50 protein-coding genes and 1 pseudogene (2 of these 51 cut by a window edge) are annotated in these 57,671 nt (G+C 64.8%); 29 read left to right on the top strand and 22 right to left on the bottom strand.

What is annotated here, in order from left to right:
• From speA to CCD76_RS08935, 3 genes are all read right to left on the bottom strand, one after another.
• Positions 1-949, bottom strand: partial view of a biosynthetic arginine decarboxylase gene (gene speA / locus CCD76_RS08945; protein ID WP_087719162.1) — the start only. The gene continues 962 nt to the left of window position 1, outside the view; 949 of the gene's 1,911 nt are visible here — the first part of the coding sequence; the start codon lies at positions 947-949; its stop codon lies off the left edge, out of view.
• A 167-nt stretch (positions 950-1,116) separates the two neighbouring features.
• A complete protein-coding gene (locus CCD76_RS08940) occupies positions 1,117-2,073 on the bottom strand; it encodes a homoserine kinase (protein ID WP_087719189.1) in 957 nt (318 codons plus the stop codon).
• A 152-nt stretch (positions 2,074-2,225) separates the two neighbouring features.
• Positions 2,226-2,543 carry a DUF2782 domain-containing protein gene (locus CCD76_RS08935; protein ID WP_087719161.1) on the bottom strand — a complete coding sequence of 106 codons (318 nt, stop codon included), beginning with the start codon at positions 2,541-2,543 and terminating at the stop codon, positions 2,226-2,228.
• Positions 2,544-2,751: 208 nt separating this feature from the next.
• Between CCD76_RS08935 and polA the strand changes: the two genes are divergently transcribed.
• From polA to nadA, 3 genes are all read left to right on the top strand, one after another.
• Positions 2,752-5,529, top strand: a complete 2,778-nt coding sequence (gene polA, locus CCD76_RS08930) for a DNA polymerase I (protein WP_087719160.1) — start codon at positions 2,752-2,754, stop codon at positions 5,527-5,529.
• Between the two features lie 366 nt (positions 5,530-5,895).
• The gene (gndA, locus tag CCD76_RS08925) at positions 5,896-7,311 is read left to right on the top strand and encodes an NADP-dependent phosphogluconate dehydrogenase (protein WP_087719159.1); all 1,416 of its coding nucleotides are present in this window, start codon (positions 5,896-5,898) and stop codon (positions 7,309-7,311) included.
• Positions 7,312-7,324: 13 nt separating this feature from the next.
• Positions 7,325-8,374, top strand: a complete 1,050-nt coding sequence (gene nadA / locus CCD76_RS08920) for a quinolinate synthase NadA (RefSeq protein ID WP_087719158.1) — start codon at positions 7,325-7,327, stop codon at positions 8,372-8,374.
• Between the two features lie 95 nt (positions 8,375-8,469).
• Here nadA and CCD76_RS08915 read toward each other — a convergent pair whose 3' ends face one another.
• The 5 genes from CCD76_RS08915 to CCD76_RS08900 form a co-directional block, all read right to left on the bottom strand.
• A complete protein-coding gene (locus CCD76_RS08915; RefSeq protein WP_256961223.1) occupies positions 8,470-9,291 on the bottom strand; it encodes a MipA/OmpV family protein in 822 nt (273 codons plus the stop codon).
• Between the two features lie 227 nt (positions 9,292-9,518).
• Positions 9,519-9,695, bottom strand: a complete 177-nt coding sequence (locus CCD76_RS20180) for a hypothetical protein (RefSeq protein ID WP_218777001.1) — start codon at positions 9,693-9,695, stop codon at positions 9,519-9,521.
• A gap of 8 nt (positions 9,696-9,703) precedes the next feature.
• A complete protein-coding gene (locus CCD76_RS08910; protein ID WP_218777000.1) occupies positions 9,704-10,231 on the bottom strand; it encodes a sulfite exporter TauE/SafE family protein in 528 nt (175 codons plus the stop codon).
• Between the two features lie 2 nt (positions 10,232-10,233).
• Positions 10,234-11,655: an amidohydrolase family protein gene (locus CCD76_RS08905; protein ID WP_087719188.1), complete on the bottom strand. Its 1,422-nt coding sequence runs from the start codon at positions 11,653-11,655 to the stop codon at positions 10,234-10,236.
• Positions 11,656-11,667: 12 nt separating this feature from the next.
• Complete coding sequence (locus tag CCD76_RS08900; protein ID WP_087719157.1) at positions 11,668-13,068, bottom strand: uracil-xanthine permease family protein; 1,401 nt, start codon at positions 13,066-13,068, stop codon at positions 11,668-11,670.
• A gap of 223 nt (positions 13,069-13,291) precedes the next feature.
• Between CCD76_RS08900 and CCD76_RS20045 the strand changes: the two genes are divergently transcribed.
• The 5 genes from CCD76_RS20045 to CCD76_RS08875 all read left to right on the top strand — a co-directional run bounded on the left by CCD76_RS20045 (position 13,292) and on the right by CCD76_RS08875 (position 18,568).
• Complete coding sequence (locus tag CCD76_RS20045; protein ID WP_179208886.1) at positions 13,292-13,681, top strand: LysR family transcriptional regulator; 390 nt, start codon at positions 13,292-13,294, stop codon at positions 13,679-13,681.
• Positions 13,588-14,196: a LysR substrate-binding domain-containing protein gene (locus tag CCD76_RS08890; RefSeq protein WP_256961228.1), complete on the top strand. Its 609-nt coding sequence runs from the start codon at positions 13,588-13,590 to the stop codon at positions 14,194-14,196. The genes CCD76_RS20045 and CCD76_RS08890 overlap by 94 nt, the downstream gene beginning before the upstream one ends.
• A gap of 264 nt (positions 14,197-14,460) precedes the next feature.
• A complete protein-coding gene (locus CCD76_RS08885; RefSeq protein WP_087719154.1) occupies positions 14,461-15,138 on the top strand; it encodes a (2Fe-2S)-binding protein in 678 nt (225 codons plus the stop codon).
• A gap of 156 nt (positions 15,139-15,294) precedes the next feature.
• Positions 15,295-16,320 (top strand): FAD binding domain-containing protein, encoded by a 1,026-nt coding sequence (locus CCD76_RS08880; protein WP_087719153.1) that lies wholly within the window; start codon positions 15,295-15,297, stop codon positions 16,318-16,320.
• A gap of 22 nt (positions 16,321-16,342) precedes the next feature.
• Positions 16,343-18,568, top strand: coding sequence for a xanthine dehydrogenase family protein molybdopterin-binding subunit (locus CCD76_RS08875; protein WP_087719152.1), 2,226 nt, complete (start codon positions 16,343-16,345; stop codon positions 18,566-18,568).
• Between the two features lie 141 nt (positions 18,569-18,709).
• Here CCD76_RS08875 and CCD76_RS20175 read toward each other — a convergent pair whose 3' ends face one another.
• On the bottom strand, positions 18,710-19,210 hold the full coding sequence (locus CCD76_RS20175) for a DUF302 domain-containing protein (RefSeq protein ID WP_218776999.1): 501 nt from the start codon (positions 19,208-19,210) through the stop codon (positions 18,710-18,712).
• Between the two features lie 495 nt (positions 19,211-19,705).
• On the opposite strand from CCD76_RS20175, the gene CCD76_RS08865 reads away from it, so the two are divergent.
• From CCD76_RS08865 to CCD76_RS08855, 3 genes are read left to right on the top strand one after another with little or no spacing between them, the layout of a single operon-like run.
• Positions 19,706-20,236, top strand: a complete 531-nt coding sequence (locus tag CCD76_RS08865; RefSeq protein ID WP_087719151.1) for a (2Fe-2S)-binding protein — start codon at positions 19,706-19,708, stop codon at positions 20,234-20,236.
• Positions 20,237-20,250: 14 nt separating this feature from the next.
• On the top strand, positions 20,251-21,237 hold the full coding sequence (locus CCD76_RS08860) for an FAD binding domain-containing protein (protein ID WP_087719150.1): 987 nt from the start codon (positions 20,251-20,253) through the stop codon (positions 21,235-21,237).
• A 12-nt stretch (positions 21,238-21,249) separates the two neighbouring features.
• Positions 21,250-23,487, top strand: a complete 2,238-nt coding sequence (locus CCD76_RS08855; RefSeq protein ID WP_087719149.1) for a xanthine dehydrogenase family protein molybdopterin-binding subunit — start codon at positions 21,250-21,252, stop codon at positions 23,485-23,487.
• Positions 23,488-23,526: 39 nt separating this feature from the next.
• Here CCD76_RS08855 and CCD76_RS08850 read toward each other — a convergent pair whose 3' ends face one another.
• Positions 23,527-24,174, bottom strand: a complete 648-nt coding sequence (locus tag CCD76_RS08850; RefSeq protein WP_179208885.1) for a TetR/AcrR family transcriptional regulator — start codon at positions 24,172-24,174, stop codon at positions 23,527-23,529.
• A 120-nt stretch (positions 24,175-24,294) separates the two neighbouring features.
• Between CCD76_RS08850 and CCD76_RS20380 the strand changes: the two genes are divergently transcribed.
• The 6 genes from CCD76_RS20380 (at position 24,295) to CCD76_RS08820 (ending at position 32,192) form a co-directional block, all read left to right on the top strand.
• Entirely contained in the window at positions 24,295-24,747 is a 453-nt protein-coding gene (locus tag CCD76_RS20380) for an HlyD family secretion protein (protein ID WP_256961222.1), read from the top strand.
• Entirely contained in the window at positions 24,748-25,404 is a 657-nt protein-coding gene (locus CCD76_RS20375; protein WP_306298799.1) for an HlyD family secretion protein, read from the top strand.
• Positions 25,405-25,439: 35 nt separating this feature from the next.
• Positions 25,440-26,990, top strand: a complete 1,551-nt coding sequence (locus tag CCD76_RS08840) for a DHA2 family efflux MFS transporter permease subunit (protein WP_087719147.1) — start codon at positions 25,440-25,442, stop codon at positions 26,988-26,990.
• A complete protein-coding gene (locus CCD76_RS20040) occupies positions 26,987-28,033 on the top strand; it encodes a hypothetical protein (RefSeq protein WP_179208884.1) in 1,047 nt (348 codons plus the stop codon). Before CCD76_RS08840 ends, CCD76_RS20040 begins: the two co-directional genes overlap by 4 nt.
• Positions 28,034-28,042: 9 nt before the next feature.
• Positions 28,043-30,454: a tRNA(Met) cytidine acetyltransferase TmcA gene (locus tag CCD76_RS08825; RefSeq protein WP_087719146.1), complete on the top strand. Its 2,412-nt coding sequence runs from the start codon at positions 28,043-28,045 to the stop codon at positions 30,452-30,454.
• Between the two features lie 259 nt (positions 30,455-30,713).
• Complete coding sequence (locus tag CCD76_RS08820; protein WP_087719145.1) at positions 30,714-32,192, top strand: aminoacyl-histidine dipeptidase; 1,479 nt, start codon at positions 30,714-30,716, stop codon at positions 32,190-32,192.
• An 85-nt stretch (positions 32,193-32,277) separates the two neighbouring features.
• Here CCD76_RS08820 and katE read toward each other — a convergent pair whose 3' ends face one another.
• The 3 genes from katE to CCD76_RS08805 all read right to left on the bottom strand — a co-directional run bounded on the left by katE (position 32,278) and on the right by CCD76_RS08805 (position 36,653).
• Positions 32,278-34,587 (bottom strand): catalase HPII, encoded by a 2,310-nt coding sequence (gene katE, locus CCD76_RS08815; protein ID WP_087719144.1) that lies wholly within the window; start codon positions 34,585-34,587, stop codon positions 32,278-32,280.
• A gap of 191 nt (positions 34,588-34,778) precedes the next feature.
• Complete coding sequence (locus CCD76_RS08810) at positions 34,779-35,939, bottom strand: App1 family protein (protein WP_306298798.1); 1,161 nt, start codon at positions 35,937-35,939, stop codon at positions 34,779-34,781.
• 150 nt (positions 35,940-36,089) lie between these two features.
• Positions 36,090-36,653: a type 1 glutamine amidotransferase domain-containing protein gene (locus CCD76_RS08805; RefSeq protein WP_087719143.1), complete on the bottom strand. Its 564-nt coding sequence runs from the start codon at positions 36,651-36,653 to the stop codon at positions 36,090-36,092.
• Between the two features lie 484 nt (positions 36,654-37,137).
• Between CCD76_RS08805 and rmuC the strand changes: the two genes are divergently transcribed.
• Positions 37,138-38,664: a DNA recombination protein RmuC gene (rmuC, locus tag CCD76_RS08800; protein WP_087719142.1), complete on the top strand. Its 1,527-nt coding sequence runs from the start codon at positions 37,138-37,140 to the stop codon at positions 38,662-38,664.
• 61 nt (positions 38,665-38,725) lie between these two features.
• Here the strand turns inward: rmuC and CCD76_RS08795 are convergent, their stop codons facing one another.
• The 4 genes and pseudogenes from CCD76_RS08795 to CCD76_RS08780 form a co-directional block, all read right to left on the bottom strand.
• Positions 38,726-40,201, bottom strand: coding sequence for a chemotaxis protein CheW (locus CCD76_RS08795; protein ID WP_087719141.1), 1,476 nt, complete (start codon positions 40,199-40,201; stop codon positions 38,726-38,728).
• A 95-nt stretch (positions 40,202-40,296) separates the two neighbouring features.
• Positions 40,297-41,499, bottom strand: a pseudogene (locus tag CCD76_RS08790) (methyl-accepting chemotaxis protein); the annotation flags it as partial.
• Positions 41,500-41,790: 291 nt separating this feature from the next.
• A complete protein-coding gene (locus tag CCD76_RS08785; protein WP_087719139.1) occupies positions 41,791-42,264 on the bottom strand; it encodes a Dps family protein in 474 nt (157 codons plus the stop codon).
• A 182-nt stretch (positions 42,265-42,446) separates the two neighbouring features.
• Positions 42,447-43,583, bottom strand: coding sequence for a glycerate kinase (locus CCD76_RS08780; protein ID WP_087719138.1), 1,137 nt, complete (start codon positions 43,581-43,583; stop codon positions 42,447-42,449).
• A 295-nt stretch (positions 43,584-43,878) separates the two neighbouring features.
• Here CCD76_RS08780 and CCD76_RS08775 point away from each other — a divergent pair, with 295 nt between their 5' ends.
• From CCD76_RS08775 to CCD76_RS08760, 5 genes are all read left to right on the top strand, one after another.
• Positions 43,879-44,910, top strand: coding sequence for a sodium:calcium antiporter (locus CCD76_RS08775; protein WP_256961221.1), 1,032 nt, complete (start codon positions 43,879-43,881; stop codon positions 44,908-44,910).
• A gap of 67 nt (positions 44,911-44,977) precedes the next feature.
• The gene (locus CCD76_RS08770; protein WP_087719136.1) at positions 44,978-45,565 is read left to right on the top strand and encodes a hypothetical protein; all 588 of its coding nucleotides are present in this window, start codon (positions 44,978-44,980) and stop codon (positions 45,563-45,565) included.
• Positions 45,562-46,008: a hypothetical protein gene (locus tag CCD76_RS20035; RefSeq protein WP_179208879.1), complete on the top strand. Its 447-nt coding sequence runs from the start codon at positions 45,562-45,564 to the stop codon at positions 46,006-46,008. Before CCD76_RS08770 ends, CCD76_RS20035 begins: the two co-directional genes overlap by 4 nt.
• Positions 46,009-46,013: 5 nt before the next feature.
• Positions 46,014-46,691, top strand: a complete 678-nt coding sequence (locus CCD76_RS08765) for a DUF1007 family protein (protein WP_256961226.1) — start codon at positions 46,014-46,016, stop codon at positions 46,689-46,691.
• A complete protein-coding gene (locus CCD76_RS08760) occupies positions 46,679-47,695 on the top strand; it encodes a nickel/cobalt transporter (RefSeq protein ID WP_087719135.1) in 1,017 nt (338 codons plus the stop codon). Before CCD76_RS08765 ends, CCD76_RS08760 begins: the two co-directional genes overlap by 13 nt.
• Positions 47,696-47,781: 86 nt before the next feature.
• Here CCD76_RS08760 and CCD76_RS08755 read toward each other — a convergent pair whose 3' ends face one another.
• On the bottom strand, positions 47,782-48,207 hold the full coding sequence (locus CCD76_RS08755; RefSeq protein ID WP_087719134.1) for an HIT domain-containing protein: 426 nt from the start codon (positions 48,205-48,207) through the stop codon (positions 47,782-47,784).
• A 186-nt stretch (positions 48,208-48,393) separates the two neighbouring features.
• Between CCD76_RS08755 and CCD76_RS08750 the strand changes: the two genes are divergently transcribed.
• The 6 genes from CCD76_RS08750 (at position 48,394) to CCD76_RS08725 (ending at position 54,020) form a co-directional block, all read left to right on the top strand.
• Entirely contained in the window at positions 48,394-48,522 is a 129-nt protein-coding gene (locus CCD76_RS08750) for an entericidin A/B family lipoprotein (RefSeq protein WP_083387449.1), read from the top strand.
• Positions 48,523-48,990: 468 nt separating this feature from the next.
• A complete protein-coding gene (locus CCD76_RS08745; protein WP_071232719.1) occupies positions 48,991-49,122 on the top strand; it encodes an entericidin A/B family lipoprotein in 132 nt (43 codons plus the stop codon).
• 193 nt (positions 49,123-49,315) lie between these two features.
• On the top strand, positions 49,316-50,107 hold the full coding sequence (locus CCD76_RS08740) for a formate dehydrogenase accessory sulfurtransferase FdhD (protein WP_087719133.1): 792 nt from the start codon (positions 49,316-49,318) through the stop codon (positions 50,105-50,107).
• Positions 50,108-50,514: 407 nt separating this feature from the next.
• A complete protein-coding gene (locus tag CCD76_RS08735; RefSeq protein ID WP_087719132.1) occupies positions 50,515-52,896 on the top strand; it encodes an FdhF/YdeP family oxidoreductase in 2,382 nt (793 codons plus the stop codon).
• A complete protein-coding gene (locus tag CCD76_RS08730; protein WP_087719131.1) occupies positions 52,889-53,191 on the top strand; it encodes a hypothetical protein in 303 nt (100 codons plus the stop codon). Before CCD76_RS08735 ends, CCD76_RS08730 begins: the two co-directional genes overlap by 8 nt.
• Before the next feature lie 67 nt (positions 53,192-53,258).
• A complete protein-coding gene (locus CCD76_RS08725) occupies positions 53,259-54,020 on the top strand; it encodes an SDR family NAD(P)-dependent oxidoreductase (protein ID WP_087719130.1) in 762 nt (253 codons plus the stop codon).
• 67 nt (positions 54,021-54,087) lie between these two features.
• Here CCD76_RS08725 and CCD76_RS08720 read toward each other — a convergent pair whose 3' ends face one another.
• From CCD76_RS08720 to osmF, 4 genes are all read right to left on the bottom strand, one after another.
• Positions 54,088-54,855: an ABC transporter permease gene (locus tag CCD76_RS08720; RefSeq protein WP_087719129.1), complete on the bottom strand. Its 768-nt coding sequence runs from the start codon at positions 54,853-54,855 to the stop codon at positions 54,088-54,090.
• Positions 54,852-55,919 (bottom strand): ABC transporter ATP-binding protein, encoded by a 1,068-nt coding sequence (locus tag CCD76_RS08715; protein WP_087719128.1) that lies wholly within the window; start codon positions 55,917-55,919, stop codon positions 54,852-54,854. The genes CCD76_RS08720 and CCD76_RS08715 overlap by 4 nt, the downstream gene beginning before the upstream one ends.
• A gap of 146 nt (positions 55,920-56,065) precedes the next feature.
• Positions 56,066-57,268, bottom strand: a complete 1,203-nt coding sequence (locus CCD76_RS08710; RefSeq protein ID WP_087719127.1) for an ABC transporter permease — start codon at positions 57,266-57,268, stop codon at positions 56,066-56,068.
• A gap of 8 nt (positions 57,269-57,276) precedes the next feature.
• A protein-coding gene (osmF, locus tag CCD76_RS08705; RefSeq protein WP_373419412.1) for a glycine betaine ABC transporter substrate-binding protein OsmF crosses the window boundary here: on the bottom strand, positions 57,277-57,671 show its 3' end. 547 nt of this gene lie beyond the right edge of the window; 395 of the gene's 942 nt are visible here — the last part of the coding sequence; its start codon lies beyond the right edge, outside the window; its stop codon occupies positions 57,277-57,279.

The following is a 57,671-nucleotide window of genomic DNA, read 5'->3' as shown; positions in this document are numbered from 1 at the left end:
CATATTCCTGCATCGAGTAGTTGATCGAGCAGAAGCTGCGCGAGCGGGTGCCTTCGTAGTCCACGCCCAGGCCGCCACCGACGTCCACCGTGTCGATCGGTGCGCCCAGCTCGCGCAGACTGTGGTAGAAACGCGCGCACTCGCGCAGGCCGCGCTGGATATCGCGAATGTTGGCGATCTGCGAGCCGAGGTGGAAGTGCACCAACTGCAGGCTGTCCAGCGCGTCGGCGTCGCGCAGCCGTTCGGTGATGGCCAGCAGCTGGCTGGCGGTGAGGCCGAACTTGGACTTCTCGCCGCCGGTATCCTGCCACTTGCCCTTGCCCACCGAGGAGAGCCGGGCGCGCAGGCCGATGCGCGGCTTCACCTTGAGGTTTTCGGCCTCTTCCAGGATCAGGCTCAGCTCGGAGTACTTCTCGACCACCAGATAGACCTTGTGGCCAAGCTTTTCGCCCATCAGCGCCAGGCGGATGTACTCGCGATCCTTGTAGCCGTTGCAGACGATCAGCGACGAGCCCTCGTCGCCGGAAAGGGCTAGCACCGCCATCAGCTCCGGCTTGCTGCCCGCTTCCAGCCCGACCCGGCCATGGCCACGCTCCTGGGTGGCGAGAATCTCCTCGACCACGCGACGCTGCTGGTTGACCTTGATCGGATAGACCGCAGTGTAGCTGGCCTGATAATCCTCCTCCTTCATCGCGCGGTCGAAGGCCATGCAGAGCTGTTCGACGCGATCGTGGAGGATATCGATGAAGCGAACCAGCACCGGCAGGCGCAGCCCGGCGTCGCGCAGGCGGTCGACCAGGGTGTCGAGCACCAGCGTCGGCCCGGGCACTTCACTGCCCAGCGGGCGGACCAGCGTGCGGCCCTGATCGTCGACATCGAAATAGCCGCTGCCCCACTGGTCGATGTTGTAGGTGCGGCGGGCTTGTGCGGCGGGGGAAGAGTGCTTCATGACGTTCTCCGAACAACCGGCGGTGAACCCCGGCGTGATGGATGACGATGGGCCGGGAACGCGAATGGCGCGCATTATGACGTCGCGAGAAGGTCACGACCACTGATGTCAGGGAAAAGCTAGTCGAAAGAGGCCCGCGATGCAGGCCTCGTGACGAAAATCGCGGCTTATCCGGCCGCGTCGGGCAGTGCCGGCACGCGGCCGTCGAGGCGTCGGCCCAGCAGGGTGCGGAAGCGCGCCGGATCGTGCGGCGTGATGTCGTGCGCTGGCGGGTCGACATGGATCACCAGTAGCCGCGACAGCCAGTAGCGCAGCGCCGTCATCCGCAGCATGGTCGGCCACAGTTCGCGTTCCTGCCCGGTCAATGGGCGGTGCGCGAGATAGGCGCCGAGGATGGCCTCGTAGCGATCGACATCGAGATCGCCGGCCTCGTCGCTGGCCCAGTCGTTGATCACGATGGCCAGGTCGAACAGCAGATCGCCGGTGCAGCCGTTGTAAAAATCGATGATGCCGCCGAGCCGGTCGCCGTCATACAGCGTGTTGTCGCGGAACAGGTCGCCGTGGATCGCGCCCGTGGGTAGTTCGATGCCGTCGAATGCCTGGGCGTAGTCGGCGATCTCGCGGGTCATCAGAGCCTGATCGTCCGCCGACAGAAACGGCAAGACTTCGCGATGGCGACGCTGGAGCCAATCGAGATTGCGCGGATTGGTGCGCTCGCCGGTGAAGTGCTGCGAGGCCTGGTGCATCCGGCCCAGGGCATCGCCGAGCGCAGCGCACTGGGCCAGGTTCGGAGCGCTGGGGTGGCTGCCCGGCATGCGCGGAAACAGCAGCGCGGGGCGGCCGGCCAGGCGCTGCAGGGCGACGCCGTCGCGATCGTGGACCGGGCCCGGCACCGGCAGTTGGCGTGCGGCCAGATAATCCAGCAGATCGACGAAGAACGGCAGATCCTCGAACTCCCCCTGCTCGAACAGCGTCAACACCCACTCGCCCTGTTCCGTGGTGACGAAGAAGGTACTGTTTTCGGTGCCCTGCGGCACGCCCTTGAGCGCTTGCAGGCGGCCGACGGAGTAGCGGTCGAGAAACTCGGCGACCTGTTCGTCGCTCAACGGGGTGAATACGGCCATGGGATCTCGGAATCTGGGGCGGACGTTGGTGATGAAAAACCGCAGGATAAAAAAGCCAGCGCGCATTGTAGCGGCTCGCGGGGCGCTCTCCTACCGGCTAGTGGATGCCGGAGAACGGCGCCGCCGGGCATGCCGGCGCTCGAAAGCCGGAGTCAGTCGTTCTGAACCCAGTCCGGCACGGGAACGCTGGGCGCGTCGACCCGCTTGAAGTCGCCATCGCCATTGTCGTCATAGAGGAAATAGGCCTTGCCGTCGTTGGGGGCGATGCGAATCGCGTAGAGCTTGCCGTTGACGCGGTACTCGTCGATCGTGCGCTGGTCGTCCTGCTGGGAAGTGATCCTGGGCTGCACCGCGGACTGGCCGAACGCGGGCAGCGACAGCCCGCCGACCAGCAGCGCCGTCAGCAGCAGTGTCGTTTGCGGCCATCTCGTCTTTCGCGACCATCTCGTCTTTCGCGACCATGATCTCATGGCAGATTCCTCCGTTGGTGTCGGCTGGCGGATCCCTCGGGATCCGAATCGGCCCGGTTCATCGCTTTCCCGCATTGCCTTCCCTTTATTATCTACCCCCTATTGTATCGTTTTCCCTCTGGGGGACGCAGGGGGTGGATGCCCTGACGGCGAGCCGCGGCTTGCGTATCATGAGGGCATCGAAAGCCAGCCACGGATCACGCAGCTCATGGCAGATGCCCCCATCGTCCTCGTCGACGGATCGTCCTACCTCTATCGCGCCTTCCACGCGCTGCCGCCGCTCTCCACCTCCGATGGTCAGCCGACCGGCGCCGTGCGCGGGGTGCTCGCGATGCTCAAGAGCCTGATCAAGCAGTATCCGCAAAGCCCCATGGCGGTGGTGTTCGACGCCAAGGGCAAGACCTTCCGCGACGAGATCTTCGCCGAGTACAAGGCCCACCGGCCGCCGATGCCGGACGATCTGCGCCCGCAGGTGGAGCCGCTGCACGACTGCGTGCGCGCGCTCGGCCTGCCGCTTTTGTGCATCGAAGGCGTCGAGGCGGACGACGTGATCGGCACGCTGGCGCGGCTGGCCACCGAGTCCGGCCGCGACGCGGTGATCTCCACTGGCGACAAGGACATGGCCCAACTGGTCAACCAGCACATCACCCTGGTCAACACCATGAAGGGCGAGACGCTGGACGTCGCCGGCGTCGAAGCCAAGTTCGGCATTCCGCCGTCGCTGATCATCGATTACCTGGCGCTGATGGGCGACAAGGTCGACAACATCCCCGGCGTACCCGGCGTGGGCGAGAAGACGGCGCTGGGTCTGCTGCAGGGCATGGGTGGTGGCCTGGACGCGATCTACGCCGACCTCGACCGCGTGACGACCTTGAGCTTCCGTGGCGCCAAGACGATGCCCAAGAAGCTCGAGGCCAACCGCGAACAGGCGTATCTCTCCTATGAGTTGGCGACGATCAAGACCGACTGCGAGCTGCCGGTGGGGCTCGAGGACCTGCATCTGGCCGAGCCCGATCGCGAGGCCCTGAAGGCGCTCTATCAGCGGCTCGAGTTCAAGAACTGGCTGACCGAGCTGCTCGAGGGCAAGGACGAAGGCGTGGATGACGTCGGCGCGGGCAAGGCCGGCCGGTCCGAAATCGACGAGGACGTGACGCTGACCAAGCCGGCGCGCCACGATCAGACGCTACTGACACAGGAGGAGTTCGATGCCTGGCTCGAGCGGCTGAAAGCCAGCGAAGCGTTCTGCTTCGACCTCGAGACGACCAGCCTCAACTACATGGAAGCCGATATCGTCGGCATCGGCCTGTCGCTGGAACCCGGCGAGGCGGCCTATATCCCGGTCGGCCACGACTATCTCGACGCCCCGGCGCAGCTCGACCGGGCCGCCGTGCTGGCCGCGCTCAAGCCGCTGCTGGAAGACCCCAGGATCGGCAAGATCGGCCAGAACCTCAAGTACGATATCTCGGTGCTGGCGCGCTACCAGATCCGGGTGGCCGGCGCGCTGAACGACACCATGCTCGAATCCTACGTGCTGAACTCCACGGCGACGCGCCACGACATGGATTCGCTGGCGCTCAAGTATCTCGGCGAGAAGACCATCAGCTTCGAGGAGATCGCCGGCAAGGGCGTCAAGCAGCTCACCTTCAACCAGATCGCCCTCGAAGAAGCGGTGCCCTACGCCTGCGAGGATGTCGACATCACCCTGCGTCTGCACCAGGTATTGCGGCCGAAGGTGGAGGAAGCCGGACGGCTGGCCGAGGTGCTCGATACCCTGGAACGGCCGCTGATCCCGGTGCTGTCGCATATCGAGCGTCAGGGCGTGGCGCTGGACGCCACGCGCCTGCACGCCCAGAGCCAGGAGCTGGAAGGGCGCATCCGCGAGCTCGAGACCGAGGCGTTCGAGCTCGCCGGCAAGGAGTTCAATCTCGGCTCGCCCAAGCAGCTGGCGGAGATTCTGTTCGAGGAGCAGAAGATCCCGGTGATCAAGAAGACGCCCAAGGGCGCGCCGAGCACGGCGGAGGCGGTGCTCGAGGAGCTGGCGCTGGACTATCCGCTGCCCAAGCTGATCATGGCGCATCGCGGCATGACCAAGCTGAAATCGACCTACACCGACAAGCTGCCGCGCCTGGTCAACCCGGCCACCGGACGGCTGCACACCAGCTACCACCAGGCGGTGACCGCGACCGGGCGGCTCTCGTCATCCGACCCGAACCTGCAGAACATCCCGATCCGCACCGAAGAAGGCCGCAAGATTCGCCAGGCCTTCATCGCCCGCGAGGGCTATCGGATCGTCGCGGCGGACTATTCGCAGATCGAACTGCGGATCATGGCGCACCTGTCCGACGACAAAGGCCTGCTTGATGCCTTCGCCAACGACCGCGACATTCACGCCGCCACCGCCGCGGAGGTCTTCGGCGTGGCGCTCGACAAGGTCACATCGGACCAGCGCCGCAGCGCCAAGGCGATCAACTTCGGGTTGATCTACGGCATGAGCGCCTGGGGGCTCTCCCGGCAGCTGCGCATTGAAGCCAAGCAGGCCAAGGTCTACATCGATCGCTACTTCGATCGTTATCCGGGCGTTGCCCGGTTCATGGACAACATCCGCGCCCAGGCCGGCGAAGACGGCTTCGTCGAGACCGTGTTCGGCCGCCGGCTCTACCTGCCGGAGATCAAGGCGCAGAATCACGCCCGCCGTCAGGCCGCCGAACGTACCGCGATCAACGCGCCGATGCAGGGCACCGCGGCGGATATCATCAAGCTGGCGATGATCGACGTGCACCACTGGCTCAACCCGGCCCAGGGCGAGGCGGAGTTCGATGCCTGGATGGTGATGCAGGTTCACGACGAACTGGTGTTCGAGGTCAAGGAGAGCCAGGTCGACGCCTTCCTCGTCGCGATCCGCCAGCGGATGGAAAACGCCGCCAGGCTCAACGTGCCGCTGATCGTCGAGGCCAATAGCGGGGCCAATTGGGACGAAGCCCACTAGGCTCGGCTGAAAACTGGCTGCGCTCGCTCACACGGCGTTAAAAAATGGCTCAAGCTCCTCATTTACACCCTGTAAACTGGTGCGCCAGCCCGGTCCGCTTTCGCCATTTTTTGCCTTGTTTGAGCTTCGCTCGCCGACTTTTCAGCTCGATCCTGCGGTGTCTGCGCTCGTCGCTATTCTGTCATTGACGCGGCATGAGGGAGCGAATAGGGAATGGCGATTCGGCGGATTCGCCTCTCTGTTTTACACTACTGTCATCATGAATCGCCGTGTCAGGCTGTGTCGAAGCGTTCCGAGCACGCTCGTTTCTCTCGAAGACTGGACACAGCCTGGCGCGGCGGCCTTTTTCGCAAGGAGCACAAGTTAATGGCCAAACAGCAAATCGGTGTCGTCGGCATGGCCGTCATGGGCCGCAATCTCGCCCTCAACATCGAAAGTCGCGACTACACGGTGTCGATCTTCAACCGCTCGCGGGAGAAGACCGATGAAGTGATGCAGGAGAACCCTGGCCGCAAACTGGTGCCGTTCTACAGCGTCGAGGAGTTCGTCGCATCGCTGGAAACGCCGCGTCGCATTCTGCTGATGGTCAAGGCGGGCGATGCCACCGACAAGACGATCGAGTCGCTCAAGCCGTATCTGGACAAGGGCGATATCCTGATCGACGGCGGCAACACGCCGTTCGAGGACACCATCCGCCGCAACAAGGAGCTCTCCGAAGCGGGCTTCAACTTCATCGGCACCGGCGTCTCCGGTGGCGAGGAAGGCGCGCTGAAAGGCCCGTCGATCATGCCGGGCGGCCAGAAGGAAGCCTACGACATGGTCGCGCCGATCCTCGAGAAGATCGCGGCCCGTGCCGACGACGGCGAGCCCTGCGTCAGCTACGTCGGCCCGGACGGTGCCGGCCACTACGTCAAGATGGTCCACAACGGCATCGAGTACGGCGACATGCAGCTGATCGCCGAAGCCTATTCGATTCTCAAGGGCTCGCTGGGGCTCTCGAACGCCGAGCTGGCCGACATCTTCAGCGAGTGGAACGAAGGCGAACTCGACAGCTACCTGATCGACATCACCGCCAGAATCTTCACCAAGAAGGATGATCAGAGCGATCAGGACGTGGTCGACATCATCCTCGACTCCGCGGGCCAGAAGGGCACCGGCAAGTGGACCAGCAAGAGCGCCATGGATCTTGGCGTGCCGTTGCCGCTGATCACCGAGTCGGTGTTCGCGCGCTTCATCTCGGCGCTGAAGGACGAGCGTGTCGAAGCCTCCAAGGTGCTCAAGGGCCCCAAGGAGACCCCGCTCGAAGGTGACAAGGCCGAGTTCGTCGAGAAAGTGCGCAAGGCGCTGTTCTTCAGCAAGATCGCCTCCTACGCTCAGGGTTTCGCGCAGATGCGCGCCGCTTCCGAGCACTACGACTGGAACCTCGACTACGGTGAAGTCGCCAAGCTGTTCCGTGCCGGCTGCATCATCCGTGCCCGCTTCCTGCAGAAGATCACCGACGCCTACAAGGAAGACCCCGGGCTCAAGAACCTGCTGATGGCGCCGTACTTCGGCGAGATCGCCGGCAACTATCAATCGGCGCTTCGGGACGTGATCGCCCACGCCGTCCAGAACGGCATCCCGGTGCCGACGTTCTCGTCGGCGATCGCCTACTACGACAGCTATCGCAGCGAGAAACTGCCGGCCAACCTGATCCAGGCACAGCGCGACTTCTTCGGCGCGCACACTTACAAGCGCGTCGATCGGGAAGGGACGTTCCACACTGAGTGGCTGCAGGACTGACGGAGACGAAGCGATGGCGGAGCTGGAACGGGATCGGGTTCGCGAGCACTTGGCGGGTCATGCCCAGCCGACGCTCGACGAGAGCGCCAGGGCGCACTATCGGGAACGCATCGCGGCGCAGTTGAAGGCCCGTAATGCGGTATTGGTTGCGCACTACTACACCGATCCCGAGATCCAGGCGCTGGCGGAAGCCACCGGCGGCTGCGTGGCCGACTCGCTGGAGATGGCGCGCTTCGGCAAGGATCACCCGGCGACGACGCTGATCGTCGCCGGCGTGCGCTTCATGGGCGAGACCGCCAAGATCCTGAGCCCCGAAAAGCGGGTATTCATGCCGACGCTGGAGGCGACCTGCTCGCTGGATATCGGCTGCCCGGCCGATGTCTTCTCTGCCTTCTGCGATCAGCATCCGGATCGCACCGTGGTGGTCTACGCCAACACCTCGGCGGCGGTGAAGGCGCGCGCCGACTGGGTCGTAACCTCGTCGATCGCGGTCGAGCTGATCGACCATCTCGATCGGCAGGGCGAAAAGATCCTGTGGGCACCGGATCGCCATCTGGGCAATTACGTCCGCGAGCGTACCGGGGCCGACTTGCTCTGCTGGGAGGGCGAATGCATCGTCCATGACGAGTTCAAGGCCAAGGGGCTTCTCGATCTCAAGGCGCTGCATCCGGAAGCCGCGGTGCTCGTCCATCCGGAGTCCCCGGCCTCGGTGGTGGAGATCGCCGACGTGGTCGGCTCCACCTCGCAGTTGATCGCGGCAGCGCAGAAGCTCGATAACCCCAGCTTCATCGTCGCCACCGACCGCGGCATCTTCTACAAGATGCAGCAGTTGATGCCTGGCAAGACCTTCATGGCAGCGCCCACGGCGGGCAACGGCGCGACGTGTCGCAGCTGCGCCAACTGCCCGTGGATGGCGATGAACGGCCTCGAGAACACGCTGGCGGTGCTGGAAGACGCCAACGGTTGCGGCCAGGAGATTCACGTCGACCCCGAGATCGCACGCCAAGCGCTGGTGCCGCTGGATCGGATGCTAGCGTTCGGGGCCGAACTTAAACGTCGCTAAGTTCATTCCGATGAAAAACGAAAACGCCCGCCCCGGCTGACACCGAGGCGGGCGCTTCTATGTCTCTAAGATTTAAGTCTCTAAAATTTATGTCTCTACGACTTACGCTTTGTCTGAAAAATGCCTGCGCTCGCCCATACTGCGTTAAAAATCGGCTCAAAAGGCTCATTTACTTCCCTGTAAACTCCGCTTTTTCGCCGATTTTTGCCTTGTCTGGCCATCGCTCGTCGATTTTTCAGACAGAGCTTAAAAATGGTAGTTGATGAAAGCCCCGCCCGCCACTGCGTCGCATCGCCGATATCGTCGACGATCGAGCTGTCCGCGGCATCGCCGGTCAGGCGCGAGACGCCGACCAGGCCGGTCACCGACCACTGCCGCGTGAGGTAGTAGCTGAGCGAAGCTTCGCCGCCGACCGTGAAATAGCCATTCGACGGATCGTAGGCGTCAATGCCGGAGCGCGCGCTCTCGCGATTCGAGACGCCGAACAGGTCATCGGTCCAGTCCGCGCTGGTATAGCCGAAGCGTGGTCCGATGGTAAAGACCGCCCGCTCGCCGAGCTTGGTGATGTGAGTTGCCTTGAACCTGACGCGATAGCCGTCGATGTCGCCGCTGAAGGGTGTCTCCGCGGCGGCGCTGTAGCGCCAGGCGTCATCGAGATAGCTGACGCGCAGCCCGGCGGTGGCGCCGCCGTCGACCTGATCCAGATCGTCGATGTCGCCGGTATCGTCGCGGCCGAAGGTGTAGCCGATGAACGGCGCGACCCGCCAGTTATCCTGCTTGATCACGTTCCAGCCGACGCCGTCGGTCACGCTGACGAAGAACGTGTCGCCGTAAGTGGCATCCAGTGACGGCCAAGCGTTCCATTCGTAGTCGTCGCTGCCCAGATAGTCCGGGCTGTAGATCGCCCCGGCGCCCACGGTGCCTTCCCATTCGGGCTGGGCGGCGAGGGCAGCCGAGCTGACGGCGACGCTGCTCGCGGCGAGCGCCAGCTGCCAGGCGAGCTTCTTCCGTGAATCGATCATGTCATGCTTCCTTGGGACGGTCTCGGTATGTGGCGGAAAACATACGGCAGGCTCGAGGGAAAGGCCAGTTTACGCACTCCGGGACGGCCGGGGGAGAGAGTCCCGCACCCGGGCGCTTGCTCTCAAAACGGGATCATCAGTACCAAGCCGGAAATCAGTGCGAAAAGCAGCACGCCCTGTCTCAGCCGGGAGGCGTCGAGTCGCCGATGCAGCAGGCGGCTGGTGACGCTTCCGAGCAGTAGTGGCGGCAGCAGCGCCAGCGCCCATAGCCACTGAACCATTTCGAGCCGGCCGGCCACCGCCAGGCTCAGAAGCGAGATGAGTTCGCCGAGCAGAAAGCAGGCCGCGATGGTGGCTCGCAACTCCGGCCCGGCCGGTGCTGATAGAGCAGTGCCAGCGGTGGACCGCCCACACCGGTGGCAGTCTCGGTCACGCCGGTGATGGTGCCCACGGTCATGCAGCTGCCGCGTCGGGGCGAGAAAGCCGGCGCCCACCAGGCGGCGAGCACGGCGACGACGGTCGAGAGCCCGATCAGGAGATTGAGTCCGCCACGGCTCATGACGAGCAGGACACCGAGCCCCGCCAGCGTGCCCGGCAGGCGCCCCAGCGTGATCCACCCGACGCCGCGCCAGTCGATCGACCGCCGTTCCCGCAGGGAGACGAACAGGTTGAGCGGCAGCATCAGCATCAGCAGCGCGGTGGGCATCAGCTCCGGGTGACTCAATCCGAGTATCGGGGCGACGATCAGCGCGAATCCGATGCCGATGGCGCCCTGAACGAAGGCCGCCAGCGCCGTTGCCAGCGCCAGCACCAGATAGAGTGCGATATCGCTCATGGTTACCGAGGCCCGAACCGGGACCGGTGTTCGCTCGCGACAGGATGAATGCGCTGGATCGGCGCGCGGGCAACGGCACCGTCGGCGATCTCGTCGATCTCCCGCAGCATGGCCTTGGCGTCCCAGTCGACCGGCCATCCTTTCCACAACCTGAGTCGCCCTTGCGTGAATACCGCCTCGATCTGATCGCGATTGCCGTAGCGCACCAGCTCCCACGGCAGATCCCAGGACGGGGTCAGTTCCGGCACCTCGAGATCCACCAGCAGGAAGTCGGCCGCTAGGCCCGGTGCGATATCGCCAATAAGGTTGCCAAGGCCGACGGCATCGGCGGCCCGGTGGGTCGCGCTATCGAGCCAGAGCCAGCCGCCGCCGCAGGAGCTGTCGCCGTGGGCGATACCGCCGGTCAGCCGCTGGCTGGTCTCGGCGGCATCCATGAGCCGGAAGGCATCGCTGCGCGTGCCGTCCGTGCCCAGGCCAAAGCGGATGCCGAGGGCGGCCATCTGCAGTGCCGGCGCCACGGCGTTACCTTTCCAGCTGCTGGCGACCGGGTTGAAGGCGACCGCCGTGCCGGTGTCTTTCAGCCGGTTGAGTTCGTAAGGCGTGACCAGGGTGGCGTGGGCGATCAGCGTTTGCGGCCCCAGGGCGTCTACTGCGTCGAGATGCTCGAGGGGCCGCTCGCCGCGACTGACCAGCGACCGCTCGACGGCTTGTAGGTGTTCGTTGATGTGGGTCTGAAAAATTCGACCGCTTTCCCGGCACAGTTGGGCCACGTCGTGCAGCATCGTGTCGCTGGCGGCTTCGGGGATCGAGATCGCCAGCGACGGGGTAATCAGCGGGTCGTGTTCCCAGCGCGCCAGATGGCGTTCGGCCCGGTGCAGAATCGCGGCGGCTTCGGATTCCTGCCCGCGATCGTTGCAGATCGCGCCGAGGACACAGCGAAGTCCGGTCTGTTGAGCCGCGGTGGCAATGCCGTCCAGCGCCACCGTGGCCCGCGTTCCGGCATCGACGGCGGTGGTGAATCCGCCGCGCAACGCCTCCAGGGCGGCCAGTTTGGCGGAGAGGTGAAGCGCGCGTTCGTCCAGGCTGCCTTCCAGCGGCACCCAGACGCGCTTGAATATCTCCGAAGGCTCGCCGAACACCAGCGACTTGCCCAGCGACTGGGTCAGGTGGTGATGGGTGTCGATGAACCCCGGCATCAGGAGCTTGCCCGGCAGGGGAATCGCTTCCAGCGTCGGATGGCGGGATACCAGGGCGGCGGCCTGGTCGATCTCGGCGAAACGACCGTCGACGACGAGCACGCCTTTGTCGCTCGAGACTTCGCCAGCCATGAGCAGTTTCTCGGGGAGCAGCAGCAGCGTATCGGCGGCCAGGGCTGAGGGTGAAAGGGTTGAAGACGAAAGGGCGTGGTCTGCGTATTGGGTCATGAAGGTTTCCATTCAGCGCTCACGAGATGGCTCGATGGCTCCGGTGTGGTGAAAGAGCAGATTCACCAGAACGGCCGTCACGGTGCCCATCGCCAGGCCGTTGCCCAGCACGATCTGGAGCGAAGCGGGAAAGGCACTGTAGAAGTCGGGCACCAGGATCGGCAGCAGGCCCATCGCGAGCCCTGCCGCCAGGGTGAAGAGATTGCCCTGGCGATCGAAGTCGACCCGGCGCAGCAGGTTGACGCCCATGACGCCGATCACGGCGAACACGATGACGGCGGTGCCGGCCACGACGGCATTGGGCAGGGTCGCCGCCAGCCGCCCCAGCGGGGCAAACAGCGCCAGCAGTATCAGCAGCGTGCCGGTTACGGCGGTGACATAGCGTGAGCGGACGCCAGTCGTCCTGACGATGCCGATGTTCTCCCCGCTCGTGATGATCAGCGACGTGCCCAGACAGCCGCCCAGCAACGAGCCCACCGCATCGGCACGGATATTGCGCGGCACCAGCAGCCGGGCATCGCCGCGCTTGCCGACGATATCGGCGGTGGCCAGGGTCTGCCCCGTGGCTTCGGTCATGGCGATCACGCTGAAGATGATCAGCGGCAGCGAGGCGAACAGATCGAAATGCGGCATGCCGAAGGGAAACAGCGTCGGCAGGGCGATCAGCGGCCCCTCCATGATCGGCGTGAAGTGCATCTCGCCGGCGACCGCCGCGACGAGCACGCCCACGACCAGCCCCAGCATGACCGCGATACGCTGCCAGGCACCGGAGAGCAGGCGGGCGAACAGCACGATGCTGCCCATCGTGACCAGTGCCAGCAGGATCTGCAGCGGCGCGGCGTACCCTTCGCTTCCCGGCTTGCCGATGATCAGGCCGCCGAAAATCCGGATCAGATTGACCGCGACCAGCAGCAGCATGGTGCCGATGACGATCGGCGGGAAGAAGCGCAGCAGCCGGGTGAAGAAAGGCAGGACGAGAAAATAGCAGAGGGCGGTCAGGATCACCGCGCCGACTGCCGTCTGGATATCGGTGGTCTGGGCGATGGTGAGAAAGATCACGATCGGCGCGCCGCCCGGTACCTGGACGAAGGGCAGCCGGGCACCGATACCCAACGGGCCGAAGGTTTGCAGCAGAGTGCCGACACCGCAGGCGAGGAAGGTCGCGCTCATCAGGGCCGTGGCGGTTTCGGTCGAGAAATCCAGCGCCTGGCTGATCAGAAACACGGCGGTGATCGGCGCCGCTGCCATGACCAGCAGATGCTGAAGGCCATAAAGCAGCAGGGCGCCCGGCGAAAGGCGTTCGTCGACGGGGTCCACGCCGGCCGCCCGGGACCGGGAATCGCCGCCGCGCCCGGCGTCGTCGAACGTGGCGTCGCTGTCGATCCTGGAATCGCTGTCGGTCTTGGCATTCATGACGGGCTTCCGATTGTTATTGGCAGTGGGGTGCCGCTTGCGCGCTCGTTCGCCGTCTGGAACGACTCGGCTTGCACCCGGTATTGGCCGGCTTTGCTTCAGTGAGGGCCTTTGCGGTGCTCGTAAGCTAACGAGATTTGGCTGTACGATTCCATCATCGATTTTCGTGCATATCGTTCTTTTTTCGGCAACAGTAGCCATTTGGACGACGGTGAACATTCCTATGCAGCTGCTACAGACATCGCTCCGCTATTTCGAAGAGGTGGCCCGGCAGGGTTCCCTGCGCAAGGCTGCCGAGCGGCTGCACGTGGCGGCTTCCGCCGTGAATCGCCAGATTCTCAAGCTGGAGGCCGAACTGGGCGTGCCGCTGTTCGAACGGTTGCCGCGGGGGCTGCGCCTGTCCGCCGCCGGGGAGTTGATGCTCTATCAGATTCGCCAATGGCAGCGCGACGAACGCCACCTGCTGGAACCCTGGGCAATATCCGGGGCGCCGGAACCGCCGAGATTCGCCTGGCGACGGTGGAGTCGCTCACCGACCAGCTGCTTCCGACGCTGCTGGAATCCTTCAGCCAGCGCTTTCGCGCTCTGCGGCTGGTGCTCGAGACCGGCATGACCGAGTCGATTCTGGAGCAGGTGCAGATCGGCGATGCCGACATCGGGATCTGCATCAACCCGCCGCCGACCCGCAAGGTTCGCTTCGTCCAGCGCGTGAATCTCGAATTCGGCGTCGTCGTCGCGCCATCGCATCCGCTGGCCGAGCAGGCGACGGTCAAGTTGCGCGACTGCCGCGCCCATCGGCTGGTCGCGCCGAGCGGAGAGATGTTCCGCGGGTCGACGCTGGAAAAGCTGCTGGCCAACTCGCCCTACGCTCTGGTGCCGGTGGCCTCCTGCAATCGCATTCTGACGATCAAGTCGTTGGTGCGGGCCGGGCTCGGCATCGCCTTTCTCAACCGGCTGGATGTCGCGCGCGAACTGGCTCAGGGCGAGCTGGTCTTCCGCTCGCTGAGCGACAGACGGCTGCACGCTCAGTTGGCGCTCTGTGTCGCTGCCGATCGCAGCCTGCCGCCGGCGGGGGAGGTGCTGCTGGAACACTTGCGGGTGGCACTGGCGGCCGTGGACGAAAGCTGAGCGCCGATCTCATGCCCAATCCTCCGCGATCGCCGCGGGATACTCCTGAATCCACCGCCAGGCTTTGCATCGCCCCGGGGGCTCTCCTAAGTTGAATAAGCCTCCGCCGCCTGACACGGCGGGGGTTAGCTGACTTCCTGGCTGGCGAGCTCTCGCTGGCCGCTTCGCCGCCTCGACTGCGCCGAGGCGAGCCCGACATGCCGATAGCAACGATGATAACGACAGGCATGATAACGATGGGCGGAAACTGATGAGGATGATTCCATGGACGACAACCCGCGTTCGAGTGCGGGCGTAGACATCTACGATCCCGAGAGCAGCTCGGTCCAGCCAAGCTCCCCCGGTCGCCGCCGTTTCCTGCAGACCGCGGGCATTTCCGGCCTGGCAGTGGCAGCAGCACCGGCGCTTTCCCAGGTGAGCTACGCCGGTTCGCCGGACGAGCCCGGCACGCAGACCGACGCGCCGCCCGCGAAGGGTAAACAGCGCATCACGCTGACCGTCAACGGTCAGCGCCAGCAGCTGGACGTGGCACCCAACGTGATCCTGCTCGACGCGCTGCGTCACGGCCTCGGGCTCACCGGGACCAAGAAGGGCTGCGACCACGGCCAATGCGGCGCCTGCACGATCCTGGTCAACGGCACCGCGATCAACTCGTGTCTGAGCCTCGCGGTCACTCACGACGGCGACGAGATCACGACCGTCGAAGGGCTCGAGAAGAACGGCCGGCAGCATCCGGTTCAGCAGGCGTTTCTCGAACACGATGCCTATCAGTGCGGCTACTGCACGGCCGGGCAGATGATGAGTGCCGTGGCGATCCTGCAGGATGATGACATCGGCACCAGCGATGCCGACGTGCGCGAGGCGATGAGCGGCAACATCTGCCGCTGCGGCGCCTACAAGAACATCGTTGCGGCCATTCAGTCCGCCCGCGGCTCAGTTTAGGTTCTGCGCGAAAACTGGCTGCGCTCGTTCATGCGGCGTTAAAAATCGTCTCAAAATGCTCATTTACAACCTCGTAAACTGCGCTTTTTCGCCGATTTTTGCCTTGTCTGAACCTCGCTCGCCTAGCTTTCGCATCAGAACCGAGGAGAAAGCATCATGAGACATTTCGAATACGCCCGCGCCGAGAGCTCGCAACAGGCTATCGCCGCCCACGGCAGCGACCGCGCCGTCTCGTCCCTGGCCGGCGGCGCCGCTTATCTGGCCGGAGGCACTACGCTGCTGGATTTGGTCAAGCTGGATATCATGCAGCCGCACAAGGTGGTCGACATCAACGGCGTCGCCCTCGACGAGATCGAGCGTCTCGACGATGGCCGCCTTCGTATTGGCGCGATGGTGACCAATACCGCACTGGCGCGGGACAAGCGCGTGGTCGAGAACTATGCCGTGCTATCCCAGGCACTGCTGGCGGGCGCTTCGACCCAGTTGCGCAACAAGGCGACGACTGGCGGCAACGTGATGCAGCGGGTGCGCTGCCCCTATTTCCGCGACGGCGTTTCCGACTGCAACAAGCGTGAACCCGGCAGCGGCTGTGCCGCCATCGGCGGCGTCAATCGCACCGTTCATGCGGTACTCGGCACCAGTGACAGCTGTATCGCCACGCACCCCTCGGACATGTGCGTCGCCATGATCGCGATCGGCGCCACCGTGGTCGTCCAGGGGCCGGAAGGTAGCCGTGAGATCGACTTCGCCGACTTCCACCTGCTGCCTGGCGACACGCCGGCACGGGAGCACGCTCTGGAACCGGGCGAGCTGATCACCCACGTCGTTCTCGATGCGCCCCTCGAGGGCAGCCGCTCGGGCTACCTCAAGCTGCGCGATAGACAGTCCTACCAGTTCGCGCTCGCCTCCAGCGCGGTGATCGTGCGGATGGATGGCAACACCATCCGCGAGGCCCGTGTCGCGATGGGCGGCGTCGGCACCAAGCCGTGGCGCGCGCCGGAAGTGGAAGCGGCACTCAAGGGCAAGGCCGCGAGCGAAGCCGTCTTTGCCGATGCCGCCAGGCTGGCCTTCCAGAACGCCATCGCCTACTCCCAGAACGGCTACAAGATTCCGCTCGGCCAGCAGGCCATCGTGCGCAACTTGGTCGACTTGACCGAATTGGCCGACCTGACCACCGCCTGATCGCCCGCGAGGAGAATCGACCATGAGCGACAAACAGCAAAGCATCATCGGCGCGGGCGTGCCGCGTATCGACGGCCCGGACAAGCTCTCCGGCCGCGCCAACTATGCCGCCGACAACCTGCCGCCCAACCTGGCCTACGGCTACGGCGTCTTCAGCACCGTCGCCAGCGGCAAGGTTTCACAGCTGAGTGTCGACGAAGCCCGCAACATGCCGGGCGTCATCGACATCTTCCACCACGGCCACTTCCCGACGCTCTACCATACGCCGTCGAGCCTGGCCCAGGGCAACAAGGTCGAGGAAACCCGGCTGCCGTTCGAAGACGAACGTGTCTACTACGAAGGGCAGTTCGTGGCCTTGGTGGTTGCGGACACTTTCGAGAACGCGCGGGCGGCAGCGCGCCGGGTCAAGGTGACCTACTCGGCCGACAAGGCCGTGGCCAATCTCGAGCAGGGTCTCGAGGCCAACGGCACCCAGGTGGGCAGCGGCAACCATGAGCGCGGCGATGCGGCATCGGCCTTCGATAGCGCGGCGACCACCATCGACGTGACCTACCGGACGCCGGTGGAGACTCACAACCCGATGGAGATGCACGCCTCCACGGCATGGTGGGACAACGGCGATCTGACGATCTTCGACGCCTCTCAGGGCGTGGTCGTGGCGAAAGGGGCGCTCTCCAAGATTTTCGCCATGCCGCCGGAGCGGATCACCGTGCATGCGCCCTACATCGGCTCCGGCTTCGGCAGCAAGCTGTGGACCTGGCCGCACGCCATCGCCACTGCGGCGGCGTCCCGCGAGCTGGGGCGTCCGGTACAGCTCGTCGTGCCGCGCCAGCAGATGTTCACTACCACCGGCCACCGGCCGGAAACGCGCCAGCGCCTGCGGCTGGCGACGGACGACAACGGCAAGCTGGTTTCGCTGCGGCATGAGTCGATCAACACCACGTCCTTTACCGACCAGTATGTCGAGACCTGCGGCAGCGTGACCAAGAGCCTCTACAGCTGCCCCAATCTGACGGTGAGCCACGAGACCACGCAGGTGAATCGCGGCACGCCGACCTCGATGCGGGCGCCGGGCGCCGCGCCGGGGCTGTTCGCGCTCGAATCCGCCATCGACGAGATGGCCGACGCTGCCGGTGTCGATCCGGTTCAGTTCCGGCTCGACAACTACGCCGAACGCGACGAGAGCAAGGATCTGGATTTCTCGAGCAACCATATCGTCGAAGCGACGAACCAGGCTGCCGAGCGCTTCGGCTGGGCCGATCGCAACCCGCAGATCGGCAGCATGCGCGAGGGTCGCGAGATCGTCGGCTACGGCATGGCGGCGTGCAACTGGGAAGCGCTGAAGATGGCCTGCGACGCGCGCGTCTCGATTCGCGCCGACGGCACGGCGTTCGCCTCCTGCGCCACTCAGGACATCGGTACCGGCACCTACACCATCGTCGCCCAGACGGTCAGCGACGTGACCGGCATTCCGATCGATCGCATTACCGTCAAGCTGGGCGACTCCTCCTATCCGGACGGGCCGGTCTCCGGCGGCTCCTGGGCGACGGCGACTACGCTGCCGGCCATCGCCGGGGCGGCGCGCAACGCGCTGGACGAGATGAAACGCTACGCCACCGGCAGCAACGGCGCCTTTGCCGGGGTGTCCGGCGAAGAGCTGGAAGTCGCGAACGGCGGCCTGCGCAATGCCGACGGCAGGCAGGTGAGCTTCGCCGAGATCCTCGAGGCCGGGCGTTACGGCAGCGCCGACGGGGAAGCGCATACCGAGGCCGCCGACTCGAAGTACTCCTATCGCTCCTTCGGCGCCCATTTCGTCGAGGTACGTTGGGACCCGGGTATCTCGCATTTGCGCGTGGCGCGGGTGGTCAGCGCTATCGACGTCGGCAAGGTGATCAACGAAACCACCGCGCGCAACCAGGTCGAAGGCGCCGTGGTGATGGGCATCGGCATGGGGCTGTTCGAGGCCACCGAGTACGACGAGCGCAACGCGCGGCCGGTCAATAACGACTACGCCGAATACGTGGTGCCGGTGCATGCCGACCAGCCGGAGATCGACGTGATCCTGCTCGACTATCCGGATCTGGCGTTCAACGAGTACGGTGCCCGCGGTATCGGCGAGATCGGCATCACCGGCCTCGCGGCGGCTGTCGCCAACGCGGTCCATCACGCCACCGGCAAGCGCATCCGCGAACTGCCGATCACCCTCGACAAGCTGATGGACGACGTGCCCCAGGCACGGAGTGCATAGTCGATAGACGCAGAGTGCGTAACGTGAGTAAGACGCGGAACGCTTGAGGGTTCTGTGGCCCAGCGAAAGCCGCCGCCCTCCGGAAATGCCAAACCGGAGGGCGGCGGTTTTTTCGATCTCGCTTTTACGGGTTTGATGCTACTACTGCTGCAACGTCGCTTCGACGAGCTTCTGCATCGCCTGCTGCAGCGGTCCGATGGCGGGGCAGTCGGCGGCGCCGTGACGTTCGGCGATCCACGCGGGGTCGTTGTAGCCGAGCCAGGTCTGGCCTTCGTCGTCCTGCCAGACCAGAGCCTTCATCGGCAGGTCGATGCCGGCGGTGGGCGCGCACTGCATCAGCGGCGTGGCGGTCTTGGGGTCACCGAAGACGATCACTTCGTTGGGCAGCAACGCCATGCTGCGGGACATCGCGCTCTGGCGATGGTCGACACGGGCGAACACGGTCATGCCGCTGGTGCGGGCCTGCTCGGCGAATCGCGTGGCCGTGTCGTGAACGCTGGCGTCGCTCCTGGCGACGATGAGTCCCGGCACCTCGGGGGCCGGCTCCTGTGCCAGGGCAGGGGTGCTGATGGCCAGGGCGGCCAGCGTGGTCGCCAGGGTGCGTCGTAGCTTTGCCGTGCGTGGAACGACGGAGCGGATCATGCAGTTCTCCCAAAATCTATTCAGTCAGTGAGCGGCTGGCGCAGGCCCGTGGGTCGATGGTGCGACGTGCTCTGATCGCTGATCAGAGCACGTCGTCGGCAGCATGACCTTGGTCAGAGCGATCTTGCGGGCCAGTTTACGCGGGACATTATCATCGATGCGATCACGTCGGCGCAGCCCGAAAATTTCTTGGCCGGGCGTCGAGCGGGATCCGGATGTGGTGTCTATGCTGTGTTGGCAAGGCGGCTTCAATGTCCTGACAGCATCACGCCGCCTGATATCCCGTGACGAAAAGGCCTGTTCGCCGACCGAAACGCGGTCGGTATTCGTCTGCGGTGTTCCGGCCTGGCTCGAGCCGTTCCAGCAGGATTCGAACCCGTGGCCCCGATCAACTCGAGTCTTCCACTCGAGGTGACTGTTCAAGACAACGAACCGTGGCGCAGCGCAGTGAAGCGCTGAGGTGCCGCGGTCTTCGACCCCCGATGAGGAGCCGGCATGATGGACGATTCCGTGCATTCCCCCGATGACGCTTTGCAACCCGACGCTTCGCGATCCAGCAATACCGTGACGGTCAGCCTGACGATCAATGGCGAGCCCGTCACCCTGGAGGTCGAGCCCAACGTGGTGCTGCTCGACGCCCTGCGCGAACGCCTCGACCTGACCGGCACCAAGAAGGGCTGCGATCACGGCCAGTGCGGCGCCTGCACCGTGCTGATCGACGGTCACTCGGCCAACTCCTGCCTGACGCTCGCGGTCATGCATGAAGGCTGCGAGATCACCACCGTCGAAGGGCTCGCTCGCGACGGCCAGCTCCATCCGGTGCAGGAAGCCTTCCTCGAGCACGACGCCTACCAGTGCGGCTACTGCACGGCCGGGCAGATGATGTCGACCGTGTCGATGCTCAATGACAAGCGCATCGGCAGCGATGATGCCTCGGTCAAGGAAGCGATGAGCGGCAACATCTGCCGCTGTGGCGCTTATAAGAACATTTTGAGTGCGGTCCAGTCCGCGCGCGCCAAGGCCTGAGGAGGACTTCCTGTATGCGTAACTTCGACTATCAGCGCGCCGGGGATGTCGCCGAGGCGACCGCTCTGCACGGCAACGACCACAGCGCCGATTTCATCGCCGGTGGCACCAATCTGATCGATATGGTCAAGCTCGACATCATGCGTCCCGAGCGACTGGTCGACGTCAACCGGCTGCCGCTGACCGGGATCGAGTCGCTCGACGACGGCCGTCTCAAGATCGGTGCGCTGGTGACCAATACCGACCTGGCCTACCACGAGCGTGTCCTCGCCGACTATCCGGTACTGTCCGAGGCGATCCTGACTGGTGCCTCGACCCAACTGCGCAACGTGGCCACCACGGCGGGCAATGTCATGCAGCGCACCCGCTGTCCGTACTTCCGCAACCCGGCGCGGCCGTGCAACAAGCGCGAACCCGGCTCCGGCTGTGGCGCGCTGGAAGGCATCAACCGCAACCATGCAGTGCTGGGGACGAGCGATCAGTGCATTGCCGTGCACCCCTCCGACATGTGCGTGGGCATGCAGGCGCTGGGCGCGACCCTGACCATCGAGGGGCCGGGCGGCACCCGTGACATTCCCTTTGAGGATTACCACCTGCTGCCGGGCGATACGCCGGAGCGCGAGCACGATCTGAACGATGGCGAGCTGATTACCCACGTTACCCTCGACGCCCCGATCGACGGCGCCAGGGGCCACTATCTCAAGCTGCGCGACCGGATGTCCTACGAGTTCGCGCTGGCTTCCTGTGCCGCCGTGGTGGCCCTGGACGGCGATGCCATCCGTGAAGCGCGCATCGCGCTGGGCGGTGTCGGCACCAAACCGTGGCGCTCTCATGAGGCGGAAGCGGCGCTCAGCGGCCAGCCCGCGACGGAGGAAACGTTCCAGAAAGCGGCCGAGGCGGCCATGGCCGGCGCCGTGGCGCATCGCGACAACGCGTTCAAGATTCCACTGGCGAAGCAGGCGATCGTCCGCGCTCTCGCGACGGTGACCGCACAGAGCTAAGGAGATGCAACGATGACGGAATCAATCATTGGTCACCGCACGACCCGCATCGACGGTGAACTCAAGCTGACCGGCAAGGCGGATTACGCCGCCGATCACAATCTGCTCGGTCAGGTCTATGGCTATCCGGTGCCGAGCACCATTGCCCGCGGTCGGCTCGTGGGGCTCGATCTCGAGGCGGCGCGCCAGTCGCCGGGTGTGATCGAGATCATCCATCGCGGCAACTTCCCCGCGCTGCAGCATTCCGACAACAACCCGGCCTGCGGCTCCGAAGGCCGGCTGTTCCATTCGCCGAACACCATGGCGGAGCAGAACAAGGTCGGCGAAGCGCGTCTGCCGTTCGAGGACGACGGCATTCACTATGAAGGCCAGTACATCGCCATGGTGATCGCCGACACCTTCGAACATGCGCGCGCCGCTGCACGGTTGGTCACCGCACGCTATGAAGAAGAGAAGGCGGTGCCGGGGCTGTTCCAGACCGATGACGAAGGCGAGGAGGCCGGCGACGAAGCGGTGTCGCGGGGCGATCCCGAGGGCGCCTTCGAGTCGGCGCCGGTCAAGTTCGACCACACCTACACCATCGCCATGGAGACCCACGTGGCGATGGAGATGCACGCCTCCATCGCCTATTGGGACGGGGACCGGCTGACCGTCTACGAATCCACCCAAGGCGTGGTGTTCCAGCGCAACGCCATGGCGCAGATCTTCGGGATTCCGCCGGAGAAGGTCACCGTCATCGCCCATTACATCGGCTCGGGTTTCGGCAGCAAGCTGTTCATGTGGCCGCATGCGGTGATCACCGCCGTGGCCGCGAAGATGGTCGGCCGCCCGGTCAAGACGGTGCTGTCGCGCCAGCAGAACTTCTGCAGCGCCGGCAACCGCCCGGCCTCGCGCCAGCGTATCCGCATGGCCGCCGACCGCGACGGCAGACTCAAGTCGATCCGTCACGACAGCCAGAACGAGACCTCGTTCGTCGATGCCTATACCGAGTCGGTCGGCAGCGGCACGCCACGGGTCTACGCCTGCGACAACGTCTCGGTGTCGCAGCGTCGGGTCGAGGTCAATCACGGCACGCCGACCTCGATGCGCGCGCCGGGCGAAGTGTCGGGCAGCGTGGCGCTGGAGATCGCCATGGACGAAATGGCGATCGAGCTCGGCATGGACCCGCTGGAGCTGCGCCGCAGGAACTTCGCCGAGCGCGATCCCTCCGCCGATCTGCCGTGGTCCGGCAACCACCTGCGCGAATGCTGGGACGACGCCTCGAGGCGCTTCGGCTGGGAGAAGCGCAACCCGGAAATCGGCTCGATGCGCGATGGTCACGAGATCATCGGCTGGGGCATGGCGGATGCCACCTGGGAGGCGATGCGCAGCCACTGCAAGGCTCGGGTCGAACTGCGCGCCGACGGCAAAGTGCAAGTCGCCTGCGGCACCCAGGATATCGGCACCGGCACCTATACCATCGTCGCCCAGACCGCCAGCGAACTGACCGGCGTGCCGATCGAGCGCATCGAGGTCAAACTGGGCGACTCGACGCTGCCGGCCGGGCCGCTCTCCGGCGGCTCGATGGCGACCGCCACCGTCTTGCCGGCGGTCGCCGGAGCGACCCGCGACGCGATCGAACAGCTCAAGCAGCTCGCGATCGCCGATGGTGCGCCTTTCGAGGGCAAGAAAGCCGATGCGCTCACGTTCGAGAGCGGCGCGCTCAGCGACGGCAACCGGACGCTCTCCTTCGCCGAGCTGCTCGACAAATTGCAGCGCGGCATGGCGGAAGGCGAGGCCAGCGCGGCGCCGGGTGACGAGCAGGACAAATTCTCGTTTCGCTCGTTCGGCGCCCACTTCGTCGAAATACGTTGGGATCCGGGCATCTCCCGCCTACGGGTCTCTCGCGTGGTCAGCACGATCGACATCGGCCGGGCGATCAACCCATTGACCGCCAGGAACCAAGTCGAAGGCGCGATCGTGATGGGCATGGGGATGGGGATGTTCGAGGAAACCGAGTACGACCCGGCGGGCAACATCTACAACAACAACTACGCCGATTACATCGTGCCGGTCCATGCCGACATTCCCGACATTGAAGTCGAGCTGCTGGATAACCCCGACTTCAATTTCAATGAATTCGGCGCTCGAGGGGTCGGCGAGATCGGGATCACCGGCATGGCGGCGGCGATCTCGAATGCCGTCTATCACGCTACCGGCAAGCGCATCCGTGACATGCCGATCAAGATCGCCGATCTGATCGCGTCCTGACGGCGTTTGATGATGTCCTGGTAGAGCGTGGTGCGGCGGCTACTCCGTTCGATCCGCCATCGCGCCGCGCAGAAACAGGTCCGCACAGCGCTCGACGCGCTTCTCCATCGCCGCCCGGGAGGGCGGCGATTCCAGTTGCAGCACGCGGATGAGGTGCCATTCGCCCAGCAGCATGCCAAGGAAGATGCCGGCGAGCTCGACGCTGTCGCAGGCCGGCATGAGCTGTCTTTGCATCCGTCGCTCGAAGTAGTCCGCCAGCGCCTGGCGTACGCGGCCCGGACCGCCGTCGAAGAACAGCCGGGCCAGTGGCGGCTGGCGCGGGCTTTCCGCCACGACTTCGCGGTAGATTCCCAGGGTTTCCTCGTCCATCACCTTGATCAGCAGGTCGATCCCCAGGCGTTGCAGCGCGGCCTCGACGGGGAGCTCGTCGACGCCTTCGGCGGTCAGGGTGTCGTAGATATGATGCGAACGGCGTTCGATCATCGCCTGAAACAGCCCTTCCTTGTTGCCGAAGTGACGATAGAGGGTAGACAGGGAACCGCCAGCCTGGGCGACGATGTCGTTGACGCTGACCTGACCGTAGCCATGCTCGAGAAACAGCCGTTGCGCTGCGTCGAGCAGGGCATCCCGACGCTGGCGGCCGCGCTCGGTCGTCGGTGGGGAGTCTTTGGGGGCTGGCGATGACATGGTGCTTCCTCGTGCCGGCGTGGTCCGATTGCGGTGGCCCGGTGGCGTTTTCAAAAAGATAGTGTAGTCTACACTACACATTGAGTTGGCGTGTGTCTCCGGCATGAAAACAGGCTCGGCATGAAGATCAAGAAGAAACTCTATTCGGCAGTGGTGGTACTGGTCGTGCTGGCGGTGGCGCTGGTCTTCGCGTGGCAATGGTGGCAGACCGGCCGCTATTTCATCGAGACGGACAACGCCTACGTCTATACCGACAGCGTCGCCGTGCGTGCCGAAATCAGTGCGCGGGTGACCGAGGTGGCGGTGGAGGATAACCAGCGCGTCAAACAGGGCGACCTGCTGGTGCAGCTCGACGACCGTGATACCCGTAGCCAGCTGGCGCAATCCAGGGCGCAATTGGCCGTCAGTACCGCCAACGTGACCCAGGCGGAGCGTCAGGTGGAACTCGACCGGGCCAGCATCGACGAGGCCCAGGCGCAGGTGACGGCGGCGCAGTCCGATGTCGCCCAGGCCCGCCAGCATCTCGAGCGCTCGCAGTCGCTGGCGGCGAACAATTACGCTTCGCGCCAGTAACTGCAGGACGATCAGGCCACGCTGCGTGTCGCCCAGGCGACGCTGGCGGCGCGCCAGGCGAGCGTCGAGTCTGCGAAACGCCGGCTGTCGGCGGACCAGGCCTCGATCGATAGCGCCAAGGCCAACCGCGATGCGGCTCAGGCCGATATCGACTACGCCCAGAGCCAACTGGAGAAGACCCGTATCGTCGCCAGACGCGACGGCGTGGTCGGCAATCTCACCGTCGAGCCCGGTGATCTGGCCCAGCCCTCACTCACCCTGATGCAGCTGGTGCCCGTCCAGACAGCCTACGTGGTCGCCAATTACAAGGAGACCCAGATCGAGCGAATGCGGGTCGGCCAGCCGGTATCGCTGGAAGTGGACGCCTATCCCGACATCGAGTTCAAGGGCAAGGTGGACAGCGTCGCGCCAGCCACCGGCACCCAGTTCAGCCTGCTCCCACAGGACAACGCCACCGGCAACTTCAACAAGATCGTCCAGCGCGTGCCGGTCAAGATTCGCGTCACCGGCCCCGAGGAACAGCTGTGGCGGCTGCAGTCCGGCCTTTCGGTGGTGCCCTCCGTGGATACCCGCGAAGTCGATGGCCAGGCGATCTATTTCGACCCCGGCCCGCATCTCGACGACGGTTCGGATCTTGCCGTCGACGATAAGTCGTGAATCCGCGCCGTGCGTATTGGTCATGAGTGTCGGCCATGAGTGAAGTCGCAGCACCCTCAGGGGCCGGCCCGCAGGAGATGCCCTCGTGGCACTACCGCTTCGGGTTCATAGCGGCGGTGTTCGGCATGTTCATGGCGATCCTGGATATCCAGATCGTCGCCAGTTCGCTGAACGAGATCCAGGCCGGCGTCTCGGCCTCGAGCGACGAGATCTCCTGGATCCAGACCTCCTATCTGGTTGCGGAGATCATCATGATCCCGCTATCCGGCGTGCTGATGCGCTGGCTCTCCACCCGCGTCGCCTTCGTCATCTCCTGCGCCGGGTTCACCCTGGCCAGTCTCGGCTGCGCGCTGGCCAACAGCATCGAGCAGCTGATCGTGCTGCGCGCCATCCAGGGCTTCATGGGTGGTGCGATGATTCCGATCACCCAGGCGATCAGCTTCACGCTGTTTCCGCGCCGGGCGATGGGGGCGGTCCAGGGCGTGATCGGCATGGTGGTGACCATGGCGCCCTCGATCGGCCCCACCGTGGGCGGCTACGTCACCGAGATCTTCAGCTGGCACTGGCTGTTCCTGGCCAACGTCATTCCCGGTATCTGCGTGACGCTGGCCGCGTGGCGTTTCCTGGATATCGACGAGGGCGATGCGAGTGTCGCCAAGCGGCTCGATTTCCGCGGCCTGATCCTGATCGCGCTGTTTCTCGGCAGCCTCGAGTTCGTGCTGGAGGAAGGGCCGGGCGACGACTGGTTCTCGAGCGAGCTGATCGTGTGGATGACGCTGCTCTGCGCGGCCTCCTGCGTCGGCTTCTTCTGGCGCGTGTTTACCTACCACTCGCCGATCGTGGATCTCCATGCCTTCCGCAATCTCAACTTCTCGATCGGCACCGGCCTCGTGTTCGTGGTCGGGATCGCGATGTACGGCCTGGTCTATCTGATGCCGCTGTTCCTCGGTGGCGTGCGCGGCTATTCGAGCCTGCAGATCGGCGAGGTGATGTTCGTCACCGGGGTGGCGATGTTCTTCACCGCGCCGATCGTGGGGCGGCTGACCAACTCGGTCGACCTGCGCGTGCTGCTGTTCTTCGGTCTGACGCTGATCGGCATCGGGACGGTGATGAACAACAACCTGACCAGCGAATCCGGCTTCTGGCAGTTCTTCTGGCCGCAGATCGTGCGTGGCATGGGCATGATTCTGTGCATCATTCCAGCGTCACGGATCGCCCTGGGCACGCTGCCACCGCAGGAGCTGGGCAATGCCGCCGGGCTCTTCAGCGTGATGCGTAACCTCGGCGGCGCGGTCGGCCTGGCGATGCTCGACACCGTCCGCGACTGGCGGGTGGACTACCACTGGAACCAGCTGATCCCGGCGCTCAACGAAGGGCGGATCGCGGTCCAGCAGCAGATCGACAACTATCAGTCGATGCTGATCGGCCACGTCGCCGACCCTTATCACAGCGCCGTGGCCCTGCTCGGGCAGCGCTTTGGCGTCCAGGCTCAGGTGCTGGCCTACAACGACATCTTCCTGTGGCTGGGCTGTATCTACCTGCTCTGCGTGCCGCTGGTGTTTCTGCTCAAGAAGATCGAGCATTGACTGCGGGCCGGGATCGTCGGCGTATCATTGCGACGAAGCTCGAAGCTCGAAGCTCGAAGCTCGAAGCTCGAAGCTCGAAGCTCGAAGCTCGAAGCTCGAAGCTCGAAGCTCGAAGCTCGAAGCTCGAAGCTCGAAGCTCGAAGCTCGAAGCTCGAAGCTCGAAGCTCGAAGCTCGAAGCTCGAAGCTCGAAGCTCGAAGCTCGAAGCTCGAAGCTCGAAGCTCGAAGCTCGAAGCTCGAAGCTCGAAGCTCGAAGCTCGAAGCTCGAAGCTCGAAGCTCGAAGCTCGAAGCTCGAAGCTCGAAGCTCGAAGCTCGAAGCTCGAAGCTCGAAGCTCGAAGCTCGAAGCTCGAAGCTCGAAGCTCGAAGCTCGAAGCTCGAAGCTCGAAGCTCGAAGCTCGAAGCTCGAAGCTCGAAGCTCGAAGCTCGAAGCTCGAAGCTCGAAGCTCGAAGCTCGAAGCTCGAAGCTCGAAGCTCGAAGCTCGAAGCTCGAAGCTCGAAGCTCGAAGCTCGAAGCTCGAAGCTCGAAGCTCGAAGCTCGAAGCTCGAAGCTCGAAGCTCGAAGCTCGAAGCTTCTTTCTATAATCTGACCTGCCTCAGTTTTCGTTCGATCGTTCAGGATGTTGCCGCCATGAATACCCCCCAGCCCCACAAACCCGGCGCCGACGAGCCCGTCCGCACCGTTCTGCGCCTGATCGGCAGCTTTGCCGCGCCGGTCTTGGTCTATCTCGTGGCGTGGGAGCTGGTGGCGCGGCTGATCCTGCCCGGCGTGGCCGCCAGTGGCCGCGAGTTCGTGATCAACCTGTTCAGTGTGCTGATCCCTTTCGCCGGCGTGCTGCTGAGTGTCTATCTGGCCGGCATCAAGGCCGGACGCGTGATGGGCGGCGGCGTGATGGCGGTGTTCTTCCTCTATCTCTACGTCTCTTCCGGCGTCGTGTTCAACTGGTTGCCGGTGGCGTTGACGCTGGGCGGCATCCTGCTGGCCGTGGTCGTCGCGCGCTACTGCCCGACGATGAAACCCGATCTCGGCGGTGCCTTCGGCTAGGCCTCGCCAATGTCCGCGCCGAATGAGGGCTCCGCGCTCACCGACTGGCTGGTCGATCAAGACGATGACCTGCAGCGACGGCGTTGGCGAGGCGTGCTGTGGATCGCCGACGACGCTTCGCGTGCGCGCCGTAAGGCGCTCTCCTTGATGGCGGCGGGGCGCTGGCGCTCGCCCCTGTGGATCGGCCCCGAATTCTCGAGTCTGTCCGATATCTCGACCGGGCCGCACGTCTCGGTGCGGCTGAGTGCGACCCGCGCTCGCAGCCTGCTGGGCAGCGAGCACGATCTGGTGGTGTTCGATGCGGTATCCGCGCTGGCCGGGTTCGATCCCGACGCTTTCGGCGCCATCAGCGGCACCGTCCAGGCCGGGGGCTGGCTGGTGCTGCTGACGCCGGCGCATTGGCAGCTGCCGGACAGCGGAGAGTGGCGCCCGGATACGGACTATGGGCGTCTCGCGCATTGGCCCCACGGCGTTGAAACACTGACGACGAACTACCTGCAGCGCCTTGCCGGGATGTTGCAGCGACGTTCGGACGTGGCCACATGGCCTGCGGACGATTCGCTACCGAGCGCGCCGGCCCTGGCTGATCTCTTTACGCCTGGGCATCACACGTCCGAGTACCACGCGCCCGAGCATCACGCGACCGGACACCCCGTGGCGGACGAAGACTGCCTGACCGCCGATCAGGCCACCGCGGTATCGCGACTGACGCGAATGCGGCGTCGGCGCCCGGTGGTGCTGATCGCCGATCGCGGGCGTGGCAAGAGCGCAGCGCTGGGCATCGCCGCGGCACGGCGGCTGAGGCAGGGCGAACGGCGGCTCTGGATCACGGCGTCGAGTCTCGTCGCGGTCGAGGCGGTGTTCGAACGCCTCGAGCAGTTGCTGCCCGAGGGCCGTCGCGAGGCCGGTCGCTTCGAGGTCGACCTGAACGGCCATGTCTGCCGCGTCGAGTGGCTGGCGCCGGAGCAGGTGGTTCCCGAACTGGCCTCTGCCGATATCGATGCCCGCTCCCCGCCGACGCTGTTCATCGACGAGGCGGCGTCGATTCCCGCGGCTCGGCTGACGTCATGGCTGCAGCACTTTCCCCGCATCGCCTTCGCCACTACCGTGCATGGCTATGAAGGCACCGGGCGCGGTTTCGAGGTGCGCCTACGCGACGCGCTGGATCGACTGACGCCGGAGTGGAAGCGGCTCACGCTGCAGACGCCGATCCGCTGGGGTGCCGGCGATCCGCTGGAAGCGTTGACCCGGGAACTGCTGTGTCTGGATGCCGAGGCCGCCGAAGCCGAGGCCGTCTCCAGCGCGCTACCGAAGGCACCGATCACCTACGCCTGGCTGGACCGGGCGGCGCTCGCCCGGGACGAGGCGCGACTCGGCCCTCTCTTCGGATTGCTGGTACAGGCGCACTACCGCACCTCGCCCAGCGATCTGCGCCAGTTGCTGGATGGCCCCGACATTCACCTGCTGGCCGCGTTCGTCGGCGATGACGCGGGGAAACAGCATGCGGTGGGCATCTGCGTGGTCCAGCAGGAGGGCGGCTTCGACGCGACGCTGGCCAACGCCATCTACCGGGGGCAACGACGCCCGCGGGGCCATCTGCTGGCGCAGTCGCTGGCGACCCACGGCGGCTACGAGGAGGCCGCGCTCGCCCGCTGGTGGCGCATCATGCGCATAGCCGTGCACCCGGCGGCCCGGCGCCGAGGCGTCGGAGCGGCCCTGATCGAGCAGGTCGCGGCGACGGCCCGAGCGCACGGCCTGGATCGCCTGGGCGTGAGCTTCGGTGCGGAGCCGGCGTTGATCCGCTTCTGGCGCCGGCAGGGCTTCGTCTCGCTGCGCGTGGGGCTCACCCGGGAAGTATCCAGCGGCGAGCCGGCGCAGATGATGGGACGCGGATTGACGGATGGCGCCAGTTCGGCTCTGGCTCGCATGAACGACGACTTCGTCCGCTGCCTGCCGGATCTGCTGGCAAGCGAGCTGCGGGATATCGAACCGCTTGTCGTGGCGGCCTGGCTGCACGAGGGAGCGGCGCCGGCCTTGCCTGCCGATCTGACCGAACGGCTCGGCTGGTTCGCTGCGGGCGGTGGCGAGCTGGCGCCGATCCGCCCGTGGCTGCGTCTGGCCTGGCTGGCCTGGTGGCGGCAACGACCGCTGGCGAGCCTGCCGGACGTGCTGATGGACGACAGCGCTGCCGTCGTGACGGATGACGGCCCGGAGGATACCGAGCTCGCGGCGGCGCCCCGGGTGGCCGCTGCGGTGGCGGCGCTGTTCCAGTATCGGGATGAAGCGCTCTCGTCGCAGGGCCGGCGCGAACGGCTGGTGACGGCACGCCGGCTGGCGGCGGCGTTGCTGGCCTGGCACGGCGAGCGCCGAGATCTCGCCGGCCTTGTGCCGGATATGGTCAAGTTGCAGCCAGGCGAGTAAGGTGTTGGCACCTCAAGGAAACGCTGCAGAAATGTCTGCGCAGGCGAATCGCTGCGTTGCGCGGTGCTCGGAATCCTCACCTATACCTCATAGGTTCCGGTTCCTGCGCTCCGGGCGCCTTGCGCTTCATCCTGCTCGCCGATTTATTCAGCGTTTCCCGAAAAGAGCCGCGGTCCGCCGCCGGCCAGGATTTCATTCATCACTCTTTCGACACCCGTTGCGGTGGCCTGCTCGCCGCACGACGAGGCTGGAATCGACCATGAACGATCATCTGCTGCAACTCTCTCCCGAGCCCGTGTGGCGCCATTTCCGGACGCTCTGCAATACGCCGCGTCCCTCTGGTCACGAAGCGAAACTGGTCGACATTCTCGAGCGCTGGGCCGACGACAAGGGGCTGGCCCATGATCGCGACAGCTACGGCAACCTGCGCATACGCAAGGCAGCGAGCCCGGGCTGCGAGGCCGTGCCCGGCGTGATCCTGCAGGGTCATCTCGACATGGTCACGCAGGCCAACAGCGCCCATCCTCACGATTTCCTCAACGACCCGCTCGATACCTACGTCGAGAACGGCTGGCTGCACGCCCGTGGCACCACGCTTGGTGCCGACAACGGTCTCGGCGTCGCGGCGGCACTGGCGATTCTCGAAGCGGACGATATCGATCACGGCCCGCTCGAGGCGCTGTTCACGCTGGAGGAGGAGACTTCGCTGCAGGGCGCGCTGTCGCTGGACGAGAACTGGCTGGAAGGCCGCTATCTGCTCAATCTCGATTCCGAAGATCGTGGCGAGGTCTATATCGGCTGTGCCGGCGGCGCCGACGTGGTCGTCGATGCCGATCTGCCGATGCGCGGCTGCGACGAAGGGGAGGTGATGCGCCGGGTTTCTCTCACCGGCCTGGTCGGCGGGCACTCCGGGGCCGACATTCACAAGGAACTCGGCAACGCCAACCAGCTGTTGGTTCGCGCGCTGCGAGGGTTGGGCGAGTTCGAGATTCGCCTGGTGGACTACCACGGTGGCACGCTGCGTAACGCCCTGCCACGCGAAGCCTTTGCCACCATCGTGGTCGATGAGCATCACCTGCCGGCGGTGGAGGAAGCGCTCGCCAGCTTGCAGGCGCTCTACCGCGAGGAGCTGGCGGGTGTCGACGACAACGTGACGCTCTCCCTGTCGCCGGCGGCGGTCTCCTGCGACGACGATGTGGAAGCGCTCACCGATACCGCGACCCAGCTGCTGGTTTCCGCCCTGCATGCCGCGCCCTATGGCGTCGAACGCATGAGCGTCGAGGTGCCGGGCGTCGTCGAGACTTCCAACAATCTTGGTGTGGTGTCGCTGGAGAAAGGGCGTTTCCACCTGTGTGCGCTGGTGCGCTCGCTGCGGGATAGCGCGACACGCAATCTGGCCGACCGGTTCACGGCGCTGTTCGGCCTGATCGGCGCCCAGACACGGGTCGAGAACGTCTATCCGGGCTGGACGCCGAGCGCGGACAGCACGCTGCTGACCCGCTTCCGTCGTCTGCACCGGGAAGAGCTGGGCGAGGATCCGGCGGTCAAGGTGATCCACGCCGGGCTGGAGTGCGGCATCATCGGCGGCAAGTATCCGCAGCTGGAGATGATCTCCTTCGGCCCAGTGATTCGCGGCGCGCATTCGCCTACCGAGCGCACCGAACTGGCGTCCGTCGAGGAGTTCTGGCGCGTACTCAAGGCGCTGGTAGCCGACATCGCTACCGGCAAGGCCGCCTGAGACGACCCTACCGGATAAGACGTGCTAGTCCATGACGTACAGGCCATGACGTACTGTGCCATGACGTACTAGACCCTGAAGAGCGCTAAGCCGGCATGTCGTTGGCCCTGGCATCGCGTGACCAGACGCGGTGCTGCCCCATGGCCTGAGTGAAGGGGGGGAACACGTCGTCCACGCTGGCGCCGAGGAAGATGCCGTCTTCCTGGGTGGGCACGTTGGCCGCGGCCAAAAGCTCCTTGCCTTCCGCGATGGCGGAGATCGCCTTGAGGTGCTTGTAGGCTTCCTGGACGTAGTAGCGTCCCAGTCCGGATTGTGACAGCGTCCGGACGCTTTCCGCCCCGCCGGCGACGATGACCGAATCCAGGGTCACCGAGGGCTGGCCGTTGAGCATGGCATCGGGTGTGACCGTCTGGCCGTTCGCGGCCTTCACCGGCGCCATGCTGGGGGCGATCACCATGCCTTCGGCGCCTTCGGCCTCGAGCTTGCTCTTGATCGCCTCCACCTGATTGCTGTCGACACCGTCGGCGACCAGAATCGCTACCTTGCGATACTGGATATTGCCCGGCAGACGCGTCATCAGGCTCAGCGCCGGGGATTCCTGCTGCGAACTCCGGCCCAGTTCATCGGCCGGCGCCGGCTTGCTGGAAGGCGCCTCGATGCCGTGGTTCTCGCCGACCCGGCGTGCCAGCTCCAGATCGATGTTGGGCAGAATCTCCTTGATCACCCGCTCGCGGATCCATGGGCGCTGCACCTTGGAGAGCTCGAAGGTGTAGGCGGCAATGATGTGTTCCTTCTCGACCTCGGTCTGGCTGTTCCAGAACAGCGTCGCCTGGGAGTAGTGGTCGCCGAACGATGCGCTGCGCGCACGAATCTTGTTGGCGTCGATTCGCTCGTTGACCGTCTCGAAACCGCCGTTTTCCGCTGCGGGCGGGGTCTCTTTGGGCCAGCCCCCGTCGATCGAATTGGGCTCGTAGGAGGCCTGACCCTTGTTGATCGTCTGGCGGTGCATGGAGTCGCGCTGGTTGTTGTGGAACGGGCATACCGGCTGGTTGATCGGAATCTCGTGGAAGTTGGGTCCGCCCAGGCGCAGCATCTGGGTATCGAGATAGGAGAACAGCCGGCCCTGCAATAGCGGGTCGTTGGTGAAGTCGATCCCCGGCACGATATGGGCCGGGTTGAAGGCCACCTGTTCGGTCTCGGCGAAATAGTTGTCGGGGTTGCGGTTGAGCACCATCTTGCCGATGGGGGTGACCGGCACCTGCTCCTCGGGAATGAGCTTGGTCGGGTCGAGAATATCGAAGTCGAACTTGTGCTCGTCCTCTTCCTCCACGACCTGAATCCCGAACTCGAATTCCAGAAAATCGCCGTTCTCGATATCGTCCCACATGTTGCGACGATTGAAGTCCGGATCCCGGCCCCACAGCTTCTGCGCTTCGTCCCAGATCAGCGAACAGGTGCCGGCCAGCGGCTTCCAGTGGAACTTGACGAAGCGTGACTTGCCCTGCTTGTCGACCAAGCGGAAGGTGTGCACGCCGAAGCCTTCCATGTTGCGGTAATGACGCGGGAAGGCGCGGTCGGACATGGTCCACAGCACCATATGTGCGCTTTCCGGCATCAGCGAGACGAAATCCCAGAAGGTATCGTGGGCCGACTGCCCCTGGGGGATCTCGTTGTGCGGCTCGGGCTTCACCGCGTGCACGAAGTCGGGGAACTTGATCGCGTCCTGGATGAAGAAGACCGGCATGTCATTGCCGACCAGGTCCCAGTTGCCCTCGTCGGTGTAGAACTTGGTGGCGAAGCCGCGCACGTCACGAACGGTATCGTTGGAGCCGCGGGCCCCCTGGACGGTGGAAAAGCGCACGAATACCGGCGTTTTCTTGTCGGGATCCTGGAACAGTCCGGCCTTGGAGTACCGGGCGGCTTCCGCGTAAGGCTGGAAATAGCCGTGCGCTGCCGCGCCGCGGGCGTGGACGATACGCTCGGGAATGCGCTCGTTGTCGAAATGGTTGAGCTTCTCGCGGAAGACGAAATCTTCCATCAGGGTCGGGCCACGCTCGCCCGCCTTCAGCGAGTTGTGATTGTCGGCGATCCGGGTGCCGTGATTGGTGCGCAGGTCATGCCCCTCGGCATCGCTGCGGTACTTTTCCAGATTCTCCGACTTGCTCTGCTCGGTGGTCTTGACGTCCGTATCGTTGGGGCCGCCACGGTTGGAGGACGTGTGAGGATTGTTGGACATCCGTATCTCCTGATTTGAATCGACGGCAGATACTCCGGGATGTCGACATCCATGATCGACAGCCAACCGGAGCACCTGCCGTTGGTGTGAAACTCCTCTTACAACTAGAAGCCGCCTCCGAGGATGGCAAGCAGGGATTCGGCTGCCGTTAACCTGCATCAATCGCTGCCGCGAATCAGGCTCTGGAGATTCGATGCCTTTGCCCGGCGATAACCGATGGCAAGAACGAAGGCAAAGGATGACGGGAAAAGCGTGGTGGAAGAGAAGGCGCGCAAGGCAGGGGCAGCTGGAAAGGGCAGTTGAACTAGGGTTGACAAGGGAAGGCGGGCGGCAGACGCCGCCGACCGAGACTACTGTTGGTGCTGGTGCGTATCCTTGCGTACCGCCTCGCAGCCTTCCTCCGAAATGTACCCCTTCGACAGAGCGTGCTCCGCCATGCTCACGCTGTCATGGGCGAGAATCAGTTCGCAGCCGGCGTGGCGGACCTCGTTGGCCAGCGCCTCGATGGCCGCGTCGCGCGCCGGATCGTTGTCCACCTTGCGGATATAGATGGCGCGCACGCGTTCCGGGTGTTCCTTGACGATCTCGGTGTAGACCTCCGGGTCCCGCTGGCCGCTGTCGCCGATGAGGATGAACGGCAACGTATCGTAGAGCGACAGCATGTTGCGGATCACGTCGGACTTGTGGTCCTCGGCCTTGCGTGGCCACGGGCGCTTCAACGTCATGCCCCATTCGCGCAGGAACAGGATCGGCCCTACCGGAATACGGTTCATGTTGAAGAACATCTCGAGAACTTCGTAGATGCTCCACGGACCGCGTGACACATAGAGCATGGGGCGGTGACGATTGCCCTCGGCGCCACCGTAGAGCGCCCGATACAGCGCGGCGACACCGGGAAAGGCCGTGCGTCGATCCGCTTTCTCCATGAACAGGCGATACAGCATCTTCAGCTTGTTGGCGACGCCGGTGTACATCACCGTGTCGTCGATATCGCTGATCACGATCAGGTCGGTGCTCGCCGGCGGAATGTAGATTTCGGTCTCGGTGCTGATGGCGTCGTCCTCGGAGAGCACCTGCAACTTGACCGAGTGCCAGATCGCCTCGGCAGGAAGCGTGTGGGTAATGTCGATATGGGCATGGAAATAGCCGTCGCGGTCGGTGGTGACGGTGGCCTGGGTCGCGCCAATCCGGATGTCGACGCGGGCGTCGCGGACGCCGTGCCTTACCAGGCGACGCGCGACATCGACCAGATCGCGGGCAATGCCGCCTTTTTCCCAGCTTCTCAGTCGTCCGGGCTGGCGAAAGACGCGGCCCATGATGAAGGCTTCCGAGTGGGAGCCGTAACCGCGATACGGATGCACGACGACCCCGCCTTGGCCCTTGTCGCCGCGCATCGGGCGGATGAAGAGACGAACCAGTTTCTTGGCGAAATGAACCAGTTTCGTCACGAAGAGCCGAGGCAGGGAGCCCGAGGTGGCGGTATCGGCGGAAGTATCGCGAAATTGAGGCACGATGACGGAGGATCCTAGGTTTGATTAACGGTGAGTATGGGAACTCGCGCGCTATCCTGCAAAGTCTGGTCGCGCTTCGGCCGGCATGACGACAGCCAAAAAAAAGCGCCCACCGATCGGTGGGCGCTCGTTTGGCGTCGCGAAGGGCGATCAGGCATGCTGCTCGCTGTGACGCCCTTCGGCCAGCTCTTCGATCAGCTTGCCGTTGAAGTCGTCGAGATCCTTCGGCGTGCGGCTGGTGACAAAGCCGCTGTCGACCACCACTGATTCGTCGACCCAGTTGGCGCCGGCATTCTTGAGATCCTGCGCAATGGACGGCACGGACGTCAGTTTGCGGCCATCGACGACGCCTGCATTGATCAGAATCCACGGCGCATGACAGATCGCGGCAACCGGCTTGCCGGCTTCGAAGAAGCTCCTGACGAAGCCAAGCGCTTTTTCGTTCGTGCGCAGTTCATCCGGGTTGAACACGCCGCCTGGCAGGACCAGCGCATGGTAGTCGGCGGGGTTGGCGTCCGCCAGACTCTTGTCCGCTTCGTAGGTTTCGCCCCAGTCCGTTTCGGCCCAGGCACGGATGCCCTTGCCGTCCGGGGTGATGACATGTGTCTCGACGCCCTGGCCTTGTAGTGCGGCACGCGGAGAGGAGAGTTCGGCTTCCTCGAAACCGTCGGCGGCGAGAATTGCGACACGTTTACCATTGAGTTGCTGAGCCATCGCGACCTCCTGGTCTTGATAAATCGGCTTGATGTTTCGATAGATGACAAGCCCATGGGCCGTCCCGGTCCATGTCTCGGCTTGTCCTTAGGGTCTGTTGCCGTTTCAGCGCGATCCGCGTTGCTGCGCCAAATGGTGCCAAGCCAGGCGCGGGATGCAGAGAAGGGTGGTTCCCTTTTCCAATCCCGCAACGCCGCATGGCGCCATTTGCCGCGCAACCCGAAGGGCCGGGCCAGTTTTTGCACGGTGCTGCGTTATTCGTCGTTCATTTGGAACAACCAAATCACGCTCCTCACGCCTTGCCCCGCACAAAAACTGGCTCCGGCGCGGCCGTGCATGAAACGGCAACAGACCCTTGAAGTTTGGGATAGTCTGGGCAGAGTTCAAGGAAAACCGGGTGCTTTCGATGTCATCGCTTGCGCTGAGGCAACGACTCACGGATGGTGGCGCCGCGATGGCGTCGAGGTCAGAGGAAGGCAGAGCGATGAGTGTAGCGGGTGAGTGGCTGTCGGGTGGTGGGCTTGTCTTGCTGCTCGGGTTCGTGACGTTAGGGCTTGGCGTCGGCCTGGTGTGGCAGCAGCGGCGCTACGCACGCGAGCGGGACATGCTTCGATCCCGATTGCAGGCCAGCGAGACCCAGTGCCTGCGGCTGGAGCAGGAGCTGGCCCAGAGCGACGGGCAGCAGGACGATCTGCGCGAGCGCCAGGCCCAGCTGCAGCAGCAGTTGGCCGCTCGCGAACATCAGCTCGAGGCGCTCAACGAACGTCTGGCGACGCTGCGAGAGCAGTATGGGCGACTGGAAACCCGGCACGAGCAGCAGCAGAACCAGCACGCGGAACAGCTCCAGTTGCTGGAGCAGGCTAAGACCCGCCTCGGGCACGAGTTCGAATCGCTCGCCGGGCGCATTTTCGACGAGCGCCAGCGCGCCTATAGCGCCCAGAGCCGGGACAGTCTCGAAGCGTTGCTGAAGCCGTTTCGCGAGCAGGTCAGCGGCTTCCGCCAGCGTCTCGAGGAGATCCATGGCCAGGAAGTGCGCGAGCGGACCACGCTCAAGGTGCAGATCGACCAGCTGGCCACGCTCAACCGCCAGATCACCGAAGAGGCCGCCAATCTCACCCGCGCGCTCAAGGGCGACAAGAAGATGCAGGGCAACTGGGGCGAGATGATGCTCGAGTCGGTGCTGGAGCGCTCCGGCCTGCGGCGGGATATCGAATACCGCCGTGAAGTTTCCCTCGATGGCGATCAGGGGCGCCAGCGCCCGGATGCGGTCATCTACCTGCCGGACGACAAGCACCTGATCGTCGACGCCAAGGTCTCGCTCAACGCCTACGTGCGCTACGTCAACGCCGAGGACGATGCCGAGCGCGCCCAGGCCCTGCGCGCCCATGTGCAGGCGGTGCGAAGCCATATCGATGCGCTGTCCGGGCGCGACTATCCCCGGCTTCCCGGGCTGCGTTCGCCGGATTTCGTGTTCCTGTTCATGCCGGTGGAGCCGGCCTTCGCCGTCGCCTTTCAGCATGACGAGACACTGTTCCAGGACGCCTTTTCACGCGACATCGTAGTGGTCACGCCGACCACGCTGCTGGCCAGCCTGCGCACGGTATCGAGCCTGTGGAATCTGGAGCGGCAGAACGAGAACGCCAGGCACATCGCCGAGCGCGCCGGCAAGCTGCTCGACAAGTTTCAGGGTTTCGTCTCGAGTCTGGAGGACGTGGGTCGGCATCTGGGGCGGGCCCAGGGCAGTTACGATCAGGCGATGGGTCGGCTTTCGACCGGGCAGGGGAGCCTGGTCGGCCAGGCGCTGGCGCTCAACCGGCTGGGCGTGCGCATGAAACGCGACCTGCCTTCGCACCTGACCCGCGATGCCGAGGAGGACGAGCCTGCCGAATCCAGGGCCGTCGGGTCGCCCGGCAGCATCGGAACGTCCAAGGTCAGCGATGAGGATCGGCGCGCTGAGCCCGATGGCGACGATCCCCCCGACTTCCGCGAATCGGACGACACCAGAGGCTGACCGGGATGTCGATGGGATTCGGCAACGCATCCGCGGCGTTCCGTTCGTCTCAGCATTCGCCTCAGACGGTCGAGCCAGCCTCGCTGAGCCGTTTGGCCAGGGTCTGCAGACATAAAAGCGCCATCACCTGACGCTTGTCGCCTTCGCCGACCGAGATCAGCCGTTTGGCCGCCTTGACGGGGGAGGGCTCGGGCGACGCGCCGTCGATGGCATCGCCGCGCCAGCGAATGGTAAAGCTCTCCCTGGGCGCTTCGACGTACTCGATTCTGCGGAGGTAGTCGACGAGGAACCCGACGAGACCGTCACCCGTCTCGACGACCAGGACGTGATTCGCGGGATGGGAGGAGTCGATTCCCAGCAGCGCGCGCAGATCCACCAGCGAGACGCTGCGATCCTGTCGACGCCAGGCGCCGAGAAAGGGGCCGGCCGGATGCGAACTCTTCTGATAGTCCGTCGGTGCCGAGTCGACGGCTTCGAGCTGGTCGAGCGTCGTGACGTAATCGCCGCCGCAGCGGAAATGGACGAAGGCGAATCGCTGCCACTCGCGCTGTTCCCGCGCTTGCCTGGCCTCCGTATCGAGCCGGGTATGGAGACGCGCCAGCGCGTTGACGTTGAGGTTGCCGAACAGCTCGTGGTGATCGATCGCCAGGGCGTCCTTGCCCTCGTCCGCGGCGGGCACCAGTGCGCTGACGGCGGGGGCGTAGCCCGCACTCGGGGAGACCGGTAGAGGCGCCGGCTGGTCGCTGCCCGTCAGCGTCGCGACGCGATCGACGGCGAGGGCGACACGACCGTGATCGCTATCGAGAACGGCGAGATGAGATGGTGGTGTCTGGCGGGCCGGCTGGCCGATCAGCGCTCGGGGATCGAACAGCGGCAGGGTGGCGCCACGCAGGGTGACATTGCCGAGATAGGCCGGCAGATCGATCATGGGGGAGTCGATGGGGCCGCAGGTGGCGACTTCCCGTACCGCGCCCACATCCAGCGCCAGTCGCGTGTCGTCACAATCGACGACGAGCCAGCGCCGGTCGCTGTGGGTGTTCTCCTTCACGGTGGCGGCATTCGTCCTCTGCCGGTCGGCTTCGACGTGTACCGAGACCATGCCCTCGAGGGCGAACAGCGCCTCGAGGTCGAGCACGTAGATCGCGCTGTCGAAGTCGGGATGCTCGAGCAGCTGTGGCGTCAGGGCGTCGGCATCGCCCTCCGCGTTCTTCAGCGTATGGAGCTGCCCGGGATCGACGCTGACCAAGTCCTTGATGTGCGAAACCCGCATCCCGAAGCGGCCGCCGCGATATTCGATGATCGCCATGAGCTCGCCGGCATCCCGCCGGCCCGTGCTCGGGTCCAGTTCGAGCAGCCTGCCCAGGTCGATCGCCGGCACCGGCGAGCCCCGCCACAGCGACGTACCCAGCGACCAGCGTGGCGCCAGCGGGCGGGGAGAAAGGGGCGTCTCGAGACGTACCACCTCGATCAGATGCGTGGCATCCAGCGCGATGTCACTGTCGTTGAGGCGCAGTATTCCCAGTACGCGTTGGGTCATGACGTCTTGTCGTTACCCGACCCGCGCTGGGTGGCTTGGGCCAGATCACGGATCAGGTCGTCGACATGCTTGGCGGTTTCCAGCTGTTCGCCTGCCGAGCTGGCGATCTTCTCGACGGAGGCGGTGGTTTGCCCGACACCGTCGACGATGCGTCCGAAGGAGTCGGCGGCGCGCTGGGAGACGGTATTGCCACTCTCGATACGCTTGAGAGATTCACCCAGCAGGCGGTTGATCTGGCGAGTGGCATCGGCGGATTTCTCGGCGAGCTTGCGCACTTCGTCGGCCACCACGGAGAATCCGAGGCCGTGTTCGCCGGCCCGGACCGCTTCGATCGCTGCATTGAAGGCCAGCAGGTTGGTCTGCGAGGCGATTTCGCCAATGACCTGGACGATGTCGTTGATATCTTCCGAGGATTTCTGGATAGCGGTCATCGCGGTACGGGAGTCGTCCAGCGAGCGGGTGCCGTGTTCGGCTTCCTGCTGTGTGGCGCGCGCCAGTTCTCGCGTCAGCTGCGTGTTCTCGGCGATCGAGGCGATGGAGGCGTTGAGCTGTTGCAGCGAAACGCTCATTGCCTCGGTCAATGTCTGGATATGCTCTTCCAGCTCGACCTGATCGGTAATGTCGGTGGCGAACTTGACCACCTTGTAAGGGGCGCCATCGGCATTGAAGATCGGATTGTAGGTAGCCTGGATCCAGACGCGGCGGCCATGGTTGCCGAACCGCATGAAACGCCCGCTGAAGAATTCGCCGCGCCCCAGTGACTGCCAGAAGTCGCGGTATTCGCGACTGGTGACATAATCTGGTTCGCAGAACATGCGGTGATGATGGCCGATGATGTCGTCGGCCTGGTAGCCCATGGTATCGAGGAAGTTGCGATTGGCGGACAGGATATTGCCCTTGAGATCGAACTCGATCACTGCCAGGGCGCGATCCATGGCGTTGACCTTGCCTTCGTACTCGGCCGCCAGATGCTTCTCCGCGGAGATGTCCGTCGCCATCTTGATGACCCGGTACGGCTTGCCGTCTGCATCGTTAACCGGATTGTAGGTGGCCTGGAGCCAGACCTCCTTGCCGCTCTGGGTAAGGCGACGGTATTCGCCTGCCATCAGCTCTCCCTGGGCGAGCTGCTGCCAGAACGTGCGGTACTCCGGCGTGGATATCTCGGCGGGGTCGCAGAAGAGGCGGTGGTGCTGTCCGACGATCTCGTCGAGCGTGTAACCCATCAGATCGAGGAAGTTGGCGTTGGCGCTGACGACCCTTCCCTGCAGATCGAACTCGATGATGGCCTGGGAGCGGTTAATGGCTTTCCACAGCGCATCCAGTTGTTGGCTCTGTGTGTCGAGGGTGACGGAGGGGTAATCAAAATCGACCGACATGCTGGATGACTCCAAGACGTGCAAAATCACGCGCGAGCCTGCGGGCAGACAATAAAGGCCCAGGCGCTGGTGGGTTTAAGACAGCGTTACAATGGTGTACTAAAGTTTACTTAAATGTCGAGAGGCCTCAGGGGCAGAGACAGAAAAGCCGCCCGCAGGCGGCTTTTCTGTCGGCAGGATTCGCCCTGTTTTCCAATAGGTTACGCTGAATACTCAGCCCAGATAGGCGTTGAGCATCCACACGGTCTTTTCCTGCTCGCGAATGTAATCGCTGGCCAGAGAGGCGGTGCCTTCATCGTCGGCATCGCTGGCCTGGGAGAGCAGCTCGCGCTGGAGCTCGATCAGAACCTGAAAGCCTTTCACCAGGCCCTGAACGCACTGCTTGCCGTCGGAAACCTGCTTGTCTTCCTGAATCTGGGAAATCTTGGCGTAGTCGCTGTAGGCGTGCAGCGGCTGGTAACCCAGCGTCAGGATGCGCTCGGCCACTTCGTCGACCTTGGTCAGCAGGTCGGTGTAGATCTCTTCGAATTTGGCATGGAGCTCGAAGAACTGCTCACCCTTGACGTTCCAGTGATAGCCGCGAGTGTTCATGTAGAACACCTGATAGTTGGCCAGCAGGGCGTTAAGCTTTTCCGCAAGCTGGGACGCACTGGAAGCGTGTAGACCAATGGCATTGGTATCGGACATGAGATCTCTCCTTGAAGGTGCTGATAGTCAGTCTAGCCGGGCGCTGCATCGAGGCCCACTCAAGCGTCGGTATAGGACGGATAGTGTCGTTCTATCATGTTGTGACGTGCTGCGCTGTCTTGAAGATATCAGGGCAGCACGAGAGGAAAGCAAGGGTTTGGGGCGAGCGAAATGTCGCACCCCTAGCGAGGAGCGACCTGCCAGAGCCGGGCCAGTGTCCGCGCGCGGTCGCTCAGCAGTTCGCCGCAGCGTGATAGCGCCTCGTCCAAAGTGATCGGGCCGTCCGCCAGGGCGAACGCCGCCGTAATGCCGTGATCGAAGGCGGCCTGCCACTGGTCTCCCAGGCGCCCGACCAGCGCGACGGTGGGAACGCCGAAGCGTTCGGCACGGCGAGCGATGCCGATCGGTGTCTTGCCCGATAGGCTCTGGCCGTCTAGCTGGCCTTCGCCGGTGATCACCCAGTCGGCATCGGCGAGCAGCGTATCGAATTTCACCTGCTCCATGACCAGCTCGATGCCGGGACGCAGCGTGGCGCCGAGGAAGGCGCGCGCGGCGAAGCCCATGCCGCCGGCGGCACCGGCACCGGGCAGTTCGCGGAAATCCTCCCCCAGGGCGTGCGCCGCATGATCGGCGAAGTGGGAAAGCGCGCTGTCGAGCCGTTCGACGTCGGCGCTGGTAGCGCCTTTCTGCGGGCCGAAGATGGCACTGGCGCCCCGTGGGCCGAGCAGCGGATTGTCGACGTCGACGGCGGTCCTCACCTCCAGCGAGGCCAGGCGAGAATCGAGCCCGTCGAGGTCGAGCGTCGCCAGGTCGGCCAGCGCGGCGCCGCCCGGCGGGAGGGGCCGGTCTTCGCTGTCGAGCAGGCGGGCACCAAGGGCCGCCAGCATGCCGGCGCCGGCATCGTTGGTGGCACTGCCGCCCAACGTCAGTACCAGCGAGCGGGCACCGGCATCCAGCGCCGCCTCGATCAACTGGCCGACGCCGAAGGTGGTGCTGTGGAGCGCGGTGCGCTCCTCGCGTTCGAGCTGCTGCAGGCCGCTGGCTTCGGCCAGTTCGACGAACGCGGTGAGAGTGGCCTGGTGCCAGCCCCAGGCTGCGGTGGCCTCGCGCCCCAGCGCGTCCTGCACGTTCGCCGTGCGCCGCTCGGCACCGGTGGCCGCCAGCAGCGCATCCAGCGTGCCTTCACCGCCATCGCCCATCGGGCACTCATGCAAGGTGGCATCGGGCAGCTCCCGCTTCAGGCCGGCGGCAATGGCGGCGGCGGCGTCGCGGGCGGAGAGCGCATCCTTGAAGCTATCGGGGGCGATGACGATGTTCATGGAATCCTCTATGACCATGGCAAATAGCAAATAACATTCTTCGCCTATGACAGCGAGAAAGTCGTCGTTAAACGAGGATAGCCGAATCGAAGAATGAAACGCTCGGGTGAATCTCACAAAAAACTGCGCGACAGCAGTAGATCGGCATGAGGAGGTACCCATAAAGCGCAAGGACGTATTCGTCATAGCTGAGCCATCGCTAGCCGGTTGAGGCGTGAACGACTAGCGTTGGATGGGGCGGCTGCTGTTGGTCGTCAGTTGCCTTTTCATACCGTGCCCCGCTAAAGGAATAGCCGTGCCCCTCGACTTCCTCACCCTGTCTTTACCGCTGGCGATAGGGATCTTCATCGCCTGTGCATTGATCATCGGCACCGCCGGCACCTATCTGGCGGGCGTAGCCGACCGCCTGGCCGACCGCACCGGCCTTGGCGAAGCGATTGCCGGCGCGATCCTGCTGGGCGCGACGACGTCGCTGCCCGGTATCGTCGTGTCGGTCTCCTCTGCCTGGCAGGGCCAGCCGGAACTGGCGATGAGCAATGGGCTGGGCGGTATCGCGGTGCAGACGGCGTTTCTGGCCCTGGCCGACCTGACCTATCGCCGCGCCAATCTCGAACACGCCGCGCCCTCGATCGGCAACCTGATGCAGAGCGGCTTGCTGGTCTGTCTGCTGGCCCTGCTGTTAGTCGGCGTTTATACCCCTCCGGTGACCTTCTTCGGTGTGCATCCAGTTACACCTTTGCTGTTCGCCGGTTATCTCTACGGACTGGCCAAGGTTCGTAGTGCCCAGCAACATCCGATGTGGTCACCGACGCAGACGAAGGAGACCTTTGCCGATGAGCCGCCAGCGTCTTCCTCGCAGGAGTCGCTATCCGGCTTGTGGCTGCGTTTCGTGCTGCTGGCGGCCGTGCTGGCCGTGACCGGTCTGGTGCTCGAGCGTGCGGCGACCGTGATTGGCGACGAGACGGGGCTTTCGGCCACAGCGGTTGGGGCGTTGCTGACCGCTGTGGTGACTTCGCTGCCCGAACTGGTGACCTCGATCGCGGCGGTGCGGCGTGGCGCGTTGACTCTGGCGGTCAGCGGCATCATCGGTGGCAATGCCTTCGATACGCTGTTTGTCGCGGCGTCGGATATCGCTTACCGCGACGGCTCGATCTACCACGTCGTTTCTAATCAAGTACTGCTATGGATCGCGATTACCATCGTGATGACCGGTGTGATGATGCTGGGCCTGATTCGCCGTGAGGAACAGAACTGGGGCGGGATCGGCTTCGAGAGCGCGATCATATTGATGCTTTATGCTCTGGGAGGTGTGCTGGTGATGATCTGAGCGTGGTAACGCCCGTGGCTAACTGGCATGCTGAACGCTGTTCGCAATCCCCCGCGAGGAGGCTGTCATGAACGATCGACGATGTCGGATTGGGCGCTGGATGGCTCTCTTTATCGGGCTCGGCTTGCTGAGCGGTTGCCAGACGCTGTCGGCACCGCCGCCCACCTCGGCGGCCGGTGGCAATGCGCTACCGGCTGCCTGCCGCTGGCCGGCCGGCAGTGCCGATCCGCTGGAGCGACTGCGGGCCACGCGCGAGGCGCTCGAAGGTCAGGGCTATGCCATCCTCGATACCGATGCCACGCTGGGTCTGGTCAGCGCCGAGCGAAAGACATTGCAGCCGGGCCTCGGCGCGGTGGAGAGTCCGTTCGGGCGTACCGGGTTCTGGGGCGGCTTCGGCTTGGGAGGGAGGAACGGCTACTCGCTGGGTGTGTTCCAGAACTTCGGCGGTGGCTACAACACCGACCCGGTCCAGATCGAGCGCGTTTCGGTGGTGACACCGGAGCAGACGACCCTGGTCGACCGTGATTCGGTGGTGGTCGACTACAACGGCTATCTGATCGATGCACGCAGCTACAACCAGCCCTCGTTCTGCCAGCAGTTGCGACAGGAGATCGATACCCGCCTGAACAGGACCGCTGGGGAGGCAACGCCATGAATCATCGCAAGATGCCCGCGCTTAGGCGGCGTACGGCATCCCATTCCCGACCTTGGCGAGTCGCCTGGCTGGGGCTGCTGATCGGCATGCTTTCGCTGGCTGGCTGTGCCGTCGCGCCGCAACCGCAGCCACGGAGTATCGCCGTCGAGGCGACGGCAGAAGCCACGCTCAAGGCAACGCTCGCGATGCTGGCCGAGCGCGGGTTCGTGATCCGTCACGCCGATGGCGACCTGGGCCAGATCGATGCCGTGCTGGCGTCTCGATCGGGTTACGAGGTCCACGCCCAGGTCGCCAGTGGCGGCGAACGTCCGCCGGGGCTGGTCATCCAGAACGGCGATACCTTCCTCACCCTGAGCGGCCGGCGCGGCGGCCAGCCACTGGATGCGCTGGAGCTCGATCCGCTGTTCATCGACGTTCAGAATCGGTTGGGATTGCTGCCTTGAAGAGAGTGTTGTCTCGTTGTCGCTATGGCTGGCTGGGCCTGGGGATCGCCCTGTGTCTGGGAGAGCCTTCGGCGGCATTGGCCCACCCGCACGGCTGGGTCGACATGAGCATCGAGGGGATCTTCGATGACGAGGGAAACCTGACCGCGCTGCGTCAGCGCTGGCGCATGGACCCGTTCTACAGTCAGGTGGTGATGGAAGGGATGGCGACTGTCGACGACGGCACCAGCATGGCCGAGCGTCTCGATGCGCTGGGCGCCGAGATCCGCAACAACCTCGCCACCCAGCACAACCTGACCACGATCACTCTCGGCGGCGAAGCCTTGGCTCAGGGAGACGTCAGCGACACCAATACCGACTATCGCGACGAACGGTTGATCTACGACTTCGTGCTGCCGCTGGCGACGCCGCAACCGCTGGCCGGCCGTACCCTGCGCTATCGCATCTTCGATCCGACCTACTACATCGAGATGGTCCACGAGGCCAACGAGGATGGCTCCCGGCCGCTGCCCGGTGCCCTGACGCTGGAAAACGCCCCCGAGGGATGCGCCTCGGTCGTCGTCAAGGCAACGCCGGATCCGCAGAAAGTGATGGAAGCGGCGATGCTGGACAAGAGCGAGACCGGCGAGCCGAATCTCGGCCGCTTCTTTGCCGAGACCGGAGAGATCACGTGCCCCGGTTGAATGCGTTGCTGAAAGTGCTGATTCCGCTGGCACTGCTGACCGCCATCGGCGTGGCGGGGTATTCGCTGGGCTGGTGGCAGCAGGCCGCGGTACGCATCGTGTACTGGCAGGGCGAGTTCTACCACGCTCTGGTCGAGGCGGTCACTGCGCTCAAGCGTACGCCGAACGCGGCGACCTGGGGCTTGTTGCTCGGCGTGAGCTTCGGCTACGGCGTCTTTCATGCGGCGGGGCCGGGCCATGGCAAGGTGGTGCTGAGCACTTACCTGGCCTCGCAGGGCGGCGCCTGGCGCCGCGCGCTGGGGCTTTCCGCGCTGGCGGCTTTGCTGCAGGGCGTGATGGCGATCGCCATCATCGGCGTGCTGGTCTTCGGTCTGGGCTGGCTGACCCGACAGGCCATGGGCAGCATCGAGCAGGCCGAGCTGGTCAGCTTCGCCGTCGTCTCGCTGCTGGGGTTCTGGCTCTGCGTGCGTTCGCTGCGTCGTCTATGGCGTTCCCGTCACGCCGGTTCGCTCGCGCAGGAGGGCATTCATGGGCAGCGCCATGCACATGGAGCGCACTGCAGTTGCGGGCACGAGCATCATGTCGACCCGCGCAAGGCGAGCGATTGGCGCGTGGCCCTGCTGACGGTGCTCTCGATCGGGATTCGGCCCTGTAGCGGCGCCGTCCTGCTGCTGGGCGCGGCCGCGCTGCTGGACCAGTTCGGCAAGGGCGTGGTGTCGGTGTTGGCGATGTCGGCGGGAACGGCGCTGACCGTCTCGGTGCTGGCGCTGCTCAGCGTCGTGGCGCGGGATTGGGTCAAGCGTCATCTCAAGCCGGCGGCTGGTGGCGGTCAGTGGCAGGCCTGGATCGGCCTGGCGGGCGGGGCGTTGATACTCGTGCTGGGGCTATCGCTGACGCTGGCGCAGTGGCAGCGTGGGCCGTCCGCCGCGCCGCCCATGCTGGGGGCGCCCACGGCGCAGCAGTCCGAACCTGCCCCGGGGCCATTCGGGTCGGGGCGCGGCTGATTCTGGGTCGTCTCGAGCGGAGACGATTCTCGTTACCTGAAGTTTAAGCGCCGAGCTCGTGGTCGGTTCGTCGGACCGCCAAGTCGTCAGTTGGAGAGACCGGCTTCGCTCGCCAGTCGAACGATTTCGTCGCGGCGCCCTTCGAGCGCGTCGTCGGCGTAGGCCTCGGCTACACCCTGACCCCAGATCGGGCCCGGCCAGGCGGCATCGCCCTGAAAACGTACGATCACGTGCAGGTGGAGCTGCGGCACCAGATTGCCGAGCGTGGCGACGTTCAGCTTGTCGCCGCCGTAGTGGCGCATCATCGCCTGGCCCAGTCGAGTGGCTTCCTGCCACAGACGTGCCTGATCGTCGGGGGACAGATCGTAGATCTCGACGACACTGTCGCGCCGTGGGACCAGGATGACCCAGGGATAGCGCGCATCCCGGCTCAGGCGGACCTGGCACAACCTCAGGTCGATGACGTGGACGCTATCCTGCTGCAGGCGTGTGTCGAGCGTGAAGAGGGGCATGGCGGCTCCGGTTGAAAGGCGACGAAGAACAAGACCGAAAGAGAGGACTCGAGGCGCCACTTTACGTCGCTGCCATGAAGGCGTCGAGTTGCGCGGCGACCGCGGGAACGGTGGTAAGATTTCGGCGTTGCCGCCGTGATAGAAGTAAGCGCTATCGAAAGGCGGCCCTGTGACGAGGATAGGACGATGAAAGCTGGATGGGGATGGCTGGCCATTGGCTGCCTGTTACTGACACTGAGTGCCTGCAATACGATGCATGGGCTGGGCCAGGATATCGAACGCGGCGGCGAGAAGATCCAGAACGCTTCCCGTTAGGGTCTGTTGACGTTTCAGCGCGAACCGCGTTGCTGCGCCAAATGGCGCCAGGCCAGGCGCGGGATGCAGAGAAGGGTGGTTCCCTTTTCCAATCCCGCAACGCCGCATGGCGCCATTTGGCGCGCAACCCGAAGGGCCGGGCCAGTTTTTGCACGGTGCTGCGTTATTCGTCGTTCATTTGGAATGACCAAACTACGCTCCTCACGCCTTGCCCCGCACAAAAACTGGCTCCGGCGCGGCCGTGCATGAAACGTCAACAGACCCTAGGCCCGTTGCCGTCTCGGCGCGCCCCGCGTTGCCGTGCATGAAACGGCGATAGGCCGGCAGTTTGGATGCGAAATCCGACAGTTAGACAAGTCGTGTTGCGCGTTTTTCACGACTTTCTGCTACCTTGATGACAGGCCGATAACAAAACGGCCCGGATGAGCCAAGAATTCATCCGTCTAAAACGTTAAGGAGGACGACACCATGAAACGCCTGATTGCTTTCTCTCTGTTCGCACTGTTCAGCGCCGGTATCCTGGCGGGATGCAACACCGTCGATGGCGCTGGCAAGGACGTCGAAGCCGGTGGCGAAGCCGTACAGGACGCTGCCAGCTGAGTTCGAAAACGCCCGGTCACGAGGATCGGGCGTTTGCCATTCCGCCTTGCCGGAATATCTTACCTGATGAATATCTCGCCTGACCTAGTCCACGTAATTCCCCGCCTCGCGCACCGCCCCGTGACCCCATGATTCCGTGATAAAGTGGAGCCGTGCTTCCTCCCTGACACTCGTCGATGGAACGGAGTCATGCATGACATCGTCTTCCCGCACCCAAACGCCTCTGCCTGATCCCGATTCCTTGGCGATCTTCGATGACGCCAGCGCCTGCTCCCTCGATACGCTTCCCGGGCCGCAGGAGTCGCCCGTCTCCATCGTGTTCAACGACACCGCCTACGCTACCGTGCTGGCGACGCCGGACCAGCTCGAAGCGCTGGCGGTCGGGTTCGCGTTCAGCGAGGGCGTGATCGATCGCTACGCCGATGTCGGCGCTATCGAGATCGAGACCAGCCGCCACGGCTTCCGGGTTCGCTTGCGGGTTGCCGACCGGATCGCCCGGCGCGCCGGCAGCCAGGCGAGGGCGACGCTGTCGACCAGCGGCTGCGGCGCCTGCGGCGTGCAGGAGGAATCGCAGCTGCTCTTTGGCTTGACCCGGCTGCCCGGCACGGCGTTGCCGGAAGTCGATACCCTCGCATCGGGTCTCGAATCCCTGCGCACCGAATCCGCTCCCGGCATGCACCTGGCCCTGGGGCTTTCCGAGGCGGGCACGGTCGCCACGGTCGGCCGCGATATCGGTCGGCATAACGCCCTGGACAAGGTGATCGGCGCCAGCCTGATCGCCGGCACCCTGCTGGCGCTGGTGATGACCTCCAGCCGCTGCAGCCTGGAGCTGGTCCAGAAAAGCGTCAGGGCGAAGATCCCTGCCTTGGCGACGCTCTCCTATCCCTCCCGTCTCGCGGTCGAAGTCGCGCGCAGCTGCAACCTGACGCTGATCAACTGCCATCGTGGCAAACGGCTCGAACTGTTGAGTCGTGGCGACGGCTGAGCCACGGGTTCGGCGGAATCGATGACGGTCGATGAACATCGATGAGCATGCGAACGGTTCTGCTGCGTGCTATGCTGTGCCCCCCTGACACGACGTTGCCCTCATCGTCTTCTCGACACTCGATAGCTTCCGAAGCACGAGTGTCGTCGGCGCTCCGCTGGAGGTCGCCCTATCGCCTGTCGGCCGGCATCGTCGATCCGGTCAGCGTCGAAAGCCAGCATCGTTCGAGACGAGATCAGCAAGCATTGCCGCCAGCCGAAGACGCGCTCGGCCAACTCCGAACACGCCTGCTCCTGACGTTTTCCTGATCGAACTCGTTACCATCGACGACCGGATCCATTTGCGCTCGCGCCCCGAGCCTGCAAGCATTCGTGATCGTCGTCCGATCGTTTCCCGGGAGGAGAAACATGTCCCAGCCCCGCCAAGAATCCAGCCAGAACGCGTCCGGCGCCGATGTCATCCAGCCGGATGCGAAGATCTTCGACTATCACAACCCGGCGGGCGGCTGGGGCGCGCTGAAGTCGGTCGGCAAGCATCTGTTGCACAGCCGCTCACCGGCGCTCAATGCGCGTTCGCTGTTCAAGCTCAACCAGCCGGACGGCTTCGACTGCCCGGGATGCGCCTGGGGCGATCCGGAGCACGGCTCCTCGTTCGAGTTCTGCGAAAACGGCGTCAAGGCGGTGACCTGGGAAGCGACGGCCAAGCGTGTGACTCGCGAGTTCTTCGCCAGACACAGCGTCAGCGAACTGAAGACCTGGGACGACTATCGGCTCGAGGACCAGGGGCGGCTGGTGGAGCCGATGCGCTACAACGCCGAGACCGACCACTACGAGCCGATCGCCTGGGACGACGCGCTCGAGCTGATCGCCGCCGAGCTCAAGGCGCTGCCCACGCCGGACGACGCCATCTTTTACACCTCCGGCAAGGCGGGCAACGAGTCCGCCTACGTGTTCCAGCTGCTGGCGCGCCTTTACGGCACCAACAACCTGCCGGACTGCTCCAACATGTGTCACGAAGCCAGTGGCGTGGCGCTCAATGCGGCGCTGGGCACCGGCAAGGGCAGTGTACGTCTCGAGGACTTCGAGCAGGCCGAGGCGATCTTCGTGTTCGGGCAGAACCCGGGCACCAACCATCCACGCATGCTCGGCGTCCTGCGCGAGGCCGCCGAACGGGGCGCGACCATCGTCACCTTCAACACATTGAAGGAGCGGGGGCTCGAGAAGTTCGCCGATCCGCAGAAGCCGTTCGAGATGCTGCACAACGGCAGCCACCGCATCAGCAGCCACTACTTCCGGCCCAAGCTGGGCGGCGACATGGCCGTGGTGCGCGGCATGGCCAAGGCGCTGTTCGCTCGCGATGCCGCCGGGGAGGACGTGCTCGATCACGACTTCCTGGCAGCCCATACCGCTCATTTCGAGGCCTATCGTGTCCGCGTCGAAGCGACCGACTGGGCCGCGCTGGAGGCCCAGTCCGGCCTGACCCGCGAGGAGATGGAGCAGGCCGCCGAGCTCTACGCGCGCTCCAACGCCACCATCGCCTGCTGGGCGATGGGCATCACCCAGCATGTCCATTCCGTGCCGACGGTACGCGAGATCGTCAATCTGCTGATGCTGCGCGGCAACCTTGGCAAGTCCGGCGCCGGCACCTCGCCGGTTCGCGGGCATTCCAACGTCCAGGGCGACCGCACCATGGGCATCTACGAGCAACCCTCGGATGCATTGCTCGACGCGCTGGAGGCGAAGTACGGCCGACCGATGCCGCGGGAGCACGGGGTCGATTCCGTGGCGGCGGTCGAGGCGATGCGCGACCGACCCGGCAAGGTGTTCATCGGTCTGGCCGGCAACTTCACCCGCGCGATTTCCGACAGTGTCGTCACCGAGAAGGCGATGGCCAACTGCCGGCTGACCGCGTTCATCAGCACCAAGCTCAACCGCAGCCACCTGGTCACCGGCGAGCAGGCGCTGATTCTGCCCTGCATCGGCCGCAGCGAGATCGACCGCAGCATCGATCGCAACGGAGTGGCGGGCAAGCCGCAGCTGATCACGGTGGAAGACTCGATGAGCATGGTTCACGGCTCCGCCGGTATCAACAAACCGGCGGACAAGGCGCTGCGTTCCGAGATCGCTATCCTCACCGGGATCGCGGAGCGCTTGTTTGACGAGAAAAGTCCCGCTCAGGAGAGCGCGGGTAGCGAGGCCGTCGACTGGGCGGCGATGCGTGAGGATTACGATGTCATCCGCGAGCATATCGCCGCGGTCATCCCCGGTTTCGAGGACTTCAACTCCCGCGTTCGCGCGCCGCGCGGGTTCTGGCTCGCCAATCCGGTGGCCCGACTCGAATTCGGCACCGCGACCGGCAAGGCCGAGTTTTCCGATGACGCGTTGCCGACGGTGGTGATGCACCAGCGTCTCGCCTCGCGCGAGGGTTGGCTCACGCTGCAGACGATGCGCTCCCACGATCAGTACAACACCACCGTCTACGGCTACGACGACCGCTATCGCGGCATCGAGGGCGGCCGCCGGGTGATCTTCCTCAACCGGGAAGACATCGCGCGTCTGGGCTTCGAGGCAGGGCAGTGGGTCGACCTGATCGGTGAATCGGACGATGGCGTGACCCGCCGCGTCGATGGCTTCAAGATCGTTGCCTACGACACGCCCCAGGGCTGCGCCGCTGCCTACTATCCGGAGACCAATCCGCTGATCCCGCTCGATCACAAGGGCGATTTCAGCCACACGCCGGCCTCCAAGTCGATCGCCGTCAAGCTCGAGGCGAGCACGCGGCTTGCCTGAGCTCCCTGATCCGGTCGACCTGCAGCGCCAGTGGCAGGCGTTGCAGGTCGAACATCCCCAGCTCGATCCGCTGGCGGCACTGGTCCTGGTAGCCCTGAGAGCGCTCGATGCACAGGGCGACGGTGGAGAGGAGAAGACGGGGACGACCACGGCGCTGCTGTCGCGCCGTCTGGGCATCGAGCACGCCCTGATCCGACGTGCTGCGGCCGAGCTCGAAAGCGGCGGCTGGATTTTGACTCGGCCGGCTGGCGGCGCCAGCCCTGCCTTGCGGTTGATTTTGGCGCCCGTTTGCTGACTCAATGCCGGTATCGACGATTGCCGATCATCGTAGAACACGATCACCGGAGAAGAGGGAGCGTTGCATGCCAGACGATCATCTGCAGGGACGGGTCGCGGTCGTGACCGGCGGCGGCGTGGGTATCGGCTACGCCATTGCACAGGCATTGGCGACCGCCGGGGCACGCGTGGTGGTGACCTATCGCTCTCACGAGCCCGATGCACAAGCGCTGGCAGCGCTGACGTCCAGCAGCGGTGAAAGGGCGTTGGCCCGGTCGCTGGACGTCACCGATGAATCTGCCGTCGAGGCCTTCGCGGCGTGGCTGCGCGAAGAGGTCGGCGGTATCGATATTCTGGTCAACAACGCCGGTGGTCTGATTCAGCGCTCCACCATCGAGGAGATGCCGTTCTCGCTGTGGCGCCAGGTGCAGGCGCTCAACGTGGATTCGGTCTTTCTGGTCACCCACCATCTGCTGCCGCTGTTTCGCGAAGGGGGACGTATCGTCACGGTGTCGTCGCTGGCGGGACGCAACGGCGGTCATCCCGGCGCCACCGCCTACGCCACCGCCAAGGCAGCGCTGTTCGGCTTCACCCGCGGGCTGGCCAAGGAAGTGGCGAATCGGGGGATCACGGTCAATGCGCTGGCGCCGGGTTTCATCGAGGCGACGCCGTTCCATGCGACCTTCACTACCGACGAATCCAAGCGGGCCACCATCGAGACGATCCCCGCCGGACGCGCCGGGCTGCCCGAGGATGTCGCCTCGGCGGCAGTCTGGCTGGCGAGCGACGGCGCCGCGTTCGTCTCCGGCACCATCGTCGACGTCAACGGCGCCCAGTACTTTGGCTAAGGGCTTTGGTTAAGGGCTTTGGTTAAGGGCTTTGGTTAAGGGCTTTGGCTAAGGGCTTTGGATAAGCTCAACCGCCGAACGAGTAACGCCGCTCCAGCCGCTCGAACAGCAGGTCAGTGACGATCGCCAGCAGGCCGACCAGCAGCGCCCCCTGGATTACGTAGGCCAGGTTGTTGCCGACCAGGCCTGCAATCAGCGGCGTGCCGAGGCTCTTGGCGCCGACGGTGGAGCCGATGGTGGCGGTGCCGATGTTGACGATCACCGAAATGCGAATGCCGGCGATGATCACCGGCATCGCCAGGGGCAGCTCCACGCGGCGCAGAATCTGCCAGCGGTTCATGCCGTTGCCGCGGGCGGCCTCGAGCGTGGTCTGCGGTACCGTGCCGAGACCGGCGATGGTGTTCTGGATCACCGGCAGCAGGCCGTAGAGCGAGAGCGCGATGATGGTCGGAGCGAAGCCGAAGCCGGCCAGCGGCACGGCAATGGCGAGGACCGCGGCGGGCGGGAAGGTCTGGCCGATCGCGGCCAGTGACGACACCATCGGCTCGAACTCGCGCCCGACCGGGCGGGTCACGAACAGGCCCGCGGCGACGCCGATCGTCACCGAGATCAGCGACGACATCAGCACCAGCCCGATGTGCGCAAGCATCAGGTTGAGGAAGCTGTCCCGGGCGTAGAGCGGGTTGCCTAGGTCCGGGAACAGCGCCCGGAACAGCGGCTCCAGCTGGCCCATGCCCAGCGTCAGGCCGATCAGCAACACGATCAGTACGCCCAGGACCCCGTTCCCGGCGGAGGCAGCGCGTAGCCGCCGTGCCCCGTGGATCGCGCCGTTCATGAAACCCGGCCCTCCGCTTCCGCCTGAATTCCCATGATGCCTTGCATGCCGATCTCGCCGATCAGCTTGCCTGCGTCGTCGACTACCGGCAGCACCATTACGCGATACCACACCATGCGGGAGAGCGCCTCCTTCAGGCTCATCTCGGGCTTGGCGGTCCACTCGGCCTTGACCGGCGTGACGCCATGGTCGTCGTCCAGCCGCGCGCCTTCGAGTGCAACCGGCCGGCCGGCGTCATCGAGCTGCCAGCAGTGATCGAGACCGGGAAGGGTGGCGTGGTGTTCGAGACTCGGCGCCCGTTGATATTGATGCACCCAGCGCCTCGAGAGCAGCTTGAGGCCGAGATCCGCCTGGCCGATGAATTCGCGCACGAAGTCGTCCGCAGGCTTCACCATCATCTCGATCGGCCGGTCGTACTGTACCAGCCGGCCGCCGTTTAGCAGCGCAATGCGGGTCGCGAGCTGCAGCGCCTCGTCCATGTCGTGGGTGACGAAGACGATGGTCTTGCCGGTCTGCTGGTGGACGCGCTTGAGCTCCGCCTGGAGCACCTCGCGGGTGAGCGGGTCGACCGCGCCGAAGGGCTCGTCCATCAGCAGCATTTCCGGGTCGGCGGCCAGCGCCCGGGCCACGCCGACACGCTGCGCCTGCCCGCCGGAGAGCTGGTGCGGATACTTGTGGCGAAATTCGACGGGATCGAGATGGAACATCGCCATCAGCTCGTCGACCCGATCGTCGATACGCGACTTCGGCCACTTCAGCAGCTGCGGCACGGTGGCGATGTTCTGGGCCACGCTCCAGTGCGGGAAGAGCCCGGTCGACTGAATCGCGTAGCCGATCCGCCGTCTGAGCTGTTCGGCCGGCAGGTCGGTGACGTCGTCGCCATTGAGAATGATGCGGCCGCCGCTCAGGGGCACCAGGCGATTGATCATTTTCAGCGTGGTCGACTTGCCACAACCGGAAGGCCCGATCAGCACGCCGAACTCGCCAGTCTCCAACGTCAGCGAGACGTCATCGACGACGTTCGTGCCGGCGTAGCTCTTGGTCAATCCTTGCAATTCAATCATCAGTCATCAATCTTCCTTCAGGAATCGCTGAATAAATCGGCGAGCAGGATGAAGCGCAAGGCGCACGGAGCGCAGGACCCGGAGCATATGGGTATATGTGAGGACTCCGAGCACCGCGCAACGCAGCGATTCGCCTGCGCAGCCATTTAGGCAGTGTTTTCCTGGCGGGTGCCGGGCGGCCGGCTCAGACCGACCAGAATCTGCAGCACGAAGTCGGCGATCACCGCCAGCACGATGGTCGGGATGGCCCCCAGCAGCACCAGATCGATGGCGTACTGGCCCAGCCCCTGGAAGATGAAGGCGCCGAAGCCGCCGGCGCCGATCAGCGCGGCGACCACCACCAGGCCGATCGCCTGAACGGTGACGATACGCAGCCCCGAGAGGATCACCGGTAATGCCAGCGGAATCTCCACCTGCCACAGTATCTGGCGCGGCGTCATGCCCATGCCGCGAGCCGCTTCCAGCGCACCGCTGGAGACACCGGCAAGGCCGGAGTAGGTGTTGCGCACGATCGGCAGCAGCGAGTAGAGCACCAGCGCGATAATCGCCGGCGCCACGCCGATGCCGCTGACGCCGAGATCGCCCAGCCACGGCACGGCGCGGCCGAGCGCCGAGAGCGGCGCGATAAGCAGCCCGAACACGGCAATCGAGGGAAGTGTCTGGAAGACGTTGAGCACGCTGAACAGGCCGTTGCGCAGGCGGGCACGACGATTCGCCAGCAGCCCCAGCGGCAGGCCGACCAGCAGGGCAGGCAGCAGGGCGCCGCCCACCAGCAGCAGGTGGCGGATGAGCTGATCGACGAAGTTTTCCTCCTGATTGGCGAACTCGCGCATGATCGACAGCGGCGCGAGCAGTTCACCGGAGAAACAGACGCCGATCACGGCCAGAGCCAGCGCGCCGTACAGCGCTCGCCGGGTCAGGCCGAGACGCAGTCGCTGCAGGGCATCGATGGCGATCAGGGCAGAGACGAGAAGCAGGATCCAGAAGGTCGCGCCCTGGGAAACGCGAGCCGCCGGCGAGGCGTCGACCAGCGCGCGATGGGCGTAATCCCCGAGGCCGTAGAAATCGAGCGCCAGCAGCGGCAGCGTGGCGGCCAGCGCGAGCCATTGGGAGGCGCGTGGCCCCATCGGCTTCGCCAGCGCCGCGATCAGCAGGGCTATCCCGATCAGCGCAAGGGCCGCGAGCTGCCAGCTTGCCAGCGCCTGCCAGAGCATCACCGACTGCCCCGAGGCCAGTCGGTTGGGCGAGAGACTGGCGAAGGGCAGCAGCCCGACGCTGGCGACCGCGGCGACGAGCAGCGTCATCAGCACCCGATTGCCGACCCATTGATGGCTTGCGGCTGACGCCATGATCGAGTTCAGTCCAGGAGGCCTTGTTCGGTGAGATAGTCGTGGGCGACCTGATCCGCCGGCAGGCCGTCGACCTGGATCTTGCCGTTCAGCGTCTGCAGCGTTTCACGGTCGAGCGATTCGAACACCGGCTTCAGCAACTCCTCGATCTGCGGGTAGGACTCGAGCACCGACTGGCGCACCACCGGGGCCGGTTCGTAAACCATCTGCACGCCCTGGGGATCGTCCATTACCTTGAGCCCGGCGGCGGCGATGGCGCCATCCGTGCCATAGACCATGGCCGCATTGGTGCCGCTGGTGCCCTCGGCCGCGGCGCGGATGGTCGCGGCAGTGTTGCCGCCGGAGAGCACCAGCAGCTGGTCTTCGCCGAGCGTGAAGTCATAGGCACGCTGGAAGCTCGGCA

This window comes from Salinicola salarius, from assembly GCF_002179555.1.
Taxonomy (GTDB): Bacteria; Pseudomonadota; Gammaproteobacteria; order Pseudomonadales; family Halomonadaceae; genus Salinicola; species Salinicola salarius_A.
This window is presented reverse-complemented; position numbering and strand designations above follow the sequence as displayed.

Coding starts and splice junctions, on each gene's coding strand:
- CCD76_RS08940 (WP_087719189.1), bottom strand. CDS start 2,073: ATGGCCGTATTCACCCCGTTGAGCGACGAACAGGTCGCCGAGTTTCTC.
- CCD76_RS08935 (WP_087719161.1), bottom strand. CDS start 2,543: ATGAGATCATGGTCGCGAAAGACGAGATGGTCGCGAAAGACGAGATGG.
- polA (WP_087719160.1), top strand. CDS start 2,752: ATGGCAGATGCCCCCATCGTCCTCGTCGACGGATCGTCCTACCTCTAT.
- gndA (WP_087719159.1), top strand. CDS start 5,896: ATGGCCAAACAGCAAATCGGTGTCGTCGGCATGGCCGTCATGGGCCGC.
- nadA (WP_087719158.1), top strand. CDS start 7,325: ATGGCGGAGCTGGAACGGGATCGGGTTCGCGAGCACTTGGCGGGTCAT.
- CCD76_RS08910 (WP_218777000.1), bottom strand. CDS start 10,231: ATGAGCGATATCGCACTCTATCTGGTGCTGGCGCTGGCAACGGCGCTG.
- CCD76_RS08905 (WP_087719188.1), bottom strand. CDS start 11,655: ATGACCCAATACGCAGACCACGCCCTTTCGTCTTCAACCCTTTCACCC.
- CCD76_RS08900 (WP_087719157.1), bottom strand. CDS start 13,068: ATGAATGCCAAGACCGACAGCGATTCCAGGATCGACAGCGACGCCACG.
- CCD76_RS20045 (WP_179208886.1), top strand. CDS start 13,292: ATGCAGCTGCTACAGACATCGCTCCGCTATTTCGAAGAGGTGGCCCGG.
- CCD76_RS08885 (WP_087719154.1), top strand. CDS start 14,461: ATGGACGACAACCCGCGTTCGAGTGCGGGCGTAGACATCTACGATCCC.
- CCD76_RS08880 (WP_087719153.1), top strand. CDS start 15,295: ATGAGACATTTCGAATACGCCCGCGCCGAGAGCTCGCAACAGGCTATC.
- CCD76_RS08875 (WP_087719152.1), top strand. CDS start 16,343: ATGAGCGACAAACAGCAAAGCATCATCGGCGCGGGCGTGCCGCGTATC.
- CCD76_RS20175 (WP_218776999.1), bottom strand. CDS start 19,210: ATGATCCGCTCCGTCGTTCCACGCACGGCAAAGCTACGACGCACCCTG.
- CCD76_RS08865 (WP_087719151.1), top strand. CDS start 19,706: ATGATGGACGATTCCGTGCATTCCCCCGATGACGCTTTGCAACCCGAC.
- CCD76_RS08860 (WP_087719150.1), top strand. CDS start 20,251: ATGCGTAACTTCGACTATCAGCGCGCCGGGGATGTCGCCGAGGCGACC.
- CCD76_RS08855 (WP_087719149.1), top strand. CDS start 21,250: ATGACGGAATCAATCATTGGTCACCGCACGACCCGCATCGACGGTGAA.
- CCD76_RS08850 (WP_179208885.1), bottom strand. CDS start 24,174: ATGTCATCGCCAGCCCCCAAAGACTCCCCACCGACGACCGAGCGCGGC.
- CCD76_RS20380 (WP_256961222.1), top strand. CDS start 24,295: ATGAAGATCAAGAAGAAACTCTATTCGGCAGTGGTGGTACTGGTCGTG.
- CCD76_RS08840 (WP_087719147.1), top strand. CDS start 25,440: ATGAGTGAAGTCGCAGCACCCTCAGGGGCCGGCCCGCAGGAGATGCCC.
- CCD76_RS08825 (WP_087719146.1), top strand. CDS start 28,043: ATGTCCGCGCCGAATGAGGGCTCCGCGCTCACCGACTGGCTGGTCGAT.
- CCD76_RS08820 (WP_087719145.1), top strand. CDS start 30,714: ATGAACGATCATCTGCTGCAACTCTCTCCCGAGCCCGTGTGGCGCCAT.
- katE (WP_087719144.1), bottom strand. CDS start 34,587: ATGCAGGTTAACGGCAGCCGAATCCCTGCTTGCCATCCTCGGAGGCGG.
- CCD76_RS08805 (WP_087719143.1), bottom strand. CDS start 36,653: ATGGCTCAGCAACTCAATGGTAAACGTGTCGCAATTCTCGCCGCCGAC.
- rmuC (WP_087719142.1), top strand. CDS start 37,138: ATGAGTGTAGCGGGTGAGTGGCTGTCGGGTGGTGGGCTTGTCTTGCTG.
- CCD76_RS08795 (WP_087719141.1), bottom strand. CDS start 40,201: ATGACCCAACGCGTACTGGGAATACTGCGCCTCAACGACAGTGACATC.
- CCD76_RS08785 (WP_087719139.1), bottom strand. CDS start 42,264: ATGTCCGATACCAATGCCATTGGTCTACACGCTTCCAGTGCGTCCCAG.
- CCD76_RS08780 (WP_087719138.1), bottom strand. CDS start 43,583: ATGAACATCGTCATCGCCCCCGATAGCTTCAAGGATGCGCTCTCCGCC.
- CCD76_RS08770 (WP_087719136.1), top strand. CDS start 44,978: ATGAACGATCGACGATGTCGGATTGGGCGCTGGATGGCTCTCTTTATC.
- CCD76_RS20035 (WP_179208879.1), top strand. CDS start 45,562: ATGAATCATCGCAAGATGCCCGCGCTTAGGCGGCGTACGGCATCCCAT.
- CCD76_RS08755 (WP_087719134.1), bottom strand. CDS start 48,207: ATGCCCCTCTTCACGCTCGACACACGCCTGCAGCAGGATAGCGTCCAC.
- CCD76_RS08750 (WP_083387449.1), top strand. CDS start 48,394: ATGAAAGCTGGATGGGGATGGCTGGCCATTGGCTGCCTGTTACTGACA.
- CCD76_RS08745 (WP_071232719.1), top strand. CDS start 48,991: ATGAAACGCCTGATTGCTTTCTCTCTGTTCGCACTGTTCAGCGCCGGT.
- CCD76_RS08740 (WP_087719133.1), top strand. CDS start 49,316: ATGACATCGTCTTCCCGCACCCAAACGCCTCTGCCTGATCCCGATTCC.
- CCD76_RS08735 (WP_087719132.1), top strand. CDS start 50,515: ATGTCCCAGCCCCGCCAAGAATCCAGCCAGAACGCGTCCGGCGCCGAT.
- CCD76_RS08725 (WP_087719130.1), top strand. CDS start 53,259: ATGCCAGACGATCATCTGCAGGGACGGGTCGCGGTCGTGACCGGCGGC.
- CCD76_RS08720 (WP_087719129.1), bottom strand. CDS start 54,855: ATGAACGGCGCGATCCACGGGGCACGGCGGCTACGCGCTGCCTCCGCC.
- CCD76_RS08715 (WP_087719128.1), bottom strand. CDS start 55,919: ATGATTGAATTGCAAGGATTGACCAAGAGCTACGCCGGCACGAACGTC.
- CCD76_RS08710 (WP_087719127.1), bottom strand. CDS start 57,268: ATGGCGTCAGCCGCAAGCCATCAATGGGTCGGCAATCGGGTGCTGATG.